The following is a 43250-nucleotide window of genomic DNA, read 5'->3' on the forward strand; positions in this document are numbered from 1 at the left end:
CGCTGTCCCATTCGACCAGCACCGGCCTTGGCCCCGCGCGCTTCAGGAAGGCGGCAAGCAGGTCCCAGCAGCTTTGCCGGACCGTCGACCCATGATCGTCGATCGCGATCGTTCCGCCCAGATCGTCGTCCTTGCGCGCATGGCCGGCAACGTGGATCTCCCCGACAAGGCGCGGGTCGAGGGCGTCGAGCCACGGCGCCGGATCGAGCCCGAGGTTGAACGCCGACACCTCGACATTGTTGACATCGAGCAGCAGGCCGCAGCCGCTCCGCCGGCACAGTTCGTGGAGGAAATCGACCTCACCCCAATCGTCCCCGGTATAGGCCAGATAGCGCGACGGGTTTTCGATCAGCATCGTCCGGCCGAGCCGGTCCTGCACGCGCCCGACCTCGCGCGCGAAATGATCGAGTGCGGCATGGCTATACGGGACGGGGAGCAGGTCAGGGAATTTGTCGTGCGCGCCGTTGCTCCAGCTCAGATGGTCGGAAACCATCGCCGGTTTGTACCGCGTGCATAGCGCCGCGAGGGCATCCAGTTCGTCCGGATCGACACCCGCCGCCGACCCAAGCGACAGCCCGACCGAGTGGAAGCTCAGCGGCATGTGCGCTGCGATCGCGGTCAGCCAGCGATGCGGGGGCCCGCCTGCGCCGAAGTAGTTCTGGGGGTGCACTTCGGCCCAGGCGGGCGGGGCGCCCTGCTCCGCCGCCGCGAGCACGTCGGCATAATGTCCGGGCTTCAGCCCGAAACCGGCGCGTCGCGGCAAAAGCGGGCGGGGAGGCATAGGGGTCAGCCCTTCTTTTTCGCGACCGGCTTGGCGTTGCCGGCGTGCGCGGTGAGCGTGCCGCCCATCTTTTCGCAGCTGCCAGCGGGGACATGCTTCCAGGCGTTGCCCTGGTAATCGACGGTGGAGGTGCCGGCACAGCTCGTACCCGGACCAGCGGCACAGTCATTCTTGCCCTTCAGCGACACGCCGTAGCATTTTTCCTTCGCGCCATCGGCGGCGGCGGCGGGGACGGCGACGGCACCGGCCGCCATGGCAAGGATCGCCGATGCGGCGAGCGACAATTTCAGGCTATTCGACATTTTGTTTCTCCCTTGAAATGGGCGATGCGGGGGATGGCATCGACAGCAGTTCGGGCAGAAGCGCCGGCCGGTTACGCCGACGCCAATTTCCGTTGCGCCATCTTGTCGCCACCTTCGGCGCGCAGGGAGGTTCTTTCCTCTTCAACCAGCGAGCCAATCATGAGCGTAGCCTTTCGCCGCGAAAGCGACGACGAGCATAAGGAACCCGAATTCGAACTGCCGATCCCGGTCGGCCCGAATCTGGTGACCCCGCGCGGATTGCGCCTGCTCGGCGAAGAGGTCGCGCGGATCGAAGCGGAGATTGCGGGGGCGACCGATGAGGAAGCGCGCAAGAAGTTGCTGCGCCGCCTGCGCTATTTCCACACCCGCCAGTCGACCGCCGACGTCCAGACTCCGCCCGCCGACGGCAGCGTCGGGATCGGCAGCCGGGTCACCTATCGCCTGAACAAGGCCGAAAAGACGATCACAATCGTCGGCGGCGACGAAGCCGACCCGGCGTCGGGATCGATCGCCTTTTTCGCTCCGCTGGCGCGCGCGCTAATGGGTGCAGAGGTTGGCGAGAGCGTCGAATATCAGGATCGCGAGGATGCGATTGCCATCCTCGCGGCCGAAGCCGATCCGGAGATGCAGGCATGAAGGACAAGTTCGAGCGCCACAAACAGCCGTGGACCGCGGCCGAAATCGACAAGCTTCACACGCTCGCCAAAAAGGGCATGGCGCTGAAAGCGATTGCGAAAGCGCTGACGCGCAGCGAGGAATCGGTGAAGGTCCGCGCCAAGGCCGACGGCCTGTCGATCGCAAAGCTGCACTGACACCCCGATGACCACCGCCAACTATGACGCCATCGTGCTGGGTGCCGGCGCGGCCGGGCTGATGTGCGCCGCGGTTGCGGGCGCACGCGGGCGGCGCGTGCTGTTGCTCGATCATGCCGATGCGGTGGGCAAGAAGATCCTGATTTCGGGCGGCGGGCGCTGCAACTTCACCAATGTGAACACGGCGCCCGATCGCTTCCTCACGGCGAACCCGCATTTCGCCAAGTCGGCGCTCGCGCGCTACACGCCCGCCGACTTCATCGCGCTCGTCGAGCGCCACGGCATCTCCTATCACGAAAAGACGCTCGGCCAGCTGTTCTGCGATGGCTCGGCAAAAGCGATTGTCGCGATGCTGCTCGACGAAGCCGCCAAAGCCGGGGTCGATGTCCGCACCGGCCAGCCGGTAAACGAGGTGACGCACGCCGACGGCAAGTTCACCGTCCGCTTCGGCGACCAGAGCTTCGTCGCTCCGGCGCTGGTCATCGCGACCGGCGGCCCGTCGATCCCCAAGATGGGCGCGACAGGGTTCGCCTACGATCTCGCGCGGCAGTTCGGCCTGAAAGTCGTCGAACCGCGCCCCGCGCTCGTCCCGCTGACATTGGGCGGCGACGATGTCCTGTTCCGCGAACTGTCGGGAATCGCCGCGCCCGTCGAGGCGCGCGCGGGCAAGGCCGCGTTCCGCGAGGCCGCGCTCTTCACCCATCGCGGCCTGTCGGGGCCTGCGATCCTCCAGGTCAGCAGCTATTGGCGCCACGGCGAGCCCGTGACGATCGACCTGTTGCCCGATGCGCCGCAGGGCTGGCTGCTCGACGCCAAGCGCACGCGCCCGCGCGCCACTCTTCGCGCGACGCTTGGCGCGCTGCTCCCCGACCGTCTCGCCGAAACGCTCGCCGAACGCCTTGCGCTGCCCGGCGAACTCGGCGCTTTGACCGACCGCAAGCTCGCCGATGCCGAGGCGCGACTTTCGGGCTGGATTTTCCGCCCCAACGGCACCGAAGGCTTCGCCAAAGCCGAGGTCACCGTGGGCGGAATCTCGACAGCAAACCTGTCGTCGCAAACAATGATGGCCAAAACCGTCCCGAACCTCTATGCGGTCGGCGAAGCCGTGGACGTCACCGGGTGGCTGGGCGGCTATAATTTTCAGTGGGCTTGGGCCAGCGGACACGCTGCGGGCCAGGCCCTTTAGGAAAAAACCCAGATAATTCTTCGTCATGCCGAACGCGTTTCGGCATTCATGATCCAATGTTTTGATCCCGGGCGACAGACGCGGGACAAGATCGGGGCAGCGAAGACGGAAACAGCGGCGCCTTTGCTGCTCAGGATAAGAAGAACAAAATGCCTTTCGAAAATCTTTCTCCCGTCCTTTCGGACGCCCTCACCGCGCGCGGATATGAAGCGCTCACCCCCGTCCAGACGCACGTCACCGAAGCCGAGGCCAAGGGCCGAGACCTGCTCGTCTCGGCGCAGACCGGCTCGGGCAAGACCGTCGCCTTCGGCCTCGCGATGGCCGACGAGCTGATCGAGGACGGCCGCCTCCCCTTCGCGACCTCCCCGCTCGCGCTGATCATCGCGCCGACGCGCGAACTCGCACTGCAGGTCAGCCGCGAGCTCTCGTGGCTCTATGGCAAGGCCGGCGCGCGCATCGCGACCTGCGTTGGCGGCATGGACGCCAGCAAGGAACGCCGCGCGCTCGGTCAGGGCGTGCAGATCGTCGTCGGCACGCCGGGGCGCCTGCGCGATCACCTCGAACGCGGCGCGCTCGACCTCACCGCGCTGCGCGTTGCCGTGCTCGACGAAGCCGACGAAATGCTCGACATGGGCTTTCGCGACGACCTTGAGGAAATCCTCGACGGCACCCCCGAAACGCGCCGCACCCTGCTGTTCTCGGCGACGCTTCCCAAACCGATCGTCCAACTCGCGAAGCGCTACCAGCGCGACGCCTTGCGCATCTCGACCGTCGGCGAAGACCGCGGTCATGGCGACATCTCCTATCAGGCCGTCACCGTCGCCCCCGCCGATATCGAAGGCGCGGTGATCAACATCCTCCGCCTCCACGAGGCGGAGACCGCGATGCTGTTCTGCGCAACGCGCGACAATGTCCGCCGCCTCCACGCCAGCCTCGTCGAGCGCGGTTTCGCTGCGGTCGCGCTGTCGGGCGAGCATAGCCAGAATGAGCGCAATCATGCGCTGCAAGCCCTTCGCGATCGCCGGGCGCGCGTCTGCGTCGCGACCGACGTCGCTGCGCGCGGCATCGACCTGCCGACGCTCAGCCTTGTCATCCACGTCGAAATCCCGCGCGACGCCGAAACGCTCCAGCACCGTTCGGGCCGCACCGGCCGCGCGGGCAAGAAGGGCACGGCGGTCATCATCGTCCCCTATCCGCGCCGCCGCCGCGTCGACGGCATGCTCCGCGGCGCGCGTATCAACGCCGAATGGATGGACGCGCCGACCGCCGCCGACGTGCGCAAGCGCGACCAAGAGCGCCTGATCGAAAAGCTGCTCGCGCCCGTCGAGCACGAGCCCGAGGATCTCGAACTCGCGCAGCGCCTGATGGCCGAGCGCAGCGCCGAGGACATCGCCGCGTCGCTCGTCCGCGCCCACCGCGCGCTGATGCCGCCGCCCGAAGACCTGCTCGACAACAGCCCGCGCGGCCGCGACCGCCCCGAGCGCGGTGAACGCGGCGAGCGGTTCGAGCGCCCGGAACGCGGCAGCGCCGACCGCCGCGAAGGCTTCGAGGACAGCGTCTGGTTCCGCCTCAACATCGGTCGCCACCAGAATGCCGATCCGCGCTGGATCCTGCCCTTGCTCTGCCGCCGCGGTCATGTCAGCAAGAACGAGATCGGCGCGATCCGCATCGGGCCGAAGGAAACAATGTTCAACATCCCGCGCGGCATCGCCGACCGCTTCATGGAAGCCGTGCAGCGCAGCGCCAACGCCGATGGCGAGGATGATAGCGGCGTCGCAATCACGCCCGCACCCGATGGCCCGACCTATCCGCCGCGCCGCGACAAGGGCGGCCGCGACGCCGCCCCGCGCGGCCCGATGCGTGCCGGCCCCGGCGGCGACCGCGGCCCGCGCGGACATGCTGGTCCACGCGACAAGAACGAGCGCTACAAACCCAAGCCCTACGGCCAGCGCAGCCCGCGCCGCCCCAAGTAAGTTGACCCCTTCCCCCGGCGGGGAGGGACTTTCATCGCACCGCCCTTGCGCTCTGCTGTCCGGCCCACCAGATGGACCGGACAGCAGGAGAGCGGCGGATGCAAGCGATCGAAGCCTTTATCGAAAGCCAGGGCGGACCCGAGGTCATCGACTGGCGCACGGTAACGCTCGGCGACCCCGGCCCCGGCCAGGTCCTGCTGCGCCAGACCGCGGTCGGGCTCAACTATCTCGACACCTATCACCGCGACGGCACCTATCCCGTGCCGCTACCGAGCGGGCTTGGGGTCGAATCCGCCGGTGAAATCGTCGCGGTCGGCGCCGACGTCCACGGCCTCCAGCCCGGCGACCGCGTTGCGACTTTCGGCCCCGAACGCACCGCCTATGCGAGCGCGCGGATCGTCAGCGCCGCCTCGCTATTCAAGCTGCCGCCCGAGATCGACGACGAGACCGCGGCCGCTGCGCTGCTGAAGGCCTGCACGGTCGAGATGCTCGTCGAGCGCTGCGCAAAGGTCGAGGCGGGATCAACCGTGCTCGTCCATGCCGCCGCGGGCGGGGTCGGGCTGATCCTCGTCCAATGGCTGAAAGCGATCGGCGCGAGCGTCATCGGCACCGTCAGCACCGAGGCGAAGGCGCACACCGCACGCGAAGCCGGCGCCGATCATGTCCTGATGTACAAGAGCGACGATGTCGCGACGCACGTCCGCGAGATCACCGACGGCCAGGGCGTTCCCGTCACCTTCGACGGCATCGGCATGGCGACATGGGACGTCTCGCTCAAGGCCACCGCGCGGCGCGGGCTGATCGTCAGCTATGGCAATGCCGGCGGCCCGGTGACCGGGGTGAACCTCGGCATCCTCGCGCAGCACGGATCGCAGTTCGTCACCCGCCCGACGCTGTTCGACTATTATCTCCACCCCGGCGAGCGCGCCGCGGGCGCCGCGCGCGTGTTCGAAATGATCGCATCGGGGGCGGTGCAGATCACCGTCGGCCAGCGCTATTCGCTGGAAGATGCCGCACGCGCGCATGCCGATTTGCAGGCAGGGCGCACGACGGGTTCGACGCTCCTGATTCCGGAGCATGGTTAGCCGTCGTCCCTGCGAAAGCAGGGGCGACGTTACGCCTTCAACCGCTCCGCATGCCACGCGACATGCTCGGCCATGAAGGTCGAGATGAAATAATAGCTGTGATCATAGCCGGGCTGCATGCGAATTTCGGCCTTCTGTCCTGCCGCTTCGCACGCCTCGACCAGCAAGTGCGTCTTGAGCTGCTCGGTCAGGAAATTGTCGGCGTCGCCTTGATCGACCAGCAGGTCCGGCACCCGCGCACCGCCTGCGATCAACGCGCAGGCGTCATAGACGCTCCACGCTTCGCGATCGTCGCCGAGATAGTTGCCCAGCGCCTTCTCGCCCCACGGGCATTGCAACGGGGCGACGATCGGCGAAAAGGCCGACACCGAGCGGAAGCGATCGGGGGTGCGCAGCGCCACGGTGAGCGCGCCGTGCCCGCCCATCGAGTGGCCGGTGATCCCCTGCCGCGTCATGTCCGCGGCGGCAAATTCGCGCAGGACCAGCGACGGAAGTTCGTCCTCGACATATGATCGCATCCGGTAATTGGCCGCCCACGGCTCCTCGGTCGCGTCGACATAGAAACCGGCGCCCAAGCCGAAATCCCACGCCGCGTCGGGATCGTCGGGAACGCCCTCGCCGCGCGGGCTGGTATCGGGGGCGACGAAGATCACGCCATGCTCGGCGCAGGCGGCGCGGTACTCGCCCTTTTCCATGACATTGGCATGGGTGCAGGTCAGTCCCGACAGATACCAGAGCACGGGCAGCTTCACCCCCGGCGCATGGTCGGGGACGAAGACCGCAAAGGTCATATCGGTGCCGGTCGCCGTGCTCTTGTGTTTGTACACGCCCTGCGTGCCGCCATGGCTGCGAACGGTGGAGAGGGTTTCGAGGGTCATGCGGGTTCCTGAACGGGGATCGAAGCGATGAGGGGGTGATGTCCCCAATGACGCAGGAGGTCGAGAACCGCCTGCCCCGACAAGCCGAGGGTGCCGGTATTGCGCAGCGGATGGACATTGACCGTCGCCGCAGCCGCCAGCCCCTCATCGAGCACGACGGTGATGCTTCCGGGCGCCGCGTTGATCGCCGCCAGCGGCGTCACCGATCCGGGCGCGATACCGAGCAGGCGGTCCATATCGTCGGCCTTGCCGAAACTCACGCGCTTGCTGCCGATCGCGGTGGGCAGTGCCTTCAGGTCGACGCGCGCTTCGGACGGCACGGTGACGAGCCAATAGGCGCCGCCATTGTCCTTCAGGAACAGATTCTTGGTATGCGCCCCCGGAATGCCGGCGTTCACCACGTCGCTCTCGGCAACGGTGAACACCGCTTCATGCTCATAGGCGGCGAAGGGGACGGCAAGCACGCCAAGGTCCGCCATCAATCCCGCTTCGCCGCGCATGATCAGTCCCTTAAACGACGCGATGGAGCGCGCAGAGCTTGTTGCCCGACGGATCGCGCAGATAGGCGAGATAGAGCTGGCCGAAACCGCCTTCACGCACGCCCGGCGGGTCTTCGATCGAGGTGCCGCCGTTGGCGACGCCGGCATCGTGCCACGCCTTCGCCTGTTCGGGGCCTTCCATCGCGAAGCCGATCGTGCAGCCGTTTCCGGCGGTCGCAGGTTCGCCGTCGATCGGTGCACCGACGAGGAACAGGCCGCCGTTATACATATAGATCAGGCGGCCCTTGTCGTCCTGGATCGCGGGCTTGCCGCCGATCGCCTGGAAGGTCGCGTCATAGAATTTCTTGGCGGCTTCGAGGTCGTTCGCCCCGACCATATTGTGACTATACATCGCCTTTGCTCCTCCTGATTCTGGTTGCGAAACGCTACCTACTCCGGCCGTCCGGTCAGGGCCAGCCACGATGATGCCTCGCGTTCACCAAAAACGACGAACTAGCGGAAGACGACCGTTTTGCGGCCGTCGATCAGCACGCGCTGCTCGGCGACCCAGCGCACCGCGCGCGCGAGCACCTGCGCTTCGGTATCGCGGCCGATGCGGATGAGCTCGTCGACGCTGTCGCGGTGATCGACGCGCTCGACCGCCTGCTCGATGATCGGCCCTTCGTCGAGGTCGCTCGTCACGAAATGCGCTGTCGCGCCGATCAGCTTGACCCCGCGCTCGTGCGCGCGGTGATAAGGCTTGGCGCCCTTGAAGCCCGGCAGGAAGCTGTGATGGATGTTGATGCAGCGCCCCGACAGCTTCGCCGACAGATCGGACGAGAGCACCTGCATATAGCGCGCGAGCACCAGATACTCCGCCCCGCCGCGCGCCATCACGTCGAGGATCGCGGCTTCCTGCTCTGCGCGGCTCGCGTCGCTGACGGGCAGATAATGGAACGGCACCCCGTGCCATTCGGACAGCCGCCGCTGCGCCTCATGATTCGACACGACGCCGACGACGTCGATCGCGAGGTTCCCCGTCGACCAGCGATGGAGCAGGTCGTTGAGGCAGTGGCTCCCTTGCGACACCGCGATCACGAAGCGCGGCTTCGCGGTGCGGTCGCTGATCCGCGCGTCCATCGCGAAGCGGGCGATGATCGGCGCAAAGGCTTCTTCCACCCCCGCTAACCCATCGGGAAAGCGCGGCCCCGCGCCGCGGAACTCGACGCGCATGAAGAAGCGCCCCGAATCGAGATCGGCATATTGCTGGCTGTCGAGGATGAAGCCGTCGCGTGTCGCGAGCAGCCCGGTCACCGCCGCGACGATGCCAACCGCATCGACACAGCTGAAGGTCAGGACGAAGGCCGGCTGATCCATTTCGGTCATGCCAGCCGGTGCGTCGCGCACAGCTTGTTGCCGGCGGGATCGCGCAGATAGGCGAGATAGACCGTCCGACCCTCGGTTACCTGGCGGATGCCCGGCGGATCCTCGATCGCCGTCCCGCCGTTCGCTACGCCCGCGGCGTGCCAGGCATCGACCGCTTCGGTCGACGCCGCGATGAAGCCGAGCGTGCCACCGTTGGCCCCGGTCGCGGCCGCACCATTGAGCGGCTTCGTGATCAGGAAGCGCCCGCCGGCATGCGAATAGATGAGGCGGCCCCACGCATCGACCACGCCCGGCGGCACGCCGAGCGCGCCCAATGCGGCGTCATAGAAACGGCGCGCGGCTTCGATATCGTCGGCGCCCAGTGCGACATGGCTGAACATGCCGGCCTCAGTAAACGACGACCGAGCGGATGCTCTCGCCAGCGTGCATCAGGTCGAAGCCCTTGTTGATCTCTTCCAGCCCCATAACGTGGGTGATCATCGGATCGATCTCGATCTTACCGGTCATATACATGTCGACGATCTTCGGCACGTCGGTGCGGCCCTTGGCGCCGCCAAACGCGGTGCCGCGCCAGTTGCGCCCGGTGACGAGCTGGAACGGCCGCGTCGCGATTTCCTTGCCCGCTTCGGCGACGCCGATGATGATCGAGGTGCCCCAGCCGCGGTGGCAGGCTTCGAGCGCGATCCGCATCACCTCGGTATTGCCCGTCGCGTCGAAGGTATAATCGGCGCCGCCGTCGGTCATCTGGACGATCGTCGCAACGACATCCTCGCGGCTCATGCCCTTCGAATTGAGGAAGTCGGTCATGCCGAACTTGCGGCCCCATTCCTCGCGGTCGGGGTTGATGTCGACGCCGATGATCTTGTCGGCGCCCGCGAGCCGCGCGCCCTGGATCACGTTCAAACCGATGCCGCCCAAACCGAATACGACGACATTGTCGCCGACCTGCACCTTCGCGGTGTTGATGACCGCGCCGACGCCGGTGGTCACGCCGCAACCGATGTAACAGCTCGATTGGAACGGCGCGTCCTCGCGGATTTTCGCGACCGCGATCTCGGGCAGCACGGTGAAGTTCGAGAAGGTCGAGCAGCCCATATAATGGAAGATCGGCTGGCCCTTGTACGAAAAGCGCGTCGTGCCGTCGGGCATCAGCCCCTTGCCCTGCGTGGCGCGGATCGCGGTGCAGAGGTTGGTCTTGCCCGAAAGGCAGCTTTTGCACTGGCGGCATTCGGGGGTGTAGAGCGGGATCACATGGTCTCCGGGCTTGACGCTAGTGACGCCCGCGCCGACCTCGCGCACGACGCCCGCACCTTCATGGCCCAGCACGCTCGGAAAGATGCCCTCGCTGTCGAAGCCGTCGAGCGTATAGGCGTCGGTGTGGCAGATGCCCGTCGCCATGATCTCGACCAGCACCTCGCCCGCCTTCGGGCCTTCCAAATCGAGTTCGACGATTTCGAGCGGCTTCTTCGCTTCGAACGCAACGGCGGCGCGGGTCTTCATGGGCGATCTCCTTCTCGGCGGCTCCAATCAGGCAAATGCGGCGGCAATGCAAGCACCCGATCCTCTCTGCGGCGAAGCCGTGGGGAGGGGGACCATGCGAAGCATGGTGGAGGGGGCGGCAACATCGCGCCATAGCCCCTCCGTCAGCGCTTCGCGCTGCCACCTCCCCATGCCTGCGGCACAGGGAGGATCAATCCTGACCTTAAAGCCACAAAAGCCCCGCATGCGCGCATCCGATTTGTGTCCGTTGTGGCTTTAGCGGCGCGGGACGTTGGCGCTTAAGGAGACAAAAGATACGGACCGACAGCGCGAAACTGTCTCCTTTGTCGCTTTAGGCGAAGGCGTGAATATCAAACTGGTCAAAGAGCGGAATCGGAGGCTGGCACAGCGAAATAATGTAGGAAAGCCACCTTCTCCCACCTCCCTGCCCTCGTCACCCCGGACTTGATCCGGGGTCCACGACACCAGCGCCGCGATGGATCCCGGATCAAGTCCGGGATGACGATGAAGGAAAAGCGGCGCGCTCGTCTCGCTCCTCGACCCGCTCCGCCCGCAGGAGGAGCCGATCTGGGCGGTCTATCCGCAGCGGCGGCATCTGCTGCCGAAGGTGCGGCTGCTGATCGACAAGCTGCGCGAGGAATTGCCGAGGGCGTTGTCGCGGAGCGGGGCGCTATAGGTAGCGCAATTCGCCCGTCCACATTTGGTTTGCGCGCAGGCATTCAGGATCGAGCTGTCGCAAAAAGTCCGCAAACCTTTGCCGCACGACTTCTGGAAGCTCTCCATCAAAATCCGCGTCTTGGGCAGCTTCCTCAATTAACTCTCGATAATGGAACAGCGCTTCCGCAAGCGTCGCCACATCTCTGTTTACGTAGCTCGGCTCAAAACTGCCGTCGTCGTCGAGAAGGAGGACCGTACCTTCGGTATCGAGCACGATTGGATCGCCACTGCCGTCAGATCCTATCGGCAGACAAGAAATAAGCCGTTCTGGAAGGGCCCCTTCGGGAACCCAGTCCAGAGGCTTCTTCCCGAAGCTCAGGCAAGGTGCAGCTTCGGTGGGCAATCCGGCAATTTTCAGGAAGTGCTCTGCTTCGTCTGGTATTCGTGAGGCCGCGAAATCATCATCAGCGTAGCGATAGAGCGTATCTCCGTTCGCTTCCCAGGCAGCCTTGAATTCTTGTGCTTTCATAAGGGCGTTATGCGAACTGTTGGAGGCACTGGCAACCAGCTACCCGCCCCTCAACACTCCACCACACTAACCGCCAGCCCGCCCTTCGACGTTTCCTTATACTTATCGCGCATGTCACGACCCGTCTGCAGCATGGTCACGATCACCGTGTCGAGGCTGACGACATGCGTGCCGTCGCCGATCATCGCGATGCGACTGGCGTCGATCGCCTTGATCGCGCCCATCGCGTTGCGCTCGATGCACGGGATCTGGACGAGGCCTCCAATGGGATCACAAGTGAGGCCGAGGTTATGCTCCATGCCGATCTCGGCGGCATTTTCGACCTGCGCGTTGGTGCCGCCGAGCGCGGCAGTCAGCCCCGCCGCCGCCATCGAGCAGGCGACGCCGACCTCGCCCTGGCAGCCGACCTCCGCGCCCGAGATGCTGGCGTTGCGCTTGTAGAGCGCGCCGACCGCGCCCGCAGCGAGCAGGAAGGTGCGCACCCCGGCGGCGTCGCCGCGATAGCCGCGGCGGTAGAAGCGGATCACCGCGGGGATGATCCCCGCCGCGCCGTTGGTCGGCGCGGTGACGACCTTGCCGCCCGCGGCATTTTCCTCGTTCACCGCCATCGCCCAAAGGTTGATCCAGTCCATCATCGCGAGCGGGTCGATCAGATTGGTTTCGTGGCGGCCCCGGATATCGTCGGCGATCTGTGGCGCGCGGCGTTTGACCTTGAGGCCCCCCGGCAGAATCCCGTTGCTCGAACAGCCCGCATCGATCGAGGCATCCATCGCCTCGGCGATCGCATCGATACCCGCCGTCACCTCGTTCGGCGGGCGGTGACGCACTTCATTGGCGAACATCATTTCGGCAAAGCTGAGGCCCGACGCCTTGCCCATCGCGATCAGGTCGGCGCCCGAGGTAAAGGGATAGGGCAGTTCGACCTCATCCTCAGCCCCGCGGCTGTTGCGCCCCGCCTCGTCCTCGTCGACGACGAAGCCGCCGCCGATCGAGAAATACATGCGCTTTGCCAATATTTCGCCGTCGCCGTCGCGCGCGGTGAAGCTCAGCGCATTGCTGTGGAACGGCTGGCGCTGGCGCATCTGGAAATGCAGGTCGCTTTTCGGCTGAAACCGTACCCGCTGCCGCCCGAGCAGATAGATGAAGCTCTCGCTCTCGGCGCGGTCCCAATGCGCCTTGATCGCGGCAAGGCTGGTCGAGGCGGGGATTTCTCCGGCGAGGCCCGCGACTACCGCGGTGTCGGCGGCGTGCCCCTTCCCCGTCAGCGCGAGCGACCCATAGAGGTCGGCTTCCACATGCACGGTCTTCGTGAGCATCGCCTGCTCGTCGAGCCAGACGGTGAAACGCCGGGCGGCGACCATCGGGCCCACGGTATGCGAGCTCGACGGTCCGACACCGATTTTGAAAAGTTCGAAAAGGCTGATCGTCATGGCGGTGCTATAGAAGACGCGCCGCCATTGCGATAGGACATCAAGGCCCGATTATTTCTAGTTCAGGCCGGGTAGGTCCAGGTCGTGTCGCGGGCGAAATTTTCCGCAGCGAAGTCCCAGTTGAGCAGTTCGTCGACCACCGCGTCGACATAGGCCGGACGCAGGTTCTTGCGGTCGATGTAATAGGCATGCTCCCACACGTCGATGACGAGCAAGGGCTTGATACCCGCGGTCAGCTCGGTGCCCGCGTCATGCGTGTCGGTGACCGACAGCGTGCCGTCGCGCGAGACGAGCCAAGCCCAGCCCGAAGCGAAATGGTTGACGGCGGTTTCCTTGAGCTTCTTCTTCAGCTCGTCGAGCGAGCCGAAATCGCGGTCGATCGCCGCCGCAAGGTCGCCGGCGGGCGCGGTCTTCGCCGGGCTCAGGCTTTCCCAATAGAAAGCGTGGTTCCACGACTGCGCCGCATTGTTGAACAGGCCCTTGTTGCCCGAACCCTCGGCGTGGTGGACGATTTCCTCGAGCGGCTTCGACGCGAGGTCGGTGCCTTCGATCGCGGCGTTGACCTTGTCGACATAGGCCTTGTGATGCTTGCCATGATGCGTCGCCAGCGTGTCGGCCGAGATATGCGGCTCGAGTGCATCCTGGGCGTAGGGGAGAGGAGGATGGGCGATGGTCATGGCAGTCTCCTTTTTTATGAATTCGGGCCCTTAACTCGGTATCGCCCCCGCGAGTTGCAACCCCGTGACCGGAATTTTTCGCCCGATATTCAGGTCACCATGGCCTGAAGCGTCGCGATCCGGTCGGCTTCCTCGGCGGGCTTGTCGCGGCGGATGCGCGAAATGCGCGGGAAGCGCATCGCGAGGCCCGACTTGTGCCGCTTGCTGCTGTGGATCGAATCGAACGCGACTTCGAGCACGAGCGACTTTTCGACCTCGCGCACCGGACCGAAGCGGTTGAGCGTGTTGTCGCGAACGAACTTGTCGAGCCATTTCAGCTCCTCGTCGGTGAAGCCCGAATAGGCCTTGCCGACCGGCAGCAGTTCGCCCGCGTCGGACCAGCAGCCGAAAGTATAGTCCGAATAGAAACTCGCGCGGCGGCCGTTGCCGCGCTGCGCATACATCATCACGCAGTCGGCGGTCAGCGGGTCGCGTTTCCATTTATACCACAGCCCCGCGCGGCGCCCCGCGACATAGGGCGCATCGCGGCGCTTGAGCATCACGCCCTCGATCGCGGCATCGCGCGCACCCGCGCGGCGTTCGGCAAGGTCGTCGAAGTCCGTCGCGTCGATCACCTGCGACAGGTCGAAATGGCTTGCCGCGAGGCGCGGGACGAACGCCTCCAATTGCCGCCGCCGCTCGGTCCACGGCAGGCTGCGCAAGTCGTTGCCATCGACGGCGAGCAGGTCATAGACGCGCACGAACGCCGGATAGTCGGCGAGCATCTTCTTCGACACCGTCTTGCGCCCGAGCCTTTGCTGGAGCGCATTGAAGCTTGCGGCTTCCCCGCCCTGAACCTCGCCGCGCACGAGCAGTTCGCCGTCGATCACCGCATCCTGATCGAACGCCGCGACAAGTTCGGGAAAGGCGCCGCTGATCTCTTCGCCGCCGCGACTGTAGATGCGCGTCTCGCCGCCGCCATGGACGATCTGGACGCGGATGCCGTCCCATTTCCATTCGGCGGCATAGTCGGCGAGATCGATGTTCTCCGCCTCCAGCGGATGCGCGAGCATGAAGGGGCGGAAAAAGGCGACATCGGCAAGGTCGGGCCGTTCCGCCCTTCCCTCGCCCCACGCGAACAGCGGCGCATAGGGCGGCGGGATCGCGTGCCACAGCTCCTCGACATCGTCGACGGGCACGTCGAACGCCTGTGCAAACGCCTGCTTCGCGAGCCGCGCCGACACGCCGACGCGCATCCCGCCAAGCGCGAGCTTGAGCAAAGCATAGCGCCCGTCGGCGTCGAGGCGGTCGAGCAGCGAGGCGACGATCGCTGGAGCATCGCTGCGGGTCGTGGCCGTCAGGGCGTCGACGGCTTCCGAAACGCTAAGGTCGGCCTTCTTTCCCGGTGCATCGGGCCAGAGCAGCGCCGCGGTCTCCGCCGTATCGCCGACAAAATGGCGCGACAGACGGAACAATTCCTCGTCGACGCGGGTCGCCAGCAGGGCGCGCGCCGTACCCGCCTTCACCGCCGGGAAATCAAGGCTCTCAGTCAGCGCCGCGATCGCCCAGCCGCGATCGGGGTCGGGCGTATGGCGGAGATAATCAACAATCAGCGCGAGCTTGCTGTTGCGCGAACGCGTATAGATCAGCCGGTCGATCAGGGCCGCGAAACGTCTCACGCCTCCTCCTCCAGATCGCGACCGACGAGGTGTAGCGCGCGCGCCTTGCGCTGGGTGAGTCCGCACCAGCGCAGCAGGCCGTCCTCGCTGCCATGGGTGATCCACGTCTCCACCGGATTCACGTCGATTATCGTCGCGGTCAGCTCGTCCCAGTCGGCATGGTCCGAAATCACCAGCGGCAGTTCGACCATCCGCTGCCGCGCGCGCTGGCGCACGCGCATCCAGCCCGACGCCATAGCGGTCACCGGGTCGGGCAGCCTCCGCGACCAGCGATCGTTCAGCGCCGAGGGCGGCGCAAGCACGATCTGCCCCGCCATTTCCGCCTTGTCGGTCTCGCTGACAAGCCGGAGTTCGCCGAGGTCGACACCGTGCACCCCATAGAGGTTGCACATTCTCTCGAGCGCGCCGTGGATATAGATCGGGGCGTCCCACCCCGCCCCGCGCAATTCGGCGATCACGCGCTGCGCCTTGCCGAGCGCATAGGCGCCGACAAGCACCGAGCGGTCGGGTTCGGCGCGGACAGCGCCGATCAGCTTGGCGATCTCGTCGCCGGTCGGCGGGTGGCGAAATACCGGCAAGCCAAAGGTGGCCTCGGTGATGAAGATGTCGCACGGCACAACCTCGAACGGCGTGCAGGTCGGGTCGGCGCGGCGTTTATAGTCGCCGGTGACGACGATCCGCTCGCCCTGATATTCCATCAATATTTGCGCGCTGCCGAGCACATGGCCGGCGGGATGGAAGCTGAAGCGCACGTCGCCGCGTTCGAACCCGTCCCCATATACAAACGCCCGATTATGGCTCGCCTCGGCATCGACGCCGTACCGCAGCGCCATGATCGCGAGCGTCTCGGGCGTCGCGAATACCGCGCCATGGCCACTGCGCGCATGGTCGGCGTGGCCGTGCGTCACCGCGGCGCGCTCGACGGGACGCGAGGGGTCGATCCACAGGTCGGCGGGCTTCACATAGATGCCGCCCGGATGCGGCTCGATCCAGGTCTTGGCCTTCGCCATCAGGCGGCAAGTTTCCGCGCGAGCGCCAGATCGGCAACGAACAGCTCGCGCTCCTCCGCAGCGCGCTCGCGGTCGGGCAGGCGCAGCAGAAACGAGGGATGGATCGTCGCGATCAGTTTCGTGCCCCCGGCCAACTCGTGCACCGCGCCGCGCATCGACTTGATGCTCGCGCTCTTCCCCGTCACCCCGCGTAGCGCGCTCGCTCCCAGCGTGACGATGATGTCGGGCTGCACCAGCGCGCGCTCCTTGTCGAGCCACCAGCGGCAGATGTCGATCTCGGCGGTCGTCGGATTCTGGTGGAGGCGGCGTTTGCCGCGCGGTTCAAACTTGAAATGCTTGACCGCGTTGGTCAGGAACAGCCGCCGCCGCTCGAGCCCCGCTTCGTCCAGCGCCTCGTTCAGCACCTGCCCCGTGGGGCCGACGAAGGGCCGGCCCTGCAAATCCTCCTGGTCGCCCGGCTGTTCACCGACGAGCATGATCTTCGCCGCCTCTGGCCCCTCGCCCGCGATACCCTGCGTCGCGTTGCAATAGAGCGGGCAGCGCGTGCAGCGATCGATCGCGCGCGCAACGTCGCCCAACGTCTTTATATCGTCATCGAGGAGCAGTTCGTCGGGCACGCGCGTCCGCCATTTATCCGCCAGAGGGTTCGCCAAGGAAACGGCCGCTTCGCGCATGCGTTCCACCCGCGCCGCGGCGCCCGCGAGCAGCGGGGCGATATCCTGCGCCTCGGGCAGATTTTTCCAATATTTCTTCGGCATCTCGGCGCGCATCGCGTCGATCTTCACCCGCGCGGGATTGAAGATCGCGCCATAGTATGTGCGCCACTGATCCTCGACAATATCGCTATCGGGCACCTCGTCCTTTGTCCCGCCGGGTCCGTAGCTCAGTTTCTCACCCTGCCAGATCGCGCGCGCGTCGGGCGTCACGATCGCCCAGTCCATGCCATAAAAGCGCCGCTGGAAGAAAAGCGCGGTAAGCCGCAATATGCGGTGCGAAGGCTCGAACCACGCCGCGAAACTCTCGCGACCCGCCTCCTCGCCCAGACGGCGGAAACGCACGAATGCGTGCATCTTGTGCACATCGCGCCGGATCGTCTTATCGGCCTTGTTCAGCCAGACGACATCGTCGTCGGTCCGGCGCGCCAGCAATTGCCGGTCGCGCGCCGCGCGCCAGATGACCCGATAGAGCCGCGCCGGCACCTCGGCATCGCGGTGGCAGATCACGCGCTCAGCGATTTCGAGCAATTCGCGCGGCAACGAGACCGCTCCCGCAGGCGTCGCCACCGCTTCATCACCAAACAGCGATGCGCCCTCGTCGCCGTCCCGCCAGCTCACATCCTCCGGCGCGACCCCGCGCGCGAGCAGCTCGCGGGCGGCGGTGCGCCACTCGGCGAAATCGCCGGGCGTTTGCAGCATGACCTCCCTCACAGCGCGAGCGCCAGTTGCTCGGGCGGGGGCGCGAAACGCGCCCGCAGATCGGCGCAGTCGGTAAGCTTGCCCGGCCGCCAGTCGAGAGTGACGACGAAGGGCAGGACCTTCTTCACCGACGCGGTCAATTTCGCGAGATCGCCAAGGCGTAGTTTGCCCAGCCGCCGCGCCGCGACAATGCGGTCGACCGCGCGCGTCCCCAGGCCGGGCACGCGCAGCAGCAATTCGCGCGGCTCGCGGTTGATGTCGACCGGAAAACTTTCGCGCCGGGTTAGCGCCCAGGCGAGCTTGGGGTCTATGGCAAGGTCGAGCATCCCGCCGCTCGCGCCTTCCATGATCTCGGCGCGCTCGAAGCCATAGAAACGCAGCAGCCAGTCGGCCTGATACAACCGATGCTCGCGCATCAGCGGCGGGCGCACCGGCGGCAGGTCATTGCTCGCATCGGGGATCGGACTGTACGCCGAATAATAGACGCGGCGCAGCTGGTAGCCCGAATAAAGGTTCGTTGCGGTCTTCAATATGTCGTCGTCGCGCGCCGCGTCGGCCCCGACGATCATCTGCGTCGACTGCCCCGCGGGCGCAAAGCGTGGCGGCATTGCCTTGCCGATCAACCGGCTTTTCGCGGCTTCGATCGCATCCTCGGCGCCGACGCGCACCGACGCCATCGTCTTGCGGATCGTTTCCGGCTTTTTCTCGGGCGCGAAGCTTTGCAATCCCGCTTCGGTCGGCAGTTCGACATTGGTCGAGAGGCGATCGGCGTAAAGCCCCGCCAGCGCGATCAGCCCGGGGTCGGCGCCCGCGATCGTTTTCAGATGGATATAGCCGGCAAAGCGATGCTCTTCGCGCAGGATGCGCGCGACTTCGACGAGCTGCTCCATCGTATAATCTTCGGACCGGATGATCCCCGACGACAGGAACAGCCCCTCGATATAGTTGCGCTTGTAGAAATCGAGCGTCAGCCGGACGACTTCCTGCGGATTGAACCTTGCCCGCGGCACGTTGCTCGACGCGCGGTTGATGCAGAAACGGCAGTCGTAGATGCAGAAGTTGGTGAGCAGGATCTTGAGCAGCGAGATGCAGCGGCCATCTGGGGCATAGCTGTGGCAGATGCCCATCCCCTCGGTCGATCCGATCCCCTTGCTCGCCACCGAATCGCGCTTGACCGTCCCCGACGACGCGCAGGACGCATCATATTTGGCAGCATCGGCGAGGATGCTCAGCTTTTCCAGAATCGGCTTTGCGGACATATCCCATGGCTAGCACAGGAACATAGAGAGAACAAATATAGTGGGCGGGCTTATGCTTCGCGCCACCGCGCAGGCATCGCGATTTCGCATACGAGGCCGCCCGGTTCCCAGTGGCGTTCGATCGTGCCGCCCAGGTTGTTGCGCACGCTGCGTTCCATCAGCATCGTGCCAAAGCTCGTCCGGTCGGGTGCGGCAACGCCGCTTGCGCCGGTCTCGGTCCACGTCAGGCGGAACATCCGCGGTTCGCTGTCTTCGGGATCCTGCGTCCAGCGGACATCGACGCTGCCACCCTCGTTGGTCAGCGCACCATGCTTGACCGCGTTCGTCGCGAGTTCGTTGAAGGTCAGCGCCATCGCGACGAGCGCGTTTTCGGGAAGCAGCAGATCGAGGCCCGACCAGCGTATCCGCGGAAAGGCCGCCTCGACCTCGCGCATCAGCGCGTGCATCGACCCGGTCATGAAATTGGCGCCGAGCAGGACATTCTGCGCGCGGTTGAGGGCGTCGAGCCGGCTGTTGATCCGCTCGACATAATCGTCGACATCGCGCGCGGCGTGGCGGGTGAGCGAGATGATCGCGCTCACCGTCGCGAACAGGTTGCGCATCCGGTGGTGCAGTTCGCGCATCAACAGGTTGGCATTTTCCTGCCGGCTCTTCTGTTCGGTGATATCGACACTGACCCCGGTCAACCGGGCGTCGTTCGACCAGACGTCCCAATCGCCGCGCGAGGCAATCCAGCGCACGCCGCGTTCGGGATGCTGGAGCCGATGCTCGACCGAATAGGGATGGCCGCCTGCGCGCGACTCTTCCAACGCCGCGATAACCCGTTCACGGTCTTCGGTAGGCATGCGCGCGAGCACGTCGTCGGCCGTCACCAACGCGCTCTTATAATCGGCACCAAACAATTCGGCGACCGCACCGTGCCAGTGCATCTCGCCGGTATTCGGGTCGAGTTGCCACGTCGCGATCCCCGAAAAATCGAGCGCGCGTTCGAGCATCCGCTGCGCCTCGTCGCGCTCGGCAACGACCCGGCGGAGGTCGGCCTCGGCCATCACGATGCCGGCGAAATCGCCGAGGCGCTCGAGCTCGACGTCGGTCAACGCCGCACGCTCTGCACGATCGATCAGGCACAGACTGCCGAGGATCGCTCCATTATAGGCGCGGAGCGGTACCCCGGCATAGAAGCGGATATAGGGTTCGCCGGTCACCAGCGGATTGTCCCGAAAACGCGGATCGCCCAGCACGTCGGTCACCATGACCGGCCGGTCTTCGGCGATGACATATTGGCAAAAGCTCATGTCGCGCGGCGTTTCTGTGGTGTCTAGCCCATGAGCGGATTTGAACCACTGGCGGCAATCGTCGACGAGCGACACCAGCACGATCGGCACATCATAGAGGTCGGCAGCCATTTTTGTGACCCGATCGAAGGCGGCCTCGGGCGGGGTGTCCATGATGCGATATTCGCGAAGCGTGTCGAGCCGCAGCCGCTCCGCCCGTGCCCCCTCCTCGTCTCGCCCGTCCGCCAACTGTCGTCCCTCGCTATGGTTCGATGCTGCCGGTGCTGCATCGCTCATTTCCCCGGGGCGCTGCTCTGCCATGAATATGGTCCCTACAAAAGCATCGTCGCAGCGCACAGAAAAAGTGGTGGCATTCCACTTGCTTACGCCGAATTCCAGTCGCGTCCCGGCTGACTCTACGCACTAGGGCGCGACAAGTTGCAGCAATGGGTCCCGCTTTTCCGTGCGAAGGCCGGGAACCGACCTGCGCGGGAACGCGTATGAATGGTTCAAGAGGGAAGGATCTTACATGACATTGGGTGAGGAAATTCGCGGACATCTTCCCTATCTGCGCCGCTATGCGCGCGCGTTGACGGGCAGCCAGCAACATGGCGACAATTTCGTCCACACGACTCTAGCAGTGATCGTCGCGGCCCCCGACGAGTTCCATGACGGCAACAGCACCCGCATCGACCTCTACCGCAATTTCCACCGCATCTGGGAAAGCGCCTATATCGACGATGGCGAGGGCAGCGACGACGACGAACATCCGCTCGTGCGCGCCGCGAACCAGCGCCTCGCCCAGATCACGCCGCTGGGCCGGCAGATATTGTTGCTCACCGCGCTCGAAGGCTTTTCGGTCGAAGAGGCCGGCCTGATCACCGGCACGGATGGCGCGACGGTCGAGACGTTGCTCGCCGATGCGGTCGGCGAGCTGGACCGCGAATCGCGCACCTCGGTGCTGATCATCGAGGACGAACCCCTGATCGCCATGGAACTTGAACAGATCGTGCGCGACCTCGGCCACCGCGTTGCGGGGATTGCGACCACCCACGAGGATGCGGTCGCGGCTTTCGAGGACACCGACGCCGGGCTCGTCCTCGCCGACATCCAGCTCGCCGACGGATCGTCGGGGATCGATGCGGTGCAGGACATTTTGGCGATCGCGCCGGTGCCCGCCATCTTCATCACCGCCTTCCCCGAAAAATTGCTGACCGGCGGATGCGTCGAGCCGACTTTCCTGATTTCGAAGCCCTTCCGCGAAAACACCGTGCGCGCGGCAATCAGCCAAAGCCTGTTGTTCACGCCGCAGCTCGCGGCATGAAGCGATAGTCACGGCGCGGAAAGCATCGCCCGGGCGGCTTTGCGTTCCGGCGATTCATAGGGACCGAACAGCACCGGATACAACAGCCTGCGCGCGAGATCGGGCTGGCCCTGCCGGACCAGCTCGGTCCCGAGCGCAAGCCGGGACGCGGGGGCTGCGGGGACGAGGCGGATGGCTTTTGCCATTGCGGCCATCGCTCCCTCCGGTACGCGCTCGCCTGCTTTGGCGTAGCTTTCGAAATAGGCGACCAGCGGCAAGGGAGCGTCACTGTCGCGCGCGATCGCGCGTTCGAGCGCCTCGCGCGCCCGGCGCAGCCCATCGGGCCGCGCGCCCGGCTCGCCCGCGAGCGCCGCTTCGGTCAGCGCGACCCCCTTCCAGCCGAGCGCCCGCGCATCGTCGGGCGCCTGTTCGAGGATGCTGTCCGCCGCAGCGAGGCACGCCTGATAGCGCTCGCGCCGGCATTCGCGCTCCGCAAAAAGCAGCGCCGCCTCGCTATCGTGGCCCGGCACGCCGGCCGCGCCGCGCGAAGGCAGCCCGACGCTCGCCTCGAGCATCGCGGCGCTGGCCAGCGAGAGGGCGGTGATCGACGGCTCCTGGATCGGCGCCGTGCCCGGTTCGGTGCGCGCATAGGTCAGCCCGTCGCGGTTGGCATAGCTCGATATCTCGCGCCGCAACTTGCGCATGTCGCCGAAGACCGCGGCGGCTTCGGCCATCGGCACGCCCTGATGCACCGCGGTCATATAGCGCTGGAACTGCGCGCGCCGTTCGGGCTTCAGGTCGGAGTAGACGAAATAGTGGACGAGCAGCGCCGCGTGAAAGGGCGTCCATTCCATCTGCGCCGACGGCGCCTCCAGATAGCGGCCGGTCAGCACGTCGGCGGCGTTCAGCCGCCCGTATGAGCGGAAGACCTGCCGGTTCGCGAGCGAGACTTTCGCATAGTCGAGCGCGCCGTTGCGCCGCATCTTGACCGTCGAGAACAGCGCCCCGACCCCGTCGAGATACCAGCGCGGATAACCGGCCGGGAGGTAGTTCAGCACGAAATGCTGGGCGTAGGCGGAAAACAGCACCGCCTCCCACGGCCGCGCCGCGGGCGCTGGCCGGTTCGCCACCTCCGCGCACGTCTTTTGGACAAGCAACAGGTCGGGGCCCATTTCGTCGCAAAAGGCGTCGCGGGCCTTCGACGTATCGAGATCGATGATCTGGTCGGCACGCGGCAGGATGAGCACCGCGCCGTCGCTCCGCGGGTCATAATAGCGCTGCCCGGCAAAGGGCGGCACATAAGGGCCTTCTTCCGCCCGCAGGTTGCGAAGCGCCATGGCGCGATAGGCTGGCACCGAATCGATCAATATGATCCGAAGCTTCGCGGTTTCGTCCGCCTGTAGGTCCGGGCCGTAAAGGCGCACCATCAGCTGGTGAAGCCGCTCGACGTCGGTCGCCGCGCGCCTCAGTTCGGCCTCGCCGCCATCGCTGAACATCAGGACATGCTCGCTTTCGGCGCGTTTCCAGTCGCTGCGCCCTTCGCGCCGCGCTTCGACGACGATCTGTTCCTTGCCGGTCTGGGCTTGCTCTGGGCTCGCGGCGCTGGCCTGCCCGGCTTCGGCGTGCGCGGCCGCCGGGGACAGCGTGAGCGCAAAGGCGATCAGCGACCGCAGGAAAAGACGTATCGGGGCGGGACCACCACGCATAAGATCATCCCTATCACGCCGACCGGCGAAGACGATCGCCTATTCGAAGCCGCCAGAGCTTCAATCGGGCGGAAGCGCCCCACCGGTGAGCTGGTCGACATTGTCCATGATCGAACGGAACGCCTCGCTCGACGGCATTGCGTCGGTGCTGCGCCGCGGCATTTCGCCGCTGTCCAGGATCGCCTGCAGCGCCGCGCGGCCGCGCGACACGCGGCTTTTCATCGTGCCGACCGCGCAGCCACAGATTGCCGCGCCTTCCTCATAGGATAATTGCCCGGCGCCGATCAGCACCAGCGCTTCGCGCTGGTCGACCGGGAGCATCATCAGCGCGCGCTGCACATCGGCAAGGTGCAGGCTGTCGTCCTGGTCGTCGGGCGCGACGAGCAGGCGCTCGGCCGCCATTTCGTCATATTCGGCGGTAAATTTCTTGCGCCGCATCTGCGACAGGAAGCAGTTGCGCAGGATGACGAAAGCCCAGCTTTTCATGCTGGCCGGCCCCGGCACATATTGCGCGCGCGCCTTCCACGCCTTCAGCATCGTTTCCTGCACCAGATCGTCGGCAAGATCGGCATTGCCCGTGAGGCTGCGCCCGAAGGCGCGCAGATGCGGCAGCATGCCCGCCAACTCGCGTTTAAAGCTTGCATCGTCGAGCGGCTGGGGCGTCACGTTACTGATATTACGGCCTTTGTCTGAATGCCCAATTTCACAGGCTCGCTAATGGCTTAGCGCACTCCGATTTCATTGCAAGGGTGCCGGCCCTGCCGCAGAGGGTCGCCGACGACCGAGCGCGATGAAATTGCCCAGCATCCGCTCGTCATCGGCATCCAGACCGCCGTTCGCGGCCAGCCGCGCAAGACCGTCGGCATGCTCCTCGAAATCCGGCTCATATAACATTGACCATTCAGCGAAGTCGCGCCGGTCAATCGTCCGCCGGCGGATCTCGACCATGCCACCGTGACGTGTATCTTCGCGGATCGCCTCAAGGCACGCGTCGACCCTGTCAGCCGGTCCTTCGAGCAGCTGCATAAAGTTGTTGCCATTATAGATGAGGGCCCCGGTCAGAGCATCACGTTCGTTGTTGCGGCGGGCCGAAGCAAGGATGAGCTGGATGTCGGCGAAAGAAAGCAGCGGATCGGCAACGCTGACATAAATTACGGAAAGCAAGCGGTCACACTCCTGATTGCTCGGCCCAGAATACCGTGGTGTGACCCCTCACATGCCGTTGAATAGGGCCGGTGTGACTTCTTGGCAACGCGTTCGTCGCAAAAAACAACCGGCACGGGAACTCACGGCCGTTTTCCTCGTTGCTTCCGCATGGCTACGCAAGGCAACAACAGGATGAATGGCAAGGACCGCCCTCCCCCGGGCGCTGACACGCCGCGCCGCTCGTCGGGAAGCTTCCCCGGGACGAACGGCGACCAGTGGCACCGCACGCTGACCGGCCGACAGGCACCGGAGCCGGTGAGTGCAAAACTGCGGATGATTTACGGCAACATCGTCGCCGAACAGCTGCCCGACAACATGCTCGACCTTCTTTCCCAGCTCGATCAGAAAAGCTCGAAGCAATAATGACCGAAACCACCGCTGCGTCGCAGCCGCAGGCCGACACGCTGTCGGACAGCGAATTCAAGACGCTGCTGGCCGGCGTCATCCCCCACCTGCGCGCCTATGGCCGCAGCCTGTCGGGCAATCCCGACCTCGCCGACGATTTGACGCAGGACACGATGGTCAAGGCGTGGGCATCGCGCGAACGGTTCGAGCGCGGAACATCGATCAAGGCCTGGACCTTCGTCATCCTGCGCAACACTTTCCTGTCACAGATGCGCCGCAACAAGTTTGTCGGCGAATATGACGAGACCGCGGTCGAACGCACGATGTCGACCCCGGCGAGCCAGGAAGACAGCGGCGAGATGGCCGACCTGCAACGCGGACTGATGGAATTGCCGCAGGACCAGCGCGAGGCGCTGATCCTCGTCGGCGCCGGCGGGCTGTCCTATGAGGAAGCGGCAAGCATCTGCGATTGTGCACTCGGTACGATGAAAAGCCGCGTGTCGCGCGCCCGTGCAGCGCTCGAAGAGATCATGAACAGCGGCCAGTTTTCGCAGAAGCGCGCCGACGCGCCGCCATCGAGCGAAGCGGTCGACGCGATCATGGACAGCGTCGAGACGATCACCGCACGGCGCGAGGCGGCGAGCCGTTAAGCCCCTCGACTTTGGTGCGTAGCGGGGGCAAAACAGGGCATCCCTCCCCAGCAAAGCGAGCCCTTTCCGATGCAAAACCTGCCGCCCCTCGCCCTGATCGCCGCGCTCGCCGTCGCGGCCTGCTCGGCGCCGGCCGCGACCGAAGCCGCACCCGCCGATACCGCAAAGCTCGACGCCTCGGGTGCGCAACCCGCTACGCCGCTCGCTGACGCGCCCTTCACGGTGCAGGAGATCGCAAGCTTCAACGAACCCTGGGCGATGACCTTCATCCCCGGCACGCGCGCCGCGCTGATCACCGAACGATCGGGCAAATTGAAGCTGTGGCAGGAAAGCGGCCCGACGCTCGACGTCGCGGGGGTCCCGGCGGTCGCCTATGGCGGCCAGGGCGGGTTCGGCGACGTCATCGTCGCGCCCGATTTCGCGACCAGCGGCACCATCTACCTGAGCTGGGCCGAGGCCGGCCCCGGCAAGACCTATGGCGCGGTCGTCGGCAAAGCAAAGCTCAAGCAGGGCGCCGCGCCCGCGCTCGAAGGGCTCCAGATCATCTGGAAGCAGGATCCCAAGGTCACGGGTCAGGGACATTATTCGCACCGCCTCGCCTTTTCGCCCGACGGCAAATATCTGTTCATCGGCTCGGGCGAACGCCAGAAGTTCGATCCCGCGCAGGATATGAAGGCCAATCTCGGCAAGATCCTCCGCCTCAACCCCGACGGCAGCGTCCCCGCCGACAATCCCTTCGCCAATCGGAGCGGGGTGACCGCGCAAATCTGGTCGCGCGGCCACCGCAACATCCTCGGCCTCGCCTTCGACGGCGCCGGCAAGCTCTGGAACCAGGAAATGGGGCCGAAGGGCGGCGACGAGGTCAACCTTGTCGAGGCGAAGGCCAATTACGGCTATCCGATCGTGTCGAACGGCGACCATTATGACGGCAAGGATATTCCCGACCACCCGACGCGCCCCGAATTTGCGGCGCCGAAGCTGTGGTGGAACCCGTCGGTCTCGCCCGGCGGTCTCGCCTTCTATGGCGGCGACCTGTATCCGGGCTGGAAGAACAGCCTGTTGATGGGGGCGCTTTCGGGCGAAGGTTTGATCCGCATGGCGATCGACGGCGACACGCTACATAAGTCCGACCGCTGGGATTTCGGCCAGCGTATCCGCGAGGTCGAGGTCCGCGACGACGGTTCGGTCTGGCTGCTCACCGACGGCGAGGACGGCAAGCTGGTGAAGCTCGTCCCGAAGAAGTAAAACCCGCCGCATGATCCGCGGTTTCCTTACCCGTCGCGCAGAATGGCCCGCGCGCATTCCCGATCCCGACGCCCTGCCGCCGCTCAAGCTGCTGTGGCGCGAGATCGGGTCGCTGGCGCGCGCGGTCGGCGGCCGCATCCGTCCGATGCCGCCCGAACCCAATCCCGACAGCACGCATCCGCCCGTCATGATATTGCCGGGCTTCCTGTCGGGCGACTGGGCGACGAAGGGCCTGCGCGCCGATCTCCGCCGTGCGGGCTTTCGCTGCTATGCTTGGGGTCTCGGCTTCAACCGCGGCGCGACCGCCGACATCATCGACCGCATCGACACGCGCGTGCAGTGGATCATCGACCGCACCGGCTATGCCCCAGCGCTGGTGGGATGGTCGCTTGGGGGCATTTATGCCCGCGAATATGCGAAACATCATCCGGGCAAGGTCGCGCGCGTGGTCACCCTCGGCTCGCCCTTTTCGGGCAGCCGCCGGGCCAATCGCGCGTGGCGCCTCTATCACCTCGTCGCACGCCACCCGGTCGACAATCCGCCGATCGACTTCCACCCCGCGCCGCGTCCCGAAATGCCGACTTTCGCGCTCTGGTCGGAGCATGACGGCGTCGTCGCGGTGAGCAGCGCGCGCGGGCTTCCGCATGAAAGCGACCGGCAGGTCGAGGTCGACTGCGGCCATATGGGCTTCGCTTACGCCCCCACCTCGGTTGCCGCAATCGTCAAGGCGCTGACCGAGGAGGTGACGAGCGACGCGGCGGCCGATCAGCACACGTCGATGCGATAGGCCGGCGACGCACGCCAGCTCATCAGCATCCGGCCCGGCCGTTTCCCCGCGCGCCCCGTCGATACGAAGCCGATCCGGCGCAGCAACGCGCGCGACGGCTCATTCTCCGGGTGGCATTCGGCGACGATCGAGCAGCCGGGGCGCGATGATGCGAGCGCAACGACCACCGCGCGCACCGCTTCGGTCGCGATGCCCTTGCCCCGAACGCGTGCCGCAAACCAGTAACCGATCTCATATTCGTCGCCGGTGCGGCGATGGACGCCGATCACACCGTTGAGGTCGAGGCCGCTTTCGTCGCGCACGGCGTGAAAGACGTCGCCGCCGCCCGATCCCGCGATCAGCGCGCGCGCGTCGGCTTCGGTGAAGGGCGCGGGCAGGAAATGGACGCGCGAGGTCACCGTCTCGTCGGTGATCGCGGACAGGGCACGCGCATCATCGGCAAACAGCGGCGTGATGCGGCAATGGTCGGTCGACAGGGCAAGCAAAGTATCGGTCATGTCGCGTCTTCTTCAAAAAGCGCGCGCCGCGGCCGGGGGTCAGTGGTCTGATGATGTGATGACAACCATTCGCCTTCCGGTCACGGCGGCGATGGTCACAGGTGATGCCATGCCGCTCCTATGTAAAGGAGCGCCAATACGCCTTGAATCGGGTGGATCGGTCGTTGGTCATCGTCGGCGTGGCTAACGCTTCCGCCGGCCGGGGTCAATCCCGCGCCTTGACGATCGCGTTTCACGCACTATTTAACGTTACATGAAACGCGACAGCCGACTCTCGGGCGTACTCCACGTCCTTCTCCATATGGCCGAACAGGGCGAACCGATGACGTCGGAGCAGCTCGCGAAGGCGATGCAGACGCATCCCGTCGTCATCCGCCGCATCCTCGGGGGCCTCCGCGATGCTGGGTTCGTCCACAGCGAAAAGGGGCACGGCGGCGGCTGGACGATCGCGAAAGATTTCGGCGGCATCACGATGCGCGACGTCTATGACGCGATCGGGTGCCCCAGCCTGATGGCGATGGGCAATCGCACAGAGGCGCCCGGATGCCTCGTCGAACAGGCGGTCAACGCCGCGCTGGACACCGGCTTTCGCGAGGCCGAGGCACTGCTGCTCGCACGCTTTGGCGAGGTGACGCTCGCCGCGCTCGCCGCCGATTTCCACGCGCGCATGGCCGCGCGATCGACCTCCCCCACCGCACAGGAGCATATCCATGGCTGAAGGCGCCCAGCATTTTCTCGACAGCTTCAAGGATCCAGAAGCCGTCGCGCGCTACACCGAAGGCCCGCGCCGCTTCGTCCCTGGCCTCGACGGACTCCACCGCATGACCGGGCTGCTGCTCGCCGAACGCGTGCCCGCCGACGCACATATCCTCGTCCTCGGCGCGGGCGGCGGCAGCGAGATGAAGGCGATGGCAGAGGCGCATGCCGGCTGGCGCTTTACCGGGGTCGACCCTGCGGGGCTGATGCTCGATCTGGCCGCCGATGTGATGGGCCCGAACGCCTACCGCGCCGAGCTGATCGAAGGCTATATCGACGACGCTCCCGCCGGCCCTTTCGACGGGGCGACCTGCCTCCTCACGCTCCATTTTCTCGACACCGAAGAACGCATCCGTACCGCCGCCGAAATCCGCAAACGGCTGAAACCCGGCGCACCGTTCGTCGCGGCGCACGGCAGCTTCCCACAAGGCATCGGTGAACGCGACCGCTGGCTCGACCGCTACGCCTCCTACGCAATCGCATCGGGCGGCGATCCCGAACAGGTGGCCAAGGGCCGCGAAGCCGTTGCGACGCACGTGGCGATGCTGAGCCCCGAAGCCGACGAAGCGGTGCTGCGCGCCGCAGGCTTCTCTGGCGTCGAGCAATTCTACGCTGCCTTCACCTGGCGCGGCTGGGTCGGCTATGCGTGATAGCCACCGCTCCGGGCGAAACCTCTATCCCACCGCACGGTCGCGCCCTTCCCAATAGGGCGCGCGGAGTTCGCGGCGGAGCACCTTGCCCGACGGGTTGCGCGGGAGCGCGTCGATAAATTCGACGCTCTTGGGAATCTTGTACGCCGCGATCCGTGTCCGCGCCCATGCGACGACATCGGCGGGGTCGAGCGTCGCCCCTGCGGCAGGCACGATCAGCGCCTTGACGCTTTCGCCCCATTTGTCGTCGGGCACGCCGATCACCGCGACGTCGGCGACCCCGGGGCAGCCCATGATCGCGCCCTCGACCTCGGCCGGATAGACATTCTCGCCGCCCGACACGATCATGTCCTTGATGCGATCGTGAACATAATAGAATCCGTCAGCGTCGCGATAACCGACGTCGCCGGTGTGGAGCCAGCCGCCCGCAAGCGTCTCTTCGGTCGCCGCGGCGCGGTTCCAATATCCCTTCATCACGATGCCGCCGCGGATTGCGATCTCACCGATCTCCCCCTCGCCGAGTTCGCTGCCATCGCCGCCGAGGATCGCCATCGCGGCACCCGGCCAGGGCTTTCCGCACGAGGTGAGCTTGCCCGGCAGGTCGTGCGCGCTCGGCGAGAGATAGGATCCGCCACCCGCAGACTCGGTCATGCCGTAGAATTGCACGAAATCGCAGCCGAAGGCGGCACGCGCGCGGCGCAGCACATCCTCGGCGATCGGCGAGGCGCCATAGGCGATCGACTTGAGGTGCGGATAAGCCCCCTCGTCCGCTGCGGGCTGGAGCAGCATCATCTGGATCATCGCGGGCGCGAGGAAGGCGTGCGCGACATTTTCCTCGCGCATCATGCGCACCGCGTCGGCCGCGGTGAAATCCTTGACGAGCACGAGCCGCCCGCCCTGCGCCAGCCCCGAGAAACTGACGTTGGTACCCGCGACGTGGAACAGCGGCATGACGATCATCACCGTCTCGTCCTCACCATAGGCGAAGCCGTCGACCTCGGTCGCGGCCTCGAGGAAGGTGCGGTAATTGGCGTTGGTGAGCACGACGCCCTTCGGCAGCCCGGTCGTCCCGCTCGTGTAGAGCTGGAGCACGTCGTCGGTGAGCTGCGGCGCATCGGCAAGCGGCGCTTCGGACGCGGTACCGAGCCATGCGTCGAAGGGCTCGAACGCCGGATGGTCGCCATAAAGCGCGATCAGCCTTGGCGGTGCGGCCAGATCCGCAATCGCCGCGAGCGCGCAGTCGAAGAAATCCTCGCCGACGAAGAGCAGCTTCGGCGCGGCATCGCCGAGGATGAAGCCGATCTCGGCGGGTGCAAGGCGGCAGTTGATCGGCGCGAAACAGGCGCGTGCGCGCGCGGTGCCGAAGAAGAGCGGATACCAGCTATCGTGGTTCTTGGTCAGCGCCGAGATGCGGTCGCCGGGCGCGACGCCCGCCGCGACCAGCGCGTGCGCGACGCGATTCGAGCGCGTATCGAGCTCGGCAAAGCTCGTCTCGCGCGTCCCGAATTTCACCGCGGTCGCCTGTCCCCGCGCGCGTGCCTGCGCCGCCGGAATGTCCGCCAGCGTCCGGATGGCCTCCAGATCGATCATTTTGCTCTCCCGTCCGTCGTTTCGACTTGAATTAGATAGAATACTAAGCAAATGTTTGGCCAGCCCAAAAATTCGAGAGGAATGGCCTTGTTCGACCACCCCATATTGCCCACGACGATCGTCGGAAGCTACCCCCAGCCCGACTGGCTGATCGACCGCGAGCGGCTGAAGGCCAGCCTGCCCCCGCGCGTGCGTGCCGAAACGCTGTGGCGCGTCCCCGAACCGTGGCTCGCCGACGCGCAGGAAGCGGCGACCCTGATGGCGATCCGCGATCAGGAGGAACTGGGCATCGACATCGTCGGCGACGGCGAAATGCGCCGCGAAAGCTATTCGAACCGCCTCGCGACCGCGTTGTCGGGGATCGATACCGAGAAGCATGGAACGGCGATCGACCGCACCGGCAACGCCAATCCGGTGCCGCTCGTGTCGGGTCCGATCCGCCGCGTCGCCCCGATCGAGGCGCAGGATGCGGCTTTCCTGCGCCGCCATTCGGCCAAGCCGGTGAAGCTCACCCTGCCGGGCCCGTTCACGATGACGCAGCAGGCCGAGAATGGCTATTACCCGGACCTGCGGTCGCTCGCGATGGACTATGCCGACGCGGTCAATGCCGAGGTGAAGGATTTGTTCGCGGCGGGGGTCGATGTGGTCCAGCTCGACGAACCCTATCTGCAGGCGCGCGCCGCCGAAGCGAACAGCTATGCGATCGAGGCTATCAACCGCGCGCTCGACGGCGTGGGCGGGACGACCGCGCTCCATATCTGCTTCGGCTATGCGATGGTGCACCATGGCGCCGGCGCGACGGGGCCTAAGCCCAAGGCGTACGACTTCCTCGCCGAGCTCGAGGCGTCGGCGATCGACGTGATTTCGATCGAGGCGGCGCAGCCGGGGCTCGATCCCGCCATCCTGGCCGAACTGCCGACGAAGACGATCATGTACGGCGTGCTCGACCTGTCGATCCCCGAGGTCGAGACACCCGAAGTCGTCGCGGGCCGCATCCGCGAGGCGCTGCGCTACGTCGATGCCGAACGCCTGTGGATCGCGCCCGATTGCGGGATGAAATACCACAGCCGCGAACATAGCCAGGCAAAGCTGAAGGCAATGGTCGACGGGACCGCGCTGGTGCGGGCGGAGCTGAAGTAGCCGACGATGGTGATCCCCGGCGAAAGCCGGGACCCAGTCAACGCCCGCATGGACCCCGGCTTTCGCCGGGGATCACAAAGCTCAGGCTTCGATAAACTCGCTTAGCAACTGCACCACCAGTTCGGGCGCCTCGACCGTCGGCAAATGCCCGGCGCCCGCAATCACTTCGATCCGCGCGCCGGGAATTGCATCCGCAATCTCGTCATGATGCGCGCGGCTGGTGATGCCGTCCTTCTCGCCCCAGATGAGCAAGGTCGGCACCGCAATCTCGCCGAGCCGCGGGCGGCTGTCGATGCGCGCCATGATCGCGCGTTGCTGCGCGAGGAAGGTGTCGGCGCCGGTGTCCGCCGCCATTTGCCGCGCGATACCGAGCAGGCGTTCGTCGCCACGCTTTTCCTCGGGAAACAGGATCGGGATGCGTTCCTCGACAACCTGGTCGAAATTGCCGCTTTCGACGAGGTCGATATAGCCCTGTCGCCGCGCGGTCTGCGCCGGGCCGTCGGCCGAGGCGAGCGTCGAGACGAGCGCGAGCTTCACGACGCGCCCGGGCGCGCGGCGCATCACTTCGAACGCGATAAAGCCGCCCATCGCGTGGCCGACCAGCACGAACTTTGGCGGGGCGTTGTCGAGCAGGCGCTGCGCGAAACCCTCGATCGTGTCGTCGCTGCGGTTGTCAGCGACAATCACCTCGCGATCGCCCCATGCGTCGAACAGGGGTTGCCAGACGGCGTCGGTCAAAAGCTGGCCGGTAATCAGGACGATGGGAAGCGACATTCAGACCACCTGGTGCAGAAGAGGTTCGCCGGCAGCGAGGCGGCGGCAATTTTCGTGCGCAACCGTCAGGCTGCGAACGAGCGTCTCGGGGGTGAGCCAGGCGATATGCGGCGCCAGCACCGCGTTCGGCAGGGCAAGCAGCGGGTTACCGCGCGGCAACGGCTCTTCGGCAAAGACATCGAGCCCCGCGCCGCGCAGATGGCCGCCGGTCAGCGCGTCGACCAGTTGCGCCTGATCGACGAGTTCGCCGCGCGCGGTGTTCACGAGGACGGCGCCCTTCTTCATCGCAAAGGGATCGATGCTCGCGCGCGTCTCGTCGGTTAGCGGGATGTGCAACGACACGATGTCGCTCTCCGCAAGCAGGCGGTCGAGCGGCCAAAATTCATAAGGCACATCGCGCGCACTGCGCGCGGTATAGACGACCTTTGCACCCAAAGCCGCGAGGACCGGCGCCAGCAGCTGCGCCGAATGACCGAAACCCACCAGCCCGACCGTCCGGCCCGCAATTTCGCCCACGCTATCGAGTTCGGACGGATCGGCGGTCCACCCCTCGCCCGCGCGGGTGCGCGTGTCGAAGAAGCAGGTGCGGCGCAGCACCGCCATCATCAGCGACAGCGCCATTTCGGCGACCGCCTGGCTGTTCGTACCGGGCATGTTGCACACCGCGACCTTGTGGTCGCGCGCAGCGTCGAGTGCGATCGTGTTCACCCCGACGCCGAGCTTCTGGATCAGCTTGAGCTTCGGCGCGGAGCCGATGAATTCGGATGTCACGGGGGTCAGCACGTGGAGCAGCGCAGTGATGTCGGGCGCGACGTCATCGAGCGGCGCGGCCTCGTCGACATGCACGACAATGCCCGGGCCGAAGATCGCATCGACGGCTTCGCGGAATCCGGGGCTTGGGCGGGCGTGGAGGACGATCATGCCGCGACCCGGCCGATCGACCCGGCGAAGGCAGAGAAGCCCGCGAACTCGGCATCGGCGCCCATCGCCTCTTCGATCCGCAGCATCTCGTTCCACTTCGCCATGCGTTCCGACCGCGTGAAGCTGCCGACCTTCAATTGCCCCGCATCCCAGCCGGTCGCGAGATGCGCGATGGTGACATCCTCGCTCTCACCCGAGCGCGCCGAGACGATCGCCCCCCAGCCGCGCGCCACCGCGGCGTCGAGCGCGGCCTTCGCCTCGGTGACCGTGCCGACCTGGTTGACCTTGATCAGCGCGGCGTTGCACACCGCCGCCTCGCCCGCGCGCGCGACGCGCTCGGCATTGGTGACGAGCACATCGTCGCCGATGATCTGGACGCGTTCGCCGATGGCGGCGGTGACGGCGGCCATCGCCGTCCAATCGTCCTGTCCAGCGGGGTCCTCGATCGACAGGATCGGATAGCGGCCCGCCCATTCGACGATGCGCGCGGCCATCGCTTCGCTCGTCAGCCGTCCGTCGTCGAGCGCAAGGCTGTAGCCCGAGGCGTCGCCGAGTTCGTTCGCGGCGATATCGAGCGAGATGAAGACATCATCGCCCGCGCGGTGCCCGCTCGCTTCGATCGCCTTGGTCAGCGTGTCGAGCGCATCTTCGTTCGACGCGAAATTCGGCCACCAGCCGCCCTCGTCGGCGACCCCCGACAAGGGCCCCTTTGCTTCCATCAGCCTGCCCGCGGCGCGATAGACATCGTCGGTGATTTCGAGCGCGCGGCGGAAGCTGCCGGCCTTCGGGCACATCACCATGAAATCCTGCACATCGGTGCGGCGTCCCGCGTGCGCCCCGCCGCCGAAAATCTGGATTTCGGGCAGCGGCACGCGCACCTTGCGATCCCCGGCGAGATAGCGCCAGAGCGGTTCGCGCGCGTCCGCCGCGGCGGCGTGGAGTACCGCCATCGACACCGCGACAACCGCGTTCGCGCCGAGCCGCGCCTTGTTCGGCGAGCCGTCGAGGTCGCAAAGCGCCGCGTCGACGGCCGCCTGCTCGCGCGCATCCATGCCAGCGATCGCATCCGCAATCTCCGACCCGATCCCCGCGACCGCGCGATTGACGCCAAAACCGCCGAACGCCTCGCCGCCATCGCGCAGGTCGATGGCTTCATGCGCACCGCGCGAGGCGCCCGCGGGCGCGATCGCGCGCCCGACCGCGCCCGATTCGAGCACGACCTCGGCCTCGACGGTGGGACGGCCGCGCGAATCCCAAAGCTGGCGGCCGGTGACGGAGGCGATACGCGAGGTCATGCAAAAGTCCTTTTCCAGTTGACGACGAGCGCGTCGATCGGCGACGGCGCGAGAATGAGTGTCCGCGCCTGATCGCGCACGACGCGCTTATGTTCGGGGTCGGTGAGATAGGGTGCAGGCGACTTGCCTTCGACGCGCGCGAGGAGCAGCGCCGCGCTGAGCTTGCCCGCGCGGAGCAGCAGATCGTCGGCATCCTCCCAATCGATACCCGCGCGATAGGCGGAGACCAGCACGGCGGCCGCCTCATTCAATCGCACATCGCCTGACCACACCGCCTTGAGCAGCAGGTGCGTGGTGCAGAAAGCGAGGTCGAACGCCGGATCGCCATAGACCGCGCATTCGGCGTCGAGGAACACCGGTCCGTCGGCGCTGACGAGGATATTCTTGGGGCTGACGTCGCCGTGGACGAGCGCGATCTTGCGCCCCGACAGATCGTCGGCAAGCGCGGTCAGCGCGGGTGCCAACTCGCTATCCTGCCGTGCAACATGGAGCAGGAAGGGATCGACGCGGAGCGCGCGAAACATGTCGTCATTGGCGAAGTCTGCGCGGTCGGCGTCGTCAAACGCCGTCGCGGCGTGGACGGCGGCAATCCCCTGCCCCACCTGCCCGGCAAAACCGGCATCGACGCGGCCCGCCATCAGCTCGTCCTTCCACACCGGACAACCGGGCAGAAAGCGCATCGCGAAGGCGTGGCCGGGCAGTTCTGCAAGAACCTCGGGCACGATATGCGGGTCGACGCCGCGCGCGCGCTTGAGCCAGCGCACCTCGCTCGTCCCGCGTTCGACCGGGGCGAGCCATTCGGCGGCGACGCGTAGCTGCGGCAACGGGCGCTTGACGACGATCGGCCCCGTGGGCGTCTCGACCTTCCACACGTCGCACGACACGCCGCCGGTCAGCGGTTCGAGGACGATATCGCCCTCGCCCACCAACCCGGCCGCGCGCAGTCCTTGAACGATTTCGGCTGGAGCCGTCACGTCACAGCTTCTCCCGGATCCATGCGCCGACGAGATCGGCGGCAGTCTGACGCTCTTCGATCGAATCCTCGAAATAATGCGCGCCGGGGATCAATTCGAGCTTCTTGTCGCTGCTCCCGAGGAAATCGAAAATCTTGCGCGCGTCGCTCGGGAAAACGCCGGTGTCGGCGGTGCCCTGCACGACGAGCGCGGGCGTGTCGTGCTTGGCGAGATGCGGCTGGCCCTGGCACGGCGAGGTTTCGAGGCTCCACATGTTGAGCCACGTCTTGATCGTATTCGCACGGCCGATGCTCGGCGTGCGGTTGGCGATGGCGGGATCGCCGCGATAGCACCAGTTGGGCTTGCGGTCCGACGGGTCGATCGCCGGATCGACGCAGCGGATATCGCCCCAACAGCGGAACATCGGGAAGATGCGGTCGGGGATGCCCGCCGCGTTGAGCCGCGCGAGCTCGGCCTTCGCCCAGTCGGTGATCCGCTGGTTGCGCGCACGCTGCCCGGCGCGATATTTCGCGATGAATTCGTCCGAATAGGGCGGGCCGTTGTCGGGGTTGAACGGATCGAGTTCGGGATCGGTCAGCGTCGGGTCATTTTCGTCGATCACCGATGCGTCCATCCAGTCGGTCAGCACTTCGGGCCGCCCCTGGTGCGCGTTGAAGCTGATATAAAGGTCACCCTTGATGAGCTGCGCCAGCGCGTCCTGCCCGACCGAAGGCAGGCGGTCGGTCAAGGTCGGCGCGATCGCTTCGGCCTGATAGGCGCCCATCAGCGAGCCGCCGCCCGAGTTGCCGAGGATGACGATCTGCTCGACGCCCGCCACTTCCTTCAGCCATTTCATGCCCACGCCGATGTCGAGGATCGCATGTTCGAGCAGGAACTGGTCCTCGAACCCGCGATAGCGGGTGTTCCAGCCGAGGAAGCCGAAACCCTGCCGCGCGAAATAGGGCGCGATATAATGTTCCTTGAAATCGACATTATAATGGGTCGCGATGATCGCGACCTTCGGCCGCCTGCCCGCCTCGGTCCAGTAGATGCCCTGGCACGGATGCCCGCCCGCCTGAATACGCGGCGCGGTCGGCGACGCCAGCCCTACGAATTGCGCGTCCAGTCCTTCGATCCCGTTCGGGTCCATCATCGTCTCTCCTGTTTATGATTATGTCAGCGGGTGACTTCGAAGGGCAGCCGATAACCCTCCAGCCCCGCGCGGATCGCCTTCTTGTCGATCTTTCCCGTCGGCCCCAGCGGGATATCCGCGACGAACAGCACGTCGTCGGGCATCCACCATCGGGCGATCTTGCCGTCGAGAAAGGATTTAAGATCGTCAGCGGAAGCGCTGGCGCCGGGCTTCAGCTGGCACAGCAGGATCGGCCGCTCGTCCCACTTCGGATGCGCGATCCCGACGACGGCGGCGTTGGCAACCGCGTCATGCCCCATCGCGATATTCTCGATCTCGATCGAGCTGATCCACTCGCCGCCCGATTTCACGACATCCTTCGCGCGATCGGTGATCTGCATATAGCCTTCGGCATCGATCGTGCTGACGTCGCCGGTGTCGAAAAAGCCTTCGGCGTCGAGCACGTCACCGCCCTCGCCGCCATAATAAGCGCCCGCGATCGTCGGCCCCTTGACCATCAGCCGCCCCGGTGTCTTGCCGTCGTGCGGCAGGCGGTTGCCCGCATCGTCGACGAGCTTCATCTCGAGTCCGCAGAGCAGGCGCCCCTGCTTGAGTTTGTACGCCATCTGCTCGGGCTCGGATTTCGCCGCGACCGAGGCATTGGGCACCGACACGGTACCGAGCGGCGAAGTTTCGGTCATGCCCCAGCCCTGGATGACGTCGACGCCATAATCGTCGCGGAAGGTGCGGATGATCGATTCGGGGCACGCCGACCCGCCGATCGTCACGCGCTCGAGCGTCGTGAAACGCTTTCCATTTTCCTGCATATAGGTGAGCAGCATCTGCCACACCGTCGGCACCGCGGCCGAATAGGTCACGCCCTCCTGCTCGATCAGATTATAGATCGATTCGCCGTCCATCCGCTGGCCGGGCAAGACAAGTTTGGCGCCGACCGCGGGCGCCGAATAGACGACGCCCCACGCATTGGCATGATACATCGGCACGACGAGCAGCACCGTATCGCGCGCCGACAGCGCGAGTGCGTCGCGCTGCAACGTCATCAGCGCGTGGATATAGTTCGACCGGTGCGAATAGAGCACGCCCTTGGGATTGCCAGTCGTGCCGCTGGTATAACAGAGTCCACACGCCGCATTTTCGTCAAACCCGCCCCAGACATATTCGGCGGGCTGACCGGCGATCCAGTCGTCGAAAGCGGTTGCGGCAAAGCTGGTTTTCGGCATCGACGCGGCGTCGCAGAAAAAGATCACCTTCTCAATCGACGGCACCTGCGGCAGCAACTCCTCGACCAGCTCGGCGGTCGCGGGGTCAGCGATCAGCAGCCGGTCGCCCGCGTGGTTCGCGATATAGGCGATCTGTTCGAGGAACAGCCGCGGGTTGAGCGTGTGGAGCACCGCCCCCATCCCCGCTGCGCCGTACCAGGCGGCAAGGTGCCGCGCGCCGTTCCACGCCATCGTCGCGACGCGGTCGCCGGGCTTGATCCCCTCGGCCGCGAGCGCGTTCGACACGCGCTTCGCATCGGCGTGGACGTCGGCGTAGGTCGAACGGGTGACGCGCCCTTCGGCATCGCGCGATACGATCTCGCGCGCGCCGTGCCAGTTTGCCGCATGGTCGATGATCCGGTCGACCGTCAGCGGCACATTCTGCATCAACCCGTCCATGCGGCCCTCTCTCCCTTCTCGTTGCAATAGATAGTATACTAAGTATTTTGCCTTTGCAACGCCGCTCTGCCTTGCTTCGCCCGCCCCGCTCTTCTAGCGTAACCGCGTCGGCACCCCGCCGGCGACAGGGGCATATCATCGCGTCCATGCGCACCAACCAGCTTATCATCGCGCTTTTCCAGCGTTTTTGCTGGCTCGACGAAGGGCTGCAGGCGCGGCTCCACGATCATGGCTGGCCCGACGTCAACCGCCCGCAATCGATGGTGATGACCAACATCGTCAGCGGGATCGTGCGCCCGTCGGATATCGCACGCAACCTCGGCGTGTCGCGGCAGGCGATCCACAGCACGATCAACCAGATGGTCGGGCTGGGCATCGTCCAGCTCGAAGTCGACCCCGCCGACCGCCGTCACATGGTCGTGTCGCTGACCGACCTCGGCGCGCAAATGCGCAAGGATGCGCAGCGCTCGATGGACGCGCTTACCGCGCAAATCGCCGCCAAATTGGGGCAGGACAAGTTCGACGACTTGCTCGCCGCGCTCGAAGCCGACTGGGGCGACAATATCGACGCCGCCGCCCCCGCGCGCCGCGGCGCCTAGGCCAGCTTAAGCCGACAGCGCCTTCGCGACCGCCACCAGCCGCGCGGCGGTCATGTCGACCAGCGATGCCGGCAGCGGCTCCTTCAGGCTGCCATCCTCGGCAAAGGCGGCGTGCGCATTCGGTACGAGCACCTGTTCGGGGATCACGAGCATCTGGATCGTCGACAAGATCTGGCGGAGGTGCATCAGCCCGCGCAACCCGCCGAAGGGGCTGATCGACGCCGACATGATCGCCGCTGCCTTGCCGCGATAGGCGGTGAGCGCAACGAGGCTCTCGTCGCCCGTCGGCCGCGACGCCCAGTCGATCGCATTCTTGAGCAGCGGCGACAGCGAACCATTATATTCGGGCGACACAAAGAGCAGCCCGTCCTGCGCCGCGAACAGCGTCTTGAGCTTCAGCGCGTCGGGCGGAAAATCATTCGCTTCGCGCGCCGCCGAATAGAGCGGCAGGTCGAACGCCGCGAGATCGACCCGCGTCACACTTGCGCCCTGCGCTTCGAGGCGCGCGGCGGCGAGTTCCCCCAATGCGCGGTTGAACGATCCTTCGCGGGTGCTGCCCACGACGACGGCGATGCTGGTCATTTTCCCTCCCGGACAAGATAATTAGAATACTAACCTATTGTCCGGACGGAGGGCAAATTGCAAGCGGTCAGGCCTTGATGTCGGACAGCACCGCCAGCTTCCGCGTTTCGTCGCCTAGATTGTCGATCACGCGGCGCATCAACCCCTGCAGAACCTCGACTTCCTCGTCGGTCATACCCTTGGTCGCGATTTCGTGGATCTCGGCGTTCATCGGCGCGAGGATCAGCTCCAGCTTCTTCGCGTGCGGCGTCAGGTGGATGAAGGTCTTGCGCCGGTCGTCGGCGGTCTTCTTGCGCGTGATCAGTCCCGCCTTTTCGAGGCCCTTCAGCGCGACGACCGTCGTCGGTTCGCGCATCCCGACGCGCTCGCTCAGCTCGCGCTGGGTGATGCCGTCCTCGCGCCACAGCTGGCGCAGGAAACGCCATTGTCCCGCCGACACATCATGCGTCAGCGTGCGGCGTTCGAGCAGCCGCGAAAAGGAGCGGAAGACGACACGCGCCAGATAGCCGATGCTGTTTTCCGGGTCGGTATAATATTCGGCTGGATGCCGGTAATCCTGTGTTTTCTTGGCCAAAACCCTGCTCCCCTGTGGCGGCTCCCGGCGCCCGGCGCCGGTCCGCGCGATAACGAACCTTAGGACGCGAAGATTCGCGCGGCAACCTCCTTCGTCGCCGCTTCGCGCAGCATCTCACGCCCAACCGCGCGATAATGTTGGACAAGATCGCCCCGGATAATTACTTAGTATACTAAGTTAAAGGAGGCCTTGTGCAAAAATTCGTTCGGGAGAAGGCGGTCGCGGCGCCCCTGCCACTGACCAATGTCGACACCGACATGATCATTCCGGCGCAGTATATGAAAGCGCTCACCCGCTCGGGGCTGGGCCAGCACCTGTTCCAGGCGCTTCGCTTTGCCGGGGACGGCAGCGAACGAAGCGACTTCATCCTCAACCAGCCGGCGTGCCGCGCGGCGCGAATCCTGATCGCCGACCGCAATTTCGGTTGCGGATCGTCGCGCGAACATGCGGTGTGGGCGCTCACCGATTTCGGCATCCGCTGCATCATCGCACCGAGCTTCGGCGATATCTTCGCGGGCAATGCGCGCAAGAACGGTCTGCTGCTGATCCGCCTTCCCGACGAACTATGCGCGCGGCTCCGCGATGAAATCGCGCTCGCCCGATATGCGCCGATCGAGGTCGACCTCGAAGCCGGGCAAATCCGGCTCGCATCGGGCGAAGCGATCGATTTCCGGATCGATCCCGACGACCGCCGCATATTGATGGAGGGACTCGACGACATCGCGCGCACGCTGCGCCACGCCGACGCAATCGCGCGCTTCGAAGCGGCGTTTTAACCGAGCATTTCGGGCGCCGCGATACAGCCCGCGATCGCACTCGCCGCGGCCAGCGCCGGGCTCATCAGATGCGTTCGCCCGCCCCGCCCCTGCCGGTTCTCGAAATTGCGGTTCGACGTCGCGGCGCAGCGCTCGCCCGGTCGCAGCCGGTCGGCGTTCATCCCGACGCACATCGAACAGCCCGGCTCGCGCCAGTCGAACCCGGCGTCGCGCAGCACCGCATCGATCCCCTCCGCCTCGGCCTGTCTTTTGACCAGCCCCGATCCCGGGACGACCATCGCGCGGACATGCGGCGCGACGCGGCGGCCGCGCACGAGCTCGGCAACGACGCGCAAATCCTCGATCCGGCTGTTGGTGCAGCTGCCGATGAACACGCGGTCGAGCCGCTGTCCGGCGACCGGCGTCCCCGGCGACAGGTCCATATAGGCGAGCGCGCGCGCGGCGGCGTCGCGCTTTTCGGAATTTTCCAGCGTCGCGGGGTCGGGAACGCACCCGTCAATCGCGACGACCTGCGACGGATTGGTACCCCAGCTGACCATCGGCCGGACATCGTCCGCATGGGTGCGCAGTTCGCACTCGAACGCCGCGCCATCGTCGCTCGCCAGCGCGTGCCAGCGCGCAAGCGCCGCATCCCATGCTGCACCCACAGGCGCTGCGGGCCGCCCCGCGAGATAGGCGAAGGTCGTCGCGTCGGGGGCGACAAGCCCCGCGCGCGCGCCCATTTCGATGCTGAGGTTGCACAGCGTCATCCGCGCTTCCATCGACAGCGCCCCGATCGCCTCGCCGGCATATTCGATGACATGCCCCGTCGCCCCGTCGACCCCGACCATGCCGAGCAGGTGGAGCGCAAGATCCTTTGCGTGGACATGCGGTGCGAGCCGCCCGTCCACGGTGATACGCATGTTACGCGACTTGCGCTGGCGGATCGTCTGGGTCGCGAGCACATGCTCGACCTCCGACGTGCCGATCCCGAAAGCCAGCGCGCCGAAGGCGCCGTGGGTCGAGGTGTGGCTGTCACCGCAGACGATCGTCATCCCCGGCTGCGACCGTCCCTGTTCGGGGCCGACGACATGGACGATCCCGCCGCGCGGATCGCCCATCGGGAAATTCTCGATCCCGAAGGCGCGCGTGTTGTCGACCAGCGCCTCGAGCTGTGCGCGCGCCTCGGCATCGGCGACGCCCGCCGGTCCGTACGCCTGTCCTGCTGTCGGCACATTATGGTCGGACAGCGCCAGCGCGCGCTCGGGGCGCCGCACGACGCGTCCGGCGGCGGCAAGCCCCGCGAACGCCTGCGGCGAGGTCACCTCGTGGAGCAGGTGCAAGTCGATATAGAGCAGGGTCTCGCCGTCGTCTTCGGCGACGGCGTGCATATCCCATATCTTGTCGTAAAGTGTGCGGGGCCGGGCCATCGAACGGGTCAAAGCTTCCCCAACGTATCTTTTCTTGGCCCCAGATATCCGAACAGATAGGCAGCGACTTTACGGATTTGTATTTCTTCGGCGCCTTCGGTGATGCGGTACCGGCGGTGGTGGCGATAGATGTGCTCGAACGGTTTGTGGCGCGAGTATCCGATGCCGCCATGGACCTGCATGGCGCGGTCGGCGGCTTCGCAGCAGAGGCGGTTCGCCCAGTAGTTGCACATGCTGACCTTGTCGGAGAGGGTGCGCTCGACCTGTTTGTGCTCCGTGTTGTCCATGTCCCACGCGGTCTTGCGGATGAGCAGGCGGAGCATCTCGGCCTGCGTCGCGAGCTCGACGAGCGGGAACTGGATCGCCTGGTTCTTCGCCAGCGCCTCGCCG

Annotated in this window: 46 protein-coding genes (1 of these 46 only partly in view); 15 read left to right on the top strand and 31 right to left on the bottom strand. The window is 65.9% G+C overall.

The features are described 5' to 3' along the window. Together VGN62_RS11815 and VGN62_RS11820 are read right to left on the bottom strand one after the other, a co-directional pair. Positions 1 to 781, bottom strand: partial view of a DUF692 domain-containing protein gene (locus VGN62_RS11815; RefSeq protein WP_327454025.1) — the 5' portion only. The gene continues 80 nt to the left of window position 1, outside the view; only the first 781 of its 861 coding nucleotides appear in the window; its start codon is at positions 779 to 781; the stop codon falls past the left edge of the window. Between the two features lie 5 nt (positions 782 to 786). Then, the gene (locus tag VGN62_RS11820) at positions 787 to 1083 is read right to left on the bottom strand and encodes a DUF2282 domain-containing protein (protein WP_327454027.1); all 297 of its coding nucleotides are present in this window, start codon (positions 1081 to 1083) and stop codon (positions 787 to 789) included. A gap of 159 nt (positions 1084 to 1242) precedes the next feature. Here VGN62_RS11820 and VGN62_RS11825 point away from each other — a divergent pair, with 159 nt between their 5' ends. From VGN62_RS11825 to VGN62_RS11845, 5 genes are all read left to right on the top strand, one after another. Then, positions 1243 to 1719 carry a GreA/GreB family elongation factor gene (locus VGN62_RS11825; protein ID WP_327454029.1) on the top strand — a complete coding sequence of 159 codons (477 nt, stop codon included), beginning with the start codon at positions 1243 to 1245 and terminating at the stop codon, positions 1717 to 1719. Continuing rightward, positions 1716 to 1895: a hypothetical protein gene (locus tag VGN62_RS11830; RefSeq protein ID WP_054724496.1), complete on the top strand. Its 180-nt coding sequence runs from the start codon at positions 1716 to 1718 to the stop codon at positions 1893 to 1895. Before VGN62_RS11825 ends, VGN62_RS11830 begins: the two co-directional genes overlap by 4 nt. 7 nt (positions 1896 to 1902) lie before the next feature. Continuing rightward, positions 1903 to 3081, top strand: a complete 1179-nt coding sequence (locus VGN62_RS11835; RefSeq protein WP_327454037.1) for an NAD(P)/FAD-dependent oxidoreductase — start codon at positions 1903 to 1905, stop codon at positions 3079 to 3081. A 149-nt stretch (positions 3082 to 3230) separates the two neighbouring features. Then, entirely contained in the window at positions 3231 to 5054 is a 1824-nt protein-coding gene (locus VGN62_RS11840) for a DEAD/DEAH box helicase (protein ID WP_327454039.1), read from the top strand. Positions 5055 to 5152: 98 nt separating this feature from the next. Beyond that, positions 5153 to 6139 carry a quinone oxidoreductase gene (locus VGN62_RS11845; RefSeq protein ID WP_327454041.1) on the top strand — a complete coding sequence of 329 codons (987 nt, stop codon included), beginning with the start codon at positions 5153 to 5155 and terminating at the stop codon, positions 6137 to 6139. Positions 6140 to 6168: 29 nt separating this feature from the next. Here the strand turns inward: VGN62_RS11845 and fghA are convergent, their stop codons facing one another. The 14 genes from fghA to VGN62_RS11915 form a co-directional block, all read right to left on the bottom strand. Further along, positions 6169 to 7017, bottom strand: a complete 849-nt coding sequence (gene fghA, locus VGN62_RS11850) for an S-formylglutathione hydrolase (protein ID WP_327454043.1) — start codon at positions 7015 to 7017, stop codon at positions 6169 to 6171. Further along, a complete protein-coding gene (locus tag VGN62_RS11855) occupies positions 7014 to 7517 on the bottom strand; it encodes a prolyl-tRNA synthetase associated domain-containing protein (protein WP_327454046.1) in 504 nt (167 codons plus the stop codon). The genes fghA and VGN62_RS11855 overlap by 4 nt, the downstream gene beginning before the upstream one ends. Positions 7518 to 7527: 10 nt before the next feature. Beyond that, a complete protein-coding gene (locus VGN62_RS11860) occupies positions 7528 to 7908 on the bottom strand; it encodes a VOC family protein (protein ID WP_327454048.1) in 381 nt (126 codons plus the stop codon). Positions 7909 to 8009: 101 nt separating this feature from the next. After that, positions 8010 to 8882, bottom strand: coding sequence for a formyltetrahydrofolate deformylase (gene purU / locus VGN62_RS11865; protein WP_327454051.1), 873 nt, complete (start codon positions 8880 to 8882; stop codon positions 8010 to 8012). Beyond that, positions 8879 to 9262: a VOC family protein gene (locus VGN62_RS11870; RefSeq protein ID WP_327454053.1), complete on the bottom strand. Its 384-nt coding sequence runs from the start codon at positions 9260 to 9262 to the stop codon at positions 8879 to 8881. The genes purU and VGN62_RS11870 overlap by 4 nt, the downstream gene beginning before the upstream one ends. Positions 9263 to 9269: 7 nt before the next feature. Further along, positions 9270 to 10382: an S-(hydroxymethyl)glutathione dehydrogenase/class III alcohol dehydrogenase gene (locus VGN62_RS11875; protein ID WP_327454055.1), complete on the bottom strand. Its 1113-nt coding sequence runs from the start codon at positions 10380 to 10382 to the stop codon at positions 9270 to 9272. Positions 10383 to 11052: 670 nt separating this feature from the next. Then, complete coding sequence (locus VGN62_RS11880; protein ID WP_327454057.1) at positions 11053 to 11568, bottom strand: SUKH-4 family immunity protein; 516 nt, start codon at positions 11566 to 11568, stop codon at positions 11053 to 11055. A gap of 50 nt (positions 11569 to 11618) precedes the next feature. Continuing rightward, positions 11619 to 12998, bottom strand: coding sequence for an L-serine ammonia-lyase (locus VGN62_RS11885; protein WP_327454059.1), 1380 nt, complete (start codon positions 12996 to 12998; stop codon positions 11619 to 11621). Positions 12999 to 13060: 62 nt separating this feature from the next. Continuing rightward, the gene (locus tag VGN62_RS11890; protein WP_327454061.1) at positions 13061 to 13675 is read right to left on the bottom strand and encodes a superoxide dismutase; all 615 of its coding nucleotides are present in this window, start codon (positions 13673 to 13675) and stop codon (positions 13061 to 13063) included. An 89-nt stretch (positions 13676 to 13764) separates the two neighbouring features. Then, on the bottom strand, positions 13765 to 15333 hold the full coding sequence (locus VGN62_RS11895) for a cisplatin damage response ATP-dependent DNA ligase (RefSeq protein ID WP_327454063.1): 1569 nt from the start codon (positions 15331 to 15333) through the stop codon (positions 13765 to 13767). Next, a complete protein-coding gene (locus VGN62_RS11900) occupies positions 15330 to 16343 on the bottom strand; it encodes a ligase-associated DNA damage response exonuclease (protein WP_327454065.1) in 1014 nt (337 codons plus the stop codon). The genes VGN62_RS11895 and VGN62_RS11900 overlap by 4 nt, the downstream gene beginning before the upstream one ends. Then, the gene (locus VGN62_RS11905) at positions 16343 to 17758 is read right to left on the bottom strand and encodes a UdgX family uracil-DNA binding protein (RefSeq protein ID WP_327454067.1); all 1416 of its coding nucleotides are present in this window, start codon (positions 17756 to 17758) and stop codon (positions 16343 to 16345) included. Before VGN62_RS11905 ends, VGN62_RS11900 begins: the two co-directional genes overlap by 1 nt. A gap of 8 nt (positions 17759 to 17766) precedes the next feature. Further along, on the bottom strand, positions 17767 to 19017 hold the full coding sequence (locus tag VGN62_RS11910) for a putative DNA modification/repair radical SAM protein (protein WP_327454069.1): 1251 nt from the start codon (positions 19015 to 19017) through the stop codon (positions 17767 to 17769). A 50-nt stretch (positions 19018 to 19067) separates the two neighbouring features. Next, complete coding sequence (locus VGN62_RS11915) at positions 19068 to 20540, bottom strand: sensor histidine kinase (RefSeq protein WP_327454071.1); 1473 nt, start codon at positions 20538 to 20540, stop codon at positions 19068 to 19070. Between the two features lie 280 nt (positions 20541 to 20820). On the opposite strand from VGN62_RS11915, the gene VGN62_RS11920 reads away from it, so the two are divergent. Next, positions 20821 to 21615, top strand: a complete 795-nt coding sequence (locus VGN62_RS11920) for a response regulator (RefSeq protein ID WP_327454073.1) — start codon at positions 20821 to 20823, stop codon at positions 21613 to 21615. 8 nt (positions 21616 to 21623) lie between these two features. On the opposite strand, the gene VGN62_RS11925 is transcribed toward VGN62_RS11920, so the two are convergent. The 3 genes from VGN62_RS11925 to VGN62_RS11935 form a co-directional block, all read right to left on the bottom strand. After that, complete coding sequence (locus VGN62_RS11925; protein WP_327454075.1) at positions 21624 to 23300, bottom strand: hypothetical protein; 1677 nt, start codon at positions 23298 to 23300, stop codon at positions 21624 to 21626. Between the two features lie 60 nt (positions 23301 to 23360). Next, positions 23361 to 23966, bottom strand: a complete 606-nt coding sequence (locus VGN62_RS11930) for a sigma-70 family RNA polymerase sigma factor (RefSeq protein ID WP_327454077.1) — start codon at positions 23964 to 23966, stop codon at positions 23361 to 23363. A 72-nt stretch (positions 23967 to 24038) separates the two neighbouring features. After that, positions 24039 to 24464, bottom strand: coding sequence for a BLUF domain-containing protein (locus VGN62_RS11935; RefSeq protein WP_327454079.1), 426 nt, complete (start codon positions 24462 to 24464; stop codon positions 24039 to 24041). 174 nt (positions 24465 to 24638) lie between these two features. Between VGN62_RS11935 and VGN62_RS11940 the strand changes: the two genes are divergently transcribed. From VGN62_RS11940 to VGN62_RS11955, 4 genes are all read left to right on the top strand, one after another. Beyond that, positions 24639 to 24869 carry a NepR family anti-sigma factor gene (locus VGN62_RS11940; protein ID WP_327454081.1) on the top strand — a complete coding sequence of 77 codons (231 nt, stop codon included), beginning with the start codon at positions 24639 to 24641 and terminating at the stop codon, positions 24867 to 24869. Next, positions 24869 to 25501: a sigma-70 family RNA polymerase sigma factor gene (locus tag VGN62_RS11945; RefSeq protein ID WP_327454083.1), complete on the top strand. Its 633-nt coding sequence runs from the start codon at positions 24869 to 24871 to the stop codon at positions 25499 to 25501. Before VGN62_RS11940 ends, VGN62_RS11945 begins: the two co-directional genes overlap by 1 nt. 69 nt (positions 25502 to 25570) lie before the next feature. Then, positions 25571 to 26746 (top strand): PQQ-dependent sugar dehydrogenase, encoded by a 1176-nt coding sequence (locus VGN62_RS11950; protein WP_327454085.1) that lies wholly within the window; start codon positions 25571 to 25573, stop codon positions 26744 to 26746. A gap of 10 nt (positions 26747 to 26756) precedes the next feature. Beyond that, on the top strand, positions 26757 to 27533 hold the full coding sequence (locus tag VGN62_RS11955; protein WP_327454087.1) for an esterase/lipase family protein: 777 nt from the start codon (positions 26757 to 26759) through the stop codon (positions 27531 to 27533). Here VGN62_RS11955 and VGN62_RS11960 read toward each other — a convergent pair. Beyond that, positions 27512 to 28030 carry a GNAT family N-acetyltransferase gene (locus VGN62_RS11960; RefSeq protein WP_327454089.1) on the bottom strand — a complete coding sequence of 173 codons (519 nt, stop codon included), beginning with the start codon at positions 28028 to 28030 and terminating at the stop codon, positions 27512 to 27514. The two genes, VGN62_RS11955 and VGN62_RS11960, sit on opposite strands and share 22 nt — an antisense overlap. Positions 28031 to 28283: 253 nt before the next feature. Here VGN62_RS11960 and VGN62_RS11965 point away from each other — a divergent pair, with 253 nt between their 5' ends. Then, positions 28284 to 28748 carry an Rrf2 family transcriptional regulator gene (locus VGN62_RS11965; protein WP_327454091.1) on the top strand — a complete coding sequence of 155 codons (465 nt, stop codon included), beginning with the start codon at positions 28284 to 28286 and terminating at the stop codon, positions 28746 to 28748. Next, the gene (locus tag VGN62_RS11970; protein ID WP_327454093.1) at positions 28741 to 29436 is read left to right on the top strand and encodes a class I SAM-dependent methyltransferase; all 696 of its coding nucleotides are present in this window, start codon (positions 28741 to 28743) and stop codon (positions 29434 to 29436) included. Before VGN62_RS11965 ends, VGN62_RS11970 begins: the two co-directional genes overlap by 8 nt. Before the next feature lie 24 nt (positions 29437 to 29460). Here the strand turns inward: VGN62_RS11970 and VGN62_RS11975 are convergent, their stop codons facing one another. After that, positions 29461 to 31026 (bottom strand): long-chain-fatty-acid--CoA ligase, encoded by a 1566-nt coding sequence (locus VGN62_RS11975; protein WP_327454095.1) that lies wholly within the window; start codon positions 31024 to 31026, stop codon positions 29461 to 29463. Positions 31027 to 31107: 81 nt separating this feature from the next. Here VGN62_RS11975 and VGN62_RS11980 point away from each other — a divergent pair, with 81 nt between their 5' ends. Further along, the gene (locus VGN62_RS11980) at positions 31108 to 32166 is read left to right on the top strand and encodes a cobalamin-independent methionine synthase II family protein (protein WP_327454097.1); all 1059 of its coding nucleotides are present in this window, start codon (positions 31108 to 31110) and stop codon (positions 32164 to 32166) included. A gap of 81 nt (positions 32167 to 32247) precedes the next feature. Here the strand turns inward: VGN62_RS11980 and VGN62_RS11985 are convergent, their stop codons facing one another. Genes VGN62_RS11985 through VGN62_RS12010 form a run of 6 tightly spaced genes read right to left on the bottom strand, consistent with a single transcriptional unit; the run spans position 32248 to position 38920 of the window. Next, positions 32248 to 32940: an alpha/beta fold hydrolase gene (locus tag VGN62_RS11985; protein ID WP_327454099.1), complete on the bottom strand. Its 693-nt coding sequence runs from the start codon at positions 32938 to 32940 to the stop codon at positions 32248 to 32250. Further along, complete coding sequence (locus tag VGN62_RS11990) at positions 32941 to 33861, bottom strand: NAD(P)-dependent oxidoreductase (RefSeq protein ID WP_327454101.1); 921 nt, start codon at positions 33859 to 33861, stop codon at positions 32941 to 32943. Beyond that, a complete protein-coding gene (gene eno / locus VGN62_RS11995) occupies positions 33858 to 35156 on the bottom strand; it encodes a phosphopyruvate hydratase (RefSeq protein ID WP_327454103.1) in 1299 nt (432 codons plus the stop codon). Before eno ends, VGN62_RS11990 begins: the two co-directional genes overlap by 4 nt. Further along, the gene (locus tag VGN62_RS12000) at positions 35153 to 36130 is read right to left on the bottom strand and encodes an aminoglycoside phosphotransferase family protein (protein WP_327454105.1); all 978 of its coding nucleotides are present in this window, start codon (positions 36128 to 36130) and stop codon (positions 35153 to 35155) included. Before VGN62_RS12000 ends, eno begins: the two co-directional genes overlap by 4 nt. Position 36131: 1 nt before the next feature. After that, positions 36132 to 37262 (bottom strand): alpha/beta hydrolase, encoded by a 1131-nt coding sequence (locus VGN62_RS12005; protein ID WP_327454107.1) that lies wholly within the window; start codon positions 37260 to 37262, stop codon positions 36132 to 36134. 23 nt (positions 37263 to 37285) lie between these two features. Beyond that, entirely contained in the window at positions 37286 to 38920 is a 1635-nt protein-coding gene (locus tag VGN62_RS12010; RefSeq protein WP_327454109.1) for a long-chain-fatty-acid--CoA ligase, read from the bottom strand. Positions 38921 to 39066: 146 nt separating this feature from the next. On the opposite strand from VGN62_RS12010, the gene VGN62_RS12015 reads away from it, so the two are divergent. Further along, positions 39067 to 39519, top strand: a complete 453-nt coding sequence (locus VGN62_RS12015) for a MarR family winged helix-turn-helix transcriptional regulator (protein ID WP_327454111.1) — start codon at positions 39067 to 39069, stop codon at positions 39517 to 39519. A 6-nt stretch (positions 39520 to 39525) separates the two neighbouring features. Here VGN62_RS12015 and VGN62_RS12020 read toward each other — a convergent pair whose 3' ends face one another. Then, complete coding sequence (locus VGN62_RS12020; protein WP_327454114.1) at positions 39526 to 40101, bottom strand: NAD(P)H-dependent oxidoreductase; 576 nt, start codon at positions 40099 to 40101, stop codon at positions 39526 to 39528. Between the two features lie 67 nt (positions 40102 to 40168). Then, a complete protein-coding gene (locus tag VGN62_RS12025; protein WP_037515957.1) occupies positions 40169 to 40675 on the bottom strand; it encodes a MarR family winged helix-turn-helix transcriptional regulator in 507 nt (168 codons plus the stop codon). Positions 40676 to 40866: 191 nt separating this feature from the next. Here VGN62_RS12025 and leuD point away from each other — a divergent pair, with 191 nt between their 5' ends. Next, entirely contained in the window at positions 40867 to 41451 is a 585-nt protein-coding gene (gene leuD, locus VGN62_RS12030; RefSeq protein ID WP_327454117.1) for a 3-isopropylmalate dehydratase small subunit, read from the top strand. Here leuD and leuC read toward each other — a convergent pair. Further along, complete coding sequence (gene leuC, locus VGN62_RS12035; protein ID WP_327454119.1) at positions 41448 to 42860, bottom strand: 3-isopropylmalate dehydratase large subunit; 1413 nt, start codon at positions 42858 to 42860, stop codon at positions 41448 to 41450. The two genes, leuD and leuC, sit on opposite strands and share 4 nt — an antisense overlap. Positions 42861 to 42868: 8 nt before the next feature. Continuing rightward, a partial coding sequence (locus VGN62_RS12040) for an acyl-CoA dehydrogenase family protein (protein ID WP_327454121.1) occupies positions 42869 to 43250 on the bottom strand: 382 nt, incomplete at its 5' end.

The sequence above is a fragment of the Sphingopyxis sp. genome (genome assembly GCF_035998905.1).
In the GTDB taxonomy this organism is placed as follows: domain Bacteria; phylum Pseudomonadota; class Alphaproteobacteria; order Sphingomonadales; family Sphingomonadaceae; genus Sphingopyxis.

Excerpts from the sequence above, each read along its gene's own strand:
- VGN62_RS11820 (WP_327454027.1), bottom strand. The coding sequence starts at position 1,083 with ATGTCGAATAGCCTGAAATTGTCGCTCGCCGCATCGGCGATCCTTGCC.
- VGN62_RS11825 (WP_327454029.1), top strand. The coding sequence starts at position 1,243 with ATGAGCGTAGCCTTTCGCCGCGAAAGCGACGACGAGCATAAGGAACCC.
- VGN62_RS11830 (WP_054724496.1), top strand. The coding sequence starts at position 1,716 with ATGAAGGACAAGTTCGAGCGCCACAAACAGCCGTGGACCGCGGCCGAA.
- VGN62_RS11835 (WP_327454037.1), top strand. The coding sequence starts at position 1,903 with ATGACCACCGCCAACTATGACGCCATCGTGCTGGGTGCCGGCGCGGCC.
- VGN62_RS11840 (WP_327454039.1), top strand. The coding sequence starts at position 3,231 with ATGCCTTTCGAAAATCTTTCTCCCGTCCTTTCGGACGCCCTCACCGCG.
- VGN62_RS11845 (WP_327454041.1), top strand. The coding sequence starts at position 5,153 with ATGCAAGCGATCGAAGCCTTTATCGAAAGCCAGGGCGGACCCGAGGTC.
- fghA (WP_327454043.1), bottom strand. The coding sequence starts at position 7,017 with ATGACCCTCGAAACCCTCTCCACCGTTCGCAGCCATGGCGGCACGCAG.
- VGN62_RS11855 (WP_327454046.1), bottom strand. The coding sequence starts at position 7,517 with ATGCGCGGCGAAGCGGGATTGATGGCGGACCTTGGCGTGCTTGCCGTC.
- VGN62_RS11860 (WP_327454048.1), bottom strand. The coding sequence starts at position 7,908 with ATGTATAGTCACAATATGGTCGGGGCGAACGACCTCGAAGCCGCCAAG.
- purU (WP_327454051.1), bottom strand. The coding sequence starts at position 8,882 with ATGACCGAAATGGATCAGCCGGCCTTCGTCCTGACCTTCAGCTGTGTC.
- VGN62_RS11870 (WP_327454053.1), bottom strand. The coding sequence starts at position 9,262 with ATGTTCAGCCATGTCGCACTGGGCGCCGACGATATCGAAGCCGCGCGC.
- VGN62_RS11875 (WP_327454055.1), bottom strand. The coding sequence starts at position 10,382 with ATGAAGACCCGCGCCGCCGTTGCGTTCGAAGCGAAGAAGCCGCTCGAA.
- VGN62_RS11880 (WP_327454057.1), bottom strand. The coding sequence starts at position 11,568 with ATGAAAGCACAAGAATTCAAGGCTGCCTGGGAAGCGAACGGAGATACG.
- VGN62_RS11885 (WP_327454059.1), bottom strand. The coding sequence starts at position 12,998 with ATGACGATCAGCCTTTTCGAACTTTTCAAAATCGGTGTCGGACCGTCG.
- VGN62_RS11890 (WP_327454061.1), bottom strand. The coding sequence starts at position 13,675 with ATGACCATCGCCCATCCTCCTCTCCCCTACGCCCAGGATGCACTCGAG.
- VGN62_RS11900 (WP_327454065.1), bottom strand. The coding sequence starts at position 16,343 with ATGGCGAAGGCCAAGACCTGGATCGAGCCGCATCCGGGCGGCATCTAT.
- VGN62_RS11905 (WP_327454067.1), bottom strand. The coding sequence starts at position 17,758 with ATGCTGCAAACGCCCGGCGATTTCGCCGAGTGGCGCACCGCCGCCCGC.
- VGN62_RS11910 (WP_327454069.1), bottom strand. The coding sequence starts at position 19,017 with ATGTCCGCAAAGCCGATTCTGGAAAAGCTGAGCATCCTCGCCGATGCT.
- VGN62_RS11920 (WP_327454073.1), top strand. The coding sequence starts at position 20,821 with ATGACATTGGGTGAGGAAATTCGCGGACATCTTCCCTATCTGCGCCGC.
- VGN62_RS11925 (WP_327454075.1), bottom strand. The coding sequence starts at position 23,300 with ATGCGTGGTGGTCCCGCCCCGATACGTCTTTTCCTGCGGTCGCTGATC.
- VGN62_RS11940 (WP_327454081.1), top strand. The coding sequence starts at position 24,639 with ATGAATGGCAAGGACCGCCCTCCCCCGGGCGCTGACACGCCGCGCCGC.
- VGN62_RS11945 (WP_327454083.1), top strand. The coding sequence starts at position 24,869 with ATGACCGAAACCACCGCTGCGTCGCAGCCGCAGGCCGACACGCTGTCG.
- VGN62_RS11950 (WP_327454085.1), top strand. The coding sequence starts at position 25,571 with ATGCAAAACCTGCCGCCCCTCGCCCTGATCGCCGCGCTCGCCGTCGCG.
- VGN62_RS11955 (WP_327454087.1), top strand. The coding sequence starts at position 26,757 with ATGATCCGCGGTTTCCTTACCCGTCGCGCAGAATGGCCCGCGCGCATT.
- VGN62_RS11960 (WP_327454089.1), bottom strand. The coding sequence starts at position 28,030 with ATGACCGATACTTTGCTTGCCCTGTCGACCGACCATTGCCGCATCACG.
- VGN62_RS11965 (WP_327454091.1), top strand. The coding sequence starts at position 28,284 with ATGAAACGCGACAGCCGACTCTCGGGCGTACTCCACGTCCTTCTCCAT.
- VGN62_RS11970 (WP_327454093.1), top strand. The coding sequence starts at position 28,741 with ATGGCTGAAGGCGCCCAGCATTTTCTCGACAGCTTCAAGGATCCAGAA.
- VGN62_RS11975 (WP_327454095.1), bottom strand. The coding sequence starts at position 31,026 with ATGATCGATCTGGAGGCCATCCGGACGCTGGCGGACATTCCGGCGGCG.
- VGN62_RS11980 (WP_327454097.1), top strand. The coding sequence starts at position 31,108 with ATGGCCTTGTTCGACCACCCCATATTGCCCACGACGATCGTCGGAAGC.
- VGN62_RS11985 (WP_327454099.1), bottom strand. The coding sequence starts at position 32,940 with ATGTCGCTTCCCATCGTCCTGATTACCGGCCAGCTTTTGACCGACGCC.
- VGN62_RS11990 (WP_327454101.1), bottom strand. The coding sequence starts at position 33,861 with ATGATCGTCCTCCACGCCCGCCCAAGCCCCGGATTCCGCGAAGCCGTC.
- eno (WP_327454103.1), bottom strand. The coding sequence starts at position 35,156 with ATGACCTCGCGTATCGCCTCCGTCACCGGCCGCCAGCTTTGGGATTCG.
- VGN62_RS12005 (WP_327454107.1), bottom strand. The coding sequence starts at position 37,262 with ATGATGGACCCGAACGGGATCGAAGGACTGGACGCGCAATTCGTAGGG.
- VGN62_RS12010 (WP_327454109.1), bottom strand. The coding sequence starts at position 38,920 with ATGGACGGGTTGATGCAGAATGTGCCGCTGACGGTCGACCGGATCATC.
- VGN62_RS12015 (WP_327454111.1), top strand. The coding sequence starts at position 39,067 with ATGCGCACCAACCAGCTTATCATCGCGCTTTTCCAGCGTTTTTGCTGG.
- VGN62_RS12020 (WP_327454114.1), bottom strand. The coding sequence starts at position 40,101 with ATGACCAGCATCGCCGTCGTCGTGGGCAGCACCCGCGAAGGATCGTTC.
- leuC (WP_327454119.1), bottom strand. The coding sequence starts at position 42,860 with ATGGCCCGGCCCCGCACACTTTACGACAAGATATGGGATATGCACGCC.